The organism is Alteromonas sp. KUL150 (assembly GCF_009811475.1).
GTDB lineage: Bacteria > Pseudomonadota > Gammaproteobacteria > Enterobacterales > Alteromonadaceae > Alteromonas > Alteromonas gracilis.
On record NZ_BLIJ01000028.1, the window covers coordinates 1 to 57,671 of the forward strand.

Annotated in this window: 50 protein-coding genes and 1 pseudogene (1 of these 51 running past the window's edge); 14 read left to right on the plus strand and 37 right to left on the minus strand. The window is 44.7% G+C overall.

Annotated features, from left to right (window positions below; all coding sequences use genetic code 11):
- Positions 1-292: 292 nt before the first annotated feature.
- The 12 genes from ybgF to aspS form a co-directional block, all read right to left on the minus strand.
- Positions 293-1,087 carry a tol-pal system protein YbgF gene (gene ybgF / locus GVO62_RS05210; RefSeq protein ID WP_159118042.1) on the minus strand — a complete coding sequence of 265 codons (795 nt, stop codon included), beginning with the start codon at positions 1,085-1,087 and terminating at the stop codon, positions 293-295.
- Positions 1,087-1,653: a peptidoglycan-associated lipoprotein Pal gene (gene pal, locus GVO62_RS05215; RefSeq protein ID WP_024015998.1), complete on the minus strand. Its 567-nt coding sequence runs from the start codon at positions 1,651-1,653 to the stop codon at positions 1,087-1,089. The genes ybgF and pal overlap by 1 nt, the downstream gene beginning before the upstream one ends.
- 40 nt (positions 1,654-1,693) lie before the next feature.
- Positions 1,694-3,049: a Tol-Pal system beta propeller repeat protein TolB gene (gene tolB, locus GVO62_RS05220; protein ID WP_159118043.1), complete on the minus strand. Its 1,356-nt coding sequence runs from the start codon at positions 3,047-3,049 to the stop codon at positions 1,694-1,696.
- A 4-nt stretch (positions 3,050-3,053) separates the two neighbouring features.
- Positions 3,054-3,923 (minus strand): cell envelope integrity protein TolA, encoded by an 870-nt coding sequence (tolA, locus tag GVO62_RS05225; protein ID WP_159118044.1) that lies wholly within the window; start codon positions 3,921-3,923, stop codon positions 3,054-3,056.
- A 7-nt stretch (positions 3,924-3,930) separates the two neighbouring features.
- Positions 3,931-4,350: a protein TolR gene (gene tolR, locus GVO62_RS05230; RefSeq protein ID WP_105931903.1), complete on the minus strand. Its 420-nt coding sequence runs from the start codon at positions 4,348-4,350 to the stop codon at positions 3,931-3,933.
- 29 nt (positions 4,351-4,379) lie between these two features.
- Entirely contained in the window at positions 4,380-5,069 is a 690-nt protein-coding gene (gene tolQ, locus GVO62_RS05235) for a protein TolQ (protein WP_025254600.1), read from the minus strand.
- Positions 5,059-5,457 (minus strand): tol-pal system-associated acyl-CoA thioesterase, encoded by a 399-nt coding sequence (gene ybgC / locus GVO62_RS05240; RefSeq protein ID WP_159118045.1) that lies wholly within the window; start codon positions 5,455-5,457, stop codon positions 5,059-5,061. The genes tolQ and ybgC overlap by 11 nt, the downstream gene beginning before the upstream one ends.
- Before the next feature lie 582 nt (positions 5,458-6,039).
- Positions 6,040-7,044, minus strand: a complete 1,005-nt coding sequence (gene ruvB / locus GVO62_RS05245) for a Holliday junction branch migration DNA helicase RuvB (protein ID WP_105931901.1) — start codon at positions 7,042-7,044, stop codon at positions 6,040-6,042.
- 68 nt (positions 7,045-7,112) lie between these two features.
- A complete protein-coding gene (ruvA, locus tag GVO62_RS05250) occupies positions 7,113-7,733 on the minus strand; it encodes a Holliday junction branch migration protein RuvA (protein ID WP_120960148.1) in 621 nt (206 codons plus the stop codon).
- Positions 7,734-7,769: 36 nt separating this feature from the next.
- Positions 7,770-8,288: a crossover junction endodeoxyribonuclease RuvC gene (ruvC, locus tag GVO62_RS05255; protein WP_159118046.1), complete on the minus strand. Its 519-nt coding sequence runs from the start codon at positions 8,286-8,288 to the stop codon at positions 7,770-7,772.
- A complete protein-coding gene (nudB, locus tag GVO62_RS05260) occupies positions 8,288-8,728 on the minus strand; it encodes a dihydroneopterin triphosphate diphosphatase (RefSeq protein ID WP_159118047.1) in 441 nt (146 codons plus the stop codon). The genes ruvC and nudB overlap by 1 nt, the downstream gene beginning before the upstream one ends.
- A 3-nt stretch (positions 8,729-8,731) precedes the next feature.
- The gene (gene aspS / locus GVO62_RS05265) at positions 8,732-10,492 is read right to left on the minus strand and encodes an aspartate--tRNA ligase (protein WP_159118048.1); all 1,761 of its coding nucleotides are present in this window, start codon (positions 10,490-10,492) and stop codon (positions 8,732-8,734) included.
- 247 nt (positions 10,493-10,739) lie between these two features.
- On the opposite strand from aspS, the gene GVO62_RS05270 reads away from it, so the two are divergent.
- Positions 10,740-11,591, plus strand: a complete 852-nt coding sequence (locus tag GVO62_RS05270; RefSeq protein ID WP_159118049.1) for a DUF72 domain-containing protein — start codon at positions 10,740-10,742, stop codon at positions 11,589-11,591.
- Positions 11,592-11,674: 83 nt separating this feature from the next.
- Positions 11,675-12,151, plus strand: coding sequence for a GAF domain-containing protein (locus tag GVO62_RS05275; protein WP_159118050.1), 477 nt, complete (start codon positions 11,675-11,677; stop codon positions 12,149-12,151).
- An 87-nt stretch (positions 12,152-12,238) separates the two neighbouring features.
- Here GVO62_RS05275 and GVO62_RS05280 read toward each other — a convergent pair whose 3' ends face one another.
- The 8 genes from GVO62_RS05280 to GVO62_RS05315 form a co-directional block, all read right to left on the minus strand.
- Positions 12,239-13,579: a sigma 54-interacting transcriptional regulator gene (locus tag GVO62_RS05280; protein ID WP_159118051.1), complete on the minus strand. Its 1,341-nt coding sequence runs from the start codon at positions 13,577-13,579 to the stop codon at positions 12,239-12,241.
- Positions 13,576-14,160, minus strand: a complete 585-nt coding sequence (locus GVO62_RS05285) for a hypothetical protein (RefSeq protein ID WP_159118052.1) — start codon at positions 14,158-14,160, stop codon at positions 13,576-13,578. Before GVO62_RS05285 ends, GVO62_RS05280 begins: the two co-directional genes overlap by 4 nt.
- A 1-nt stretch (position 14,161) precedes the next feature.
- Entirely contained in the window at positions 14,162-15,559 is a 1,398-nt protein-coding gene (locus tag GVO62_RS05290) for a sensor histidine kinase (protein ID WP_159118193.1), read from the minus strand.
- Between the two features lie 61 nt (positions 15,560-15,620).
- Positions 15,621-15,902: an EF-hand domain-containing protein gene (locus GVO62_RS05295; protein WP_236547075.1), complete on the minus strand. Its 282-nt coding sequence runs from the start codon at positions 15,900-15,902 to the stop codon at positions 15,621-15,623.
- Positions 15,903-16,215: 313 nt separating this feature from the next.
- Positions 16,216-18,285, minus strand: coding sequence for a putative bifunctional diguanylate cyclase/phosphodiesterase (locus GVO62_RS05300; protein WP_159118053.1), 2,070 nt, complete (start codon positions 18,283-18,285; stop codon positions 16,216-16,218).
- Between the two features lie 170 nt (positions 18,286-18,455).
- A complete protein-coding gene (locus tag GVO62_RS05305; protein ID WP_159118054.1) occupies positions 18,456-18,905 on the minus strand; it encodes a TerB family tellurite resistance protein in 450 nt (149 codons plus the stop codon).
- 151 nt (positions 18,906-19,056) lie between these two features.
- Positions 19,057-20,733 carry a fused response regulator/phosphatase gene (locus GVO62_RS05310; RefSeq protein ID WP_159118055.1) on the minus strand — a complete coding sequence of 559 codons (1,677 nt, stop codon included), beginning with the start codon at positions 20,731-20,733 and terminating at the stop codon, positions 19,057-19,059.
- Between the two features lie 21 nt (positions 20,734-20,754).
- On the minus strand, positions 20,755-21,060 hold the full coding sequence (locus GVO62_RS05315; RefSeq protein ID WP_105931888.1) for an STAS domain-containing protein: 306 nt from the start codon (positions 21,058-21,060) through the stop codon (positions 20,755-20,757).
- 169 nt (positions 21,061-21,229) lie between these two features.
- Between GVO62_RS05315 and yciH the strand changes: the two genes are divergently transcribed.
- From yciH to pheA, 3 genes are all read left to right on the plus strand, one after another.
- Positions 21,230-21,562 (plus strand): stress response translation initiation inhibitor YciH, encoded by a 333-nt coding sequence (gene yciH / locus GVO62_RS05320; RefSeq protein ID WP_159118056.1) that lies wholly within the window; start codon positions 21,230-21,232, stop codon positions 21,560-21,562.
- Between the two features lie 61 nt (positions 21,563-21,623).
- Positions 21,624-22,424 (plus strand): response regulator, encoded by an 801-nt coding sequence (locus tag GVO62_RS05325; protein WP_105931886.1) that lies wholly within the window; start codon positions 21,624-21,626, stop codon positions 22,422-22,424.
- A gap of 311 nt (positions 22,425-22,735) precedes the next feature.
- Complete coding sequence (pheA, locus tag GVO62_RS05330; RefSeq protein ID WP_105931885.1) at positions 22,736-23,917, plus strand: prephenate dehydratase; 1,182 nt, start codon at positions 22,736-22,738, stop codon at positions 23,915-23,917.
- A gap of 59 nt (positions 23,918-23,976) precedes the next feature.
- Here pheA and tyrA read toward each other — a convergent pair whose 3' ends face one another.
- Both tyrA and GVO62_RS05340 read right to left on the minus strand, forming a co-directional pair.
- Complete coding sequence (gene tyrA, locus GVO62_RS05335; RefSeq protein ID WP_159118057.1) at positions 23,977-25,131, minus strand: bifunctional chorismate mutase/prephenate dehydrogenase; 1,155 nt, start codon at positions 25,129-25,131, stop codon at positions 23,977-23,979.
- A gap of 41 nt (positions 25,132-25,172) precedes the next feature.
- Positions 25,173-26,261: a 3-deoxy-7-phosphoheptulonate synthase gene (locus tag GVO62_RS05340; protein WP_105931883.1), complete on the minus strand. Its 1,089-nt coding sequence runs from the start codon at positions 26,259-26,261 to the stop codon at positions 25,173-25,175.
- Positions 26,262-26,734: 473 nt separating this feature from the next.
- Between GVO62_RS05340 and GVO62_RS05345 the strand changes: the two genes are divergently transcribed.
- Entirely contained in the window at positions 26,735-27,451 is a 717-nt protein-coding gene (locus GVO62_RS05345) for an enoyl-CoA hydratase/isomerase family protein (protein ID WP_159118058.1), read from the plus strand.
- A gap of 76 nt (positions 27,452-27,527) precedes the next feature.
- On the opposite strand, the gene GVO62_RS05350 is transcribed toward GVO62_RS05345, so the two are convergent.
- From GVO62_RS05350 to rpsP, 5 genes are all read right to left on the minus strand, one after another.
- Positions 27,528-28,178, minus strand: coding sequence for a trimeric intracellular cation channel family protein (locus tag GVO62_RS05350; RefSeq protein ID WP_120960172.1), 651 nt, complete (start codon positions 28,176-28,178; stop codon positions 27,528-27,530).
- 129 nt (positions 28,179-28,307) lie between these two features.
- Positions 28,308-28,667 carry a 50S ribosomal protein L19 gene (gene rplS / locus GVO62_RS05355; RefSeq protein WP_024015986.1) on the minus strand — a complete coding sequence of 120 codons (360 nt, stop codon included), beginning with the start codon at positions 28,665-28,667 and terminating at the stop codon, positions 28,308-28,310.
- A gap of 18 nt (positions 28,668-28,685) precedes the next feature.
- A complete protein-coding gene (trmD, locus tag GVO62_RS05360) occupies positions 28,686-29,447 on the minus strand; it encodes a tRNA (guanosine(37)-N1)-methyltransferase TrmD (protein ID WP_159118059.1) in 762 nt (253 codons plus the stop codon).
- Entirely contained in the window at positions 29,448-29,969 is a 522-nt protein-coding gene (rimM, locus tag GVO62_RS05365) for a ribosome maturation factor RimM (protein ID WP_105931879.1), read from the minus strand.
- A gap of 23 nt (positions 29,970-29,992) precedes the next feature.
- Positions 29,993-30,244: a 30S ribosomal protein S16 gene (gene rpsP / locus GVO62_RS05370; protein ID WP_105931878.1), complete on the minus strand. Its 252-nt coding sequence runs from the start codon at positions 30,242-30,244 to the stop codon at positions 29,993-29,995.
- Between the two features lie 382 nt (positions 30,245-30,626).
- Between rpsP and GVO62_RS05375 the strand changes: the two genes are divergently transcribed.
- On the plus strand, positions 30,627-31,121 hold the full coding sequence (locus tag GVO62_RS05375) for a hypothetical protein (RefSeq protein ID WP_159118060.1): 495 nt from the start codon (positions 30,627-30,629) through the stop codon (positions 31,119-31,121).
- A gap of 25 nt (positions 31,122-31,146) precedes the next feature.
- Here the strand turns inward: GVO62_RS05375 and GVO62_RS19665 are convergent.
- A pseudogene (locus tag GVO62_RS19665) lies at positions 31,147-31,782 on the minus strand (DsbA family protein).
- 229 nt (positions 31,783-32,011) lie between these two features.
- Here GVO62_RS19665 and GVO62_RS05385 point away from each other — a divergent pair.
- From GVO62_RS05385 to GVO62_RS05400, 4 genes are all read left to right on the plus strand, one after another.
- Entirely contained in the window at positions 32,012-33,289 is a 1,278-nt protein-coding gene (locus GVO62_RS05385) for an O-acetylhomoserine aminocarboxypropyltransferase/cysteine synthase family protein (protein ID WP_159118061.1), read from the plus strand.
- A 399-nt stretch (positions 33,290-33,688) separates the two neighbouring features.
- Positions 33,689-35,503 carry an ABC transporter transmembrane domain-containing protein gene (locus tag GVO62_RS05390; RefSeq protein ID WP_159118062.1) on the plus strand — a complete coding sequence of 605 codons (1,815 nt, stop codon included), beginning with the start codon at positions 33,689-33,691 and terminating at the stop codon, positions 35,501-35,503.
- 140 nt (positions 35,504-35,643) lie between these two features.
- Complete coding sequence (locus GVO62_RS05395; protein WP_159118063.1) at positions 35,644-36,702, plus strand: efflux RND transporter periplasmic adaptor subunit; 1,059 nt, start codon at positions 35,644-35,646, stop codon at positions 36,700-36,702.
- Positions 36,695-39,811, plus strand: a complete 3,117-nt coding sequence (locus tag GVO62_RS05400) for an efflux RND transporter permease subunit (RefSeq protein ID WP_159118064.1) — start codon at positions 36,695-36,697, stop codon at positions 39,809-39,811. The genes GVO62_RS05395 and GVO62_RS05400 overlap by 8 nt, the downstream gene beginning before the upstream one ends.
- A gap of 118 nt (positions 39,812-39,929) precedes the next feature.
- On the opposite strand, the gene GVO62_RS05405 is transcribed toward GVO62_RS05400, so the two are convergent.
- From GVO62_RS05405 to ffh, 7 genes are all read right to left on the minus strand, one after another.
- Entirely contained in the window at positions 39,930-41,165 is a 1,236-nt protein-coding gene (locus tag GVO62_RS05405) for an alpha/beta hydrolase (protein ID WP_159118065.1), read from the minus strand.
- A 30-nt stretch (positions 41,166-41,195) separates the two neighbouring features.
- A complete protein-coding gene (locus tag GVO62_RS05410; protein WP_159118066.1) occupies positions 41,196-41,588 on the minus strand; it encodes a TerB family tellurite resistance protein in 393 nt (130 codons plus the stop codon).
- Between the two features lie 435 nt (positions 41,589-42,023).
- On the minus strand, positions 42,024-43,241 hold the full coding sequence (locus tag GVO62_RS05415; RefSeq protein WP_159118067.1) for a phosphoenolpyruvate carboxylase: 1,218 nt from the start codon (positions 43,239-43,241) through the stop codon (positions 42,024-42,026).
- A complete protein-coding gene (locus GVO62_RS05420) occupies positions 43,238-43,873 on the minus strand; it encodes a condensin complex protein MksE (RefSeq protein ID WP_159118068.1) in 636 nt (211 codons plus the stop codon). The genes GVO62_RS05415 and GVO62_RS05420 overlap by 4 nt, the downstream gene beginning before the upstream one ends.
- On the minus strand, positions 43,870-47,592 hold the full coding sequence (locus GVO62_RS05425; protein ID WP_159118069.1) for an ATP-binding protein: 3,723 nt from the start codon (positions 47,590-47,592) through the stop codon (positions 43,870-43,872). Before GVO62_RS05425 ends, GVO62_RS05420 begins: the two co-directional genes overlap by 4 nt.
- 592 nt (positions 47,593-48,184) lie before the next feature.
- Complete coding sequence (locus tag GVO62_RS05430; RefSeq protein WP_159118070.1) at positions 48,185-50,260, minus strand: YncE family protein; 2,076 nt, start codon at positions 50,258-50,260, stop codon at positions 48,185-48,187.
- A 189-nt stretch (positions 50,261-50,449) separates the two neighbouring features.
- Positions 50,450-51,889 (minus strand): signal recognition particle protein, encoded by a 1,440-nt coding sequence (gene ffh, locus GVO62_RS05435; protein ID WP_159118071.1) that lies wholly within the window; start codon positions 51,887-51,889, stop codon positions 50,450-50,452.
- 234 nt (positions 51,890-52,123) lie between these two features.
- Here ffh and GVO62_RS05440 point away from each other — a divergent pair, with 234 nt between their 5' ends.
- Together GVO62_RS05440 and GVO62_RS05445 are read left to right on the plus strand one after the other, a co-directional pair.
- Positions 52,124-52,915 carry a cytochrome C assembly family protein gene (locus tag GVO62_RS05440; RefSeq protein ID WP_159118072.1) on the plus strand — a complete coding sequence of 264 codons (792 nt, stop codon included), beginning with the start codon at positions 52,124-52,126 and terminating at the stop codon, positions 52,913-52,915.
- A gap of 173 nt (positions 52,916-53,088) precedes the next feature.
- Positions 53,089-54,384 (plus strand): HlyC/CorC family transporter, encoded by a 1,296-nt coding sequence (locus GVO62_RS05445; RefSeq protein WP_159118073.1) that lies wholly within the window; start codon positions 53,089-53,091, stop codon positions 54,382-54,384.
- 18 nt (positions 54,385-54,402) lie between these two features.
- On the opposite strand, the gene GVO62_RS05450 is transcribed toward GVO62_RS05445, so the two are convergent.
- Together GVO62_RS05450 and sixA are read right to left on the minus strand one after the other, a co-directional pair.
- Positions 54,403-54,597 (minus strand): hypothetical protein, encoded by a 195-nt coding sequence (locus GVO62_RS05450; protein WP_159118074.1) that lies wholly within the window; start codon positions 54,595-54,597, stop codon positions 54,403-54,405.
- 147 nt (positions 54,598-54,744) lie between these two features.
- A complete protein-coding gene (gene sixA, locus GVO62_RS05455; protein ID WP_236547078.1) occupies positions 54,745-55,260 on the minus strand; it encodes a phosphohistidine phosphatase SixA in 516 nt (171 codons plus the stop codon).
- A 171-nt stretch (positions 55,261-55,431) separates the two neighbouring features.
- Between sixA and GVO62_RS05460 the strand changes: the two genes are divergently transcribed.
- A protein-coding gene (locus GVO62_RS05460; protein ID WP_159118075.1) for an insulinase family protein crosses the window boundary here: on the plus strand, positions 55,432-57,671 show its 5' portion. 508 nt of this gene lie beyond the right edge of the window; only the first 2,240 of its 2,748 coding nucleotides appear in the window; the start codon lies at positions 55,432-55,434; its stop codon lies off the right edge, out of view.

Consider the following 57,671-nt stretch of genomic DNA (forward strand, 5'->3'; position numbering starts at 1 on the left):
TTTCTTTCCTGTTGTTGCCTATGTCTTGGCAACGGCGGCATATAATACTCAGATTTTTATTCGACGCAACCCATAACGTCCTTTTATTTTCATTTTTCTGTCAAATTACGACTAAACGGTCAAAATGAAAACAAATCGCTGGGTATTTATACCAGCCTTCGGTGAGTTTTCTCGATTTGTTACGGATAGAAGCAAGATTTGGTGCAGAAGATTTTAGCCGTCTAAATAGAATATTCCTAAAAAATAAAAAGATAAAACAATAAAAAAGCCTCTTTAAAAGAGGCTTTGTTCATTACAAGTTATTTAATCTAGATTCTGCTAAACGTTTTGCAGAAGAATCTGGGTATTCGTTTATAACTTGTTGAAACAGCTGTCGTGCTGTTGCACTGTCCCCTGTCCGCTCTGCAATGACACCGAGTTTTAGTAAGGCATCAGGTCGCTTAGTCGAATCGGTAAAGCGATTAGCAACGATATTGAATTGTTCGCTTGCTTCACTCCACTGCTGTTTATTAAACAACAGCTGCCCCAGCCAATAGTGCGCATTCGGCGCATAGCCACTGTTGGGGAAGCGTGAAATGAACGATTGAAATGCAGGAATGGCTTTATCGTACTCACGAGACTTAAGGATCAGATTTACCGCATTTTCGTAGGCTTCATCTTCACCCGCTTGAGCTGCTTGCGTTGGTGTAGAAGACGCTGGAGAGCTCACAGAGCCGGAATCAACGCCAGCACTAGGCATCGCACTACCCTGTAACGCTCCGCTTTGCTTAAGTGCTTCTACGCGCTTATCGATTTCAAGATAAAGCTCACGCTGACGCTCTAGTACTTTTTGAAGTTCATTGGTATTCACCTCAACCGCACCGCGTAGCTGATCCACTTCCATTTGCATGTTGTCTAACTGGGTTTGCAGCCTATGCTGCATCTCAGTTCGACTTTTAACAATGCGCTCTAGTACAACGATACGCTGCTCTAATTCGCTGCCGCCGTTTGCGTCTACCACCGGCGCTTGCGCGAATGCGGTAGAAACAGCAAGGGCGGCACATAACGTGACGCCCATTTTTAATGTCTTATTCGTAAGAAAAGTCATTAGCGGTAAACAACCACTCCGCGACGGTTTTGAGCAAATGCATACTCAGTAGAACCCATCACTGCTGGTTTTTCTTCGCCGTATGAAACAACGTTTACTTGGCTGCTGCTAACGCCTGCATTAAGTAGATAAGTTTCTACCGACTGCGCACGACGCTCACCTAGCGCAATGTTGTACTCTGGCGTACCACGGCTGTCAGTGTGACCTTCTATGGTCACTTTAGTACTTGGGTTTTTCACCAAAAACGCCGCGTGCTTGTCTAGTATACGTTGAAACTCTGGCTTAATGCTTGAGCGGTCAAAGTCAAAATAAACGGTTTGTTCGTTTTTCAGCGCTTCCATTTCTTGCTGAACCATTTCTTCTTGACGCTTCATACGCTGAGCAGCTTCTGCTTTAACACGCTGAGCTTCTGCTTCACGAGCTTCGGCTTCCGCAGCGGCTTGCTCTTGGGCTAGACGGTTACGCTCTGCTGCCAACTCTTCTTCGCTAGGGCCTGAAGAACATGCCATCATTGTCACTACTGGCAATGCGATAATGAAGCTCTTCATCACTTTATTCATTTGCATCCTACTAATCCTTAAATTTTATTGTTTAGTCGTTAAATTGTTAGAACAAAAATGGTGACCAACTTGGCGATTTAACTTGCCCATTGGCTGCTGGTAACCTAGCTTTAAAACGCCCATCAAGAGAAACCAACGACAACACTTGGGTGCCCTCATGAAGGGTGCTGTATATAATCATGCTTCCGTTCGGCGCTATACTTGGAGATTCATCTAAGTACGTCCGTGTCAGTACTTGCGGTGAACCACCATCCAAAGACTGCTTGGCAATGTGATAGTTCCCATTAGTTTGGTTAACCATCACCATTTGCTTGCCGTCTGGGGAAATTGTAGCGCCAAGGTTTTGTTCACCCACATAGGTGACTCGCCTTACTTTCCCAGAATTTAAATTTACGCTATATATCTGGGGTTTACCACCCCGTTCCGAGCTAAATATCAAACCACTGCCGTCGGGTAGCCATGCAGGCTCCGTATCAATCGCTCTATTGCGTGTAACTCGACGAAGATTTTTTGTCGCTAAGTCCATCACATAGAGTTCAGGGTTTCCATCTTTCGACAAAACCATAGCAAGTTGCTTGCCATCTGGTGAAAACACGGGGCTACTGTTTATTCCGGGAAAATCAGTAATTCGAGTGCGTTCACTGGTATAAATATCTTGGATGAAAATTTGCGGCCTGCGGTTCTCAAAGCTAACGTAAGCTAACTTCTCGCCATCTGGTGACCATACGGGCGACATGAGCGGCTCGGGAGAAGATAATAAGCGCGTCTCGTTTTCACCATCATAGTCTGCAATAACTAATTGATACGGTTTTTCAACCGTATCGCGGTCACGTACTATGACGTAAGCGATTTTTGTAAGAAACGCGCCGCGAACCCCGGTTAGTTTTTCATACACTATGTCGCTAATTCGATGCGCGTACTGTCGAAAATCTCGCCCGTTTATCACCGCCTGACGTGCAGCTAATACATGGTCGTTACTTGCCACTAAGCTACCGTTTTTGAGCACTTTCGCCTGACCGTTATCCACTTGCCCTTTCAAGATATCAATCAATTCGTAGCTTACCAGATAACGGTCGCCCTCTTGCGGCTCAATACTCCCAACCAATACCGTATCAACGCCAAGTGTTGCCCATGCTGTGTAGCTCACTTGCGCTACAGTCTCGGGGTACTGTGGCATTTTGTCGACAGATACCGGGTTAAACTTACCGCTTCGCATCAAGTCCGCCATCACAACTTTAGATATATCGCCAGGCATACTGCCCTGACCTTTCCATTTAAATGGCACAACCCCGATTGGACGCGCACTATCGACGCCTTCGGTTATCACAATTTCTAAGGATGCAAACACTTTGGCACTAAATACCATCGTAATAAGCGCTATCCATAAACCTAGTTTTTTCATACCACTATAATTCCACTTTTAAAGTAATGTCTTTTAACTGCTCATAAACGTCTGGCGCATCGGACACGGGTAGTTTTTCAGCCCGACGTACGGCACTTTCGGCGGCTCTACACAAAGCATCATTTCCACCTAGTACCTTGATACTAGTCACAAAACCTGTGGTCGCCAGTCGTATATTTAAGCGACAGGTTTTACCGTTATAGCTATCGTCTGAATACAAGTTGCGCTTAATGGTTTGCTGAATTAGTGCGGTGTAGCGCTCTACTTCAGTAAGTACCTGTTTACGCCTGCGTTCTTGTTGAGCAGCTTGCTCTTGTGCAAGTTGCTCTTGCATGATCCTTTCCATTTCAGCACGTTCAGCCGCTTCTTTTTTCTTACGCTCGGCCTCGGCTTTCGCTTTTGCTTCCCGTTCTTTTCGCTCTTTTTCTTTCTGCGCCGCTAAGCGTTCTAGATCTTTTTGACGTTTAGCTTCGGCTGCCTCGGCTTCACGCTTTTCCTTTGCGCGCTTTGCAGCAAGCTGCTGTTGGCGTTTTTTCTCGGCAGCCGCTTGCGCTTGTCTCTGTTTCTCTTGCTCTTCAGCTCTTGCTTGTGCTTCCGCTTGTGCCTGAGCTTTTTTCTGGTCGGCTATCGCTTGGGCATCAATAAAAGTCGCCTCAATTACAGGTGCATTCGACGGCATGCTCGGCAAAGGCTCAGGAGAGAAACTGACGCTAATAAGCAACAGAGCGGCGATAATGATATGCAAGCCAATCGATTTATATAAGCCCATTTGTTCTGGGCTTATATTGCTGGTCTTTTGCGTCTTCACATCGCCTTTTGCGCTATTGGATGCATTCGCGTTTGATGTGCTTTTCGACACTTCGGGTTTTGACATATCTATATTACTCAACCGGATCCGTCATCAACCCTACTGAAGGTACTCCAGCCTGCTGTAATAACACCATTAACTGTATGACCTCGTTGTACGCAACTTGTCCGTCACCTTTAACTACTACTGGCGTATTAGGCTCTTTGGTCAATTGTGCTTTTACAATAGCACCGAGTTCATCTGCGCTAATTGGAGACTCCTGGTCTTCTCCTACATTAAGAAAATAGCGACCTTTTACGTCTACAGACGCAATAATAGGCGGAGTATCCTCTTGTTCTATAGGGTTCGCACTTGCTTTAGGCAAGTCTACCTTTACCCCTTGAGAAATAAGCGGCGCCGTAACCATAAAGATAATAAGCAGTACCAGCATCACGTCGATATAAGGCACTACGTTTATTTCTGATACCGGCCTGCGACGTTTTCTTACATACATAACAAGTCCTCCGTTTGGATTGTAAACGCTTAGGCTTGTTGTTGTGCTTGCGCAGCAACGGCTTGGCGGTGAAGGATTGCAGAAAACTCTTCCATGAAGTTGCCGTAGCTATTTTCTAGCTTTTCAACTTGGTGACTGAAACGGTTATATGCGATCACCGCTGGAATAGCCGCAAAGAGGCCGATAGCAGTTGCGATTAGCGCCTCTGCAATTCCAGGTGCCACCATAGCTAGCGTCGCTTGTTGTACCTCTCCTAGTGCGATGAAGGCATTCATAATCCCCCAAACAGTACCAAACAGACCGATATAAGGACTAATAGATCCTGCGGTGGCTAAAAAGGGTAGCCGGCTTTCAAGCTCTTCAACCTGACGGGACATCGAAACGCGCATAGCACGGTAAGTACCATCGACGATCCCGTTCGTTGCGGTGTTTGACTTGCGCAAACGAACAAACTCTTTAAAGCCTGAACAAAAGATACTGCCCATGCCTGTTAGGTTGGTTCTCGCAGAAAGTTCTTGATACAAACGATTAAGATCAGCACCAGACCAGAATTTATCTTCAAATTGACGCATTTCGTTACGTGCTGCAGAAAGCGCCTTGCTTCTTTGAAATATAAAAGTCCACGACGCAACAGAAACGCTCAATAGCAAAAGCATAACAAGCTGGACAATAAAGCTGGCTTGAAGGAACAAGCCAATAAAAGTGAGATCAGATGACACGCGAAATTTCCCCTAACAATATACGTGGTAGTCTTTTTGGCTTCATAACTGCCAAATCGACGCAGGCAACCTTAATATTTCCTGTTACTAAGGTAACACCTTGTTCATTTTTAATAATTTGTTGAAACGTCATACTAGCGCCTTTCAATTCTACAACGCGAGTTTCAATACTCAACAGCTGATTGAACCGTGCAGGCGCATAATTATGCATTTCAACGTGTTTGACGACAAAAGCGATGGATTGTTCCATCAAGGTATCTTGTTCAAACCCCAGCTCGCGAAGCCATTCAGTTCGCGCCCGCTCCATAAACTTTAGGTAGTTCGCATAATACACAATACCGCCTGCGTCAGTATCTTCGTAGTACACTCTTACCTGATGTAAATGCATAAACATTCCTTTACCTAAAGAATTAATAATCCAAAACAGAGTTAAATTAGCTATTTATCGCGACAAAATGCAGTTAAAAAAACCGCTTAAAAACCCCAGCAAAGCTAACATTTAATCAAATAAAAACCAATATTAAACACTTGGTTAACACATTAGTTTTTCTAATTTAAAAACACAATTTTACTCAATTGTAGTTTTTTCTGCTCTCCCTATAATGCACAGCATCAGTCGTACAGAGCGTGATGGTGCTTAGCACGATCATGCAAGAGATATTCTCCTGTTAGACATGAGTTCCCTGGATTTATTTCCTTCAACACTTGTTGTTTTAGCCCGCTCAATGAGCGGGCTTTTTTTTGCCTAAAATATATTAGCTAAGCACTTGAATTATCAATCTATATCGGCCATCCACTTTAAGCTTGCGCTTCACAATAATTCAGCACAAAACTCATGTGTAAGACGGCACTGATACAACTACGCATTCCTTATTCGAGCGTTGACTTACAGTGGTTAATACCCAAAAAAGCCCAGCAATCCTGTTAGGCTTTAATGACAACGTTGCTCTATTGCTAATAGAGTGGGAAATTACTCAGAGGGAGCGAAGCCAAAATGAAGGTAGGCGCGCTGTGAAACAATACGGCCACGTGGCGTGCGCTGTAAAAAACCTTGCTGAATAAGAAACGGCTCAATTACGTCTTCTATGGTTTCTTTCTCCTCGCCAATGGCTGCCGCTAAATTGTCTAAGCCTACTGGACCACCATCAAACTTTTCGATAATAGCAGTAAGCAATTTGCGGTCCATGTAATCGAAACCTTCTTTGTCTACGTCAAGCATATCTAGCGCTTTAGCAGCCGTGTCGGCTCCAACCGTACCGTCAGATTTAATTTCTGCATAGTCGCGGACGCGGCGAAGTAGACGATTCGCAATACGAGGCGTTCCTCGAGAGCGCCGTGCCACTTCTTGTGCGCCTTCTTCGTTCATTTCTAAGTTAAGATAGCTCGCACTTCTGGCAACGATACTGGTGAGATCTTTTACGTTGTAAAACTCTAAGCGCTGTACAATGCCGAAACGGTCGCGTAATGGCGACGTCAACGAGCCTGCACGGGTTGTGGCGCCCACTAAGGTAAACGGAGGGAGATCTAATTTAATAGAACGCGCTGCGGGCCCCTCACCTATCATAATATCAAGCTGATAGTCTTCCATAGCAGGATAAAGAATTTCTTCTACTACTGGGCTTAAGCGATGTATTTCATCGATAAATAATACGTCGTTCCGTTCAAGGTTGGTAAGCAGTGCGGCCAAGTCTCCGGCTTTTTCAAGCACAGGGCCTGACGTGGTTTTAATGTTCACGCCCATTTCATTTGCCACAATGTTCGCAAGCGTGGTTTTACCCAGTCCTGGCGGACCGAAAATAAGTAGGTGGTCTAGCGCATCGTCGCGATTACGCGCAGCTTGAATAAAAATTTCCATTTGCTCACAAACGTGAGGCTGCCCTGTATAGTCTGCTAGCATTTTAGGGCGAATGGCGCGATCGATGACCTCGTCTTCGGTACTGGCTTCAGGCGTAATCAGTCTGTCGGCTTCAATCATGATAGTTCTACTTTAAACGGTGATGCGAAGATAGCCTATCTCAATGGAGACATCTTCACTGTACGCCATTAAATGGCCGCTTTTAATGCTTCGCGAATGAGGGCTTCACTTTCCATACCCTCTTTATATACGCTGTCGACTAGCTTACTCGCTTGGGCTGGTTTGTAACCGAGTGCGATCAGTGCACTTTGTGCCTCTTCGCGGGTGTCATTTAACGCTACTATACTGTTACCCGAAAGCAAATCGCTGCTAGGTGGCGGCATAGTAATGCTTTGCGTTTTACCAAATTTCGCCAACCGGTCTTTCAGCTCTACCACTAAACGCTCTGCAGTTTTCTTGCCTATACCCGGTAAGCTTACCAGCGCAGATACATCTTCATTTTGTACGCTCGCCAAAAATTGCCCTGCTGACATACCTGATAAAATAGCTAAACCTAGCTTCGGACCCACACCGTTCGCTTTAATTAGCTCTCGGAATAACCCTCTTTCCATTTTATCAGCAAAACCAAACAGCAACTGGGCGTCTTCACGAACCACAAAATGTGTATATACCACTACTTCTTCACCTACCGCAGGTAATTGATAGAAACTAGTCATAGGCATGTGAATTTCGTAACCAACACCGGCTACATCAACAAGAATTTCCGGAGGCTGTTTCTCAGCCAACGTACCGCGAATTCGTCCAATCATGAATTATCTCTGTAAAACCGTGAGCTTTAGGCTGGTTTAGCGCAAACGACCACGAACGGTTTTTCGTGCTTGTCCTGCCATGTTTATCAGGCTCTGTTCGGTGTGTGCATGACACAAGGCAACGGCTAATGCATCGGCAGCATCGGCCTGTGGCGTGCCGCTTAAATTCAGCAGGTGTTTGACCATGTGCTGAACTTGCGTTTTATCTGCGCCACCTTTTCCAACTACCGACTGCTTAATTTGCCTTGCGCTGTATTCAGCAACAGGAAGTTGCGCTTGGGTGGCTGCCACAATAGCGGCACCTCTCGCTTGACCAAGCTTTAACGCTGAATCAGGGTTTTTCGCCATAAATACTTGCTCAATAGCAAACTGGTCGGGTTTATATTGACGAATAATATCGCCAACCCCGGTAAAAATGTTAGCAAGACGAGAAGGCAAATCTGTCGTTCCAACGCGAATGCACCCGCTTGCCACATACACCAGTTTACCTTGCTTACGCGCAATTAAACCGTAGCCTGTAATCCGAGAACCTGGATCTATACCCAGTATAACCATTAAGGCACACTCGGTACAAACAAAGATACCGCTTCTCTATTTGAGGGAGACCATAAACGCGTGAGCGCTTCATCTTTTGACACCCATTCGTACTGCAAGTGCTCTGTTAAAACAATGGGTAAATCGCTGTTTATTTGAAGGGAAAATACGTGCTCTGTATTGTGCACGGTCCCTGGGGGATAACGGTGTAGCCACCGACTACGAATAACATATTTGTTTTGCTTACCGTGGTCGTTAACCATAAATCCGTGTGCTTTGGCATCGATGCCAATTTCTTCACGCACCTCGCGATATGCTGTTTCTAAGGGCAGCTCGCCATCTTCCAATGCGCCTGTTACCGACTGCCAAAAGGTAGGGTCGTCTTGTCGCTGTAAAAGCAGCACTCGGTAGTGTTGGTCATACAACACTACCAGTGCAGATTCAGGCTTCTTATACGCCATAAATTACGATTGCTTTTTCACCGTTGCAATAGCTAGCTCTTCAAGCTGCTGAGGATTTGCAGGGCTAGGCGCCGATGTTAACGGACATGCCGCCGTGGTCGTTTTAGGGAACGCCATCACATCACGGATAGACGTCGCGCCAGTCATAAGCATTACCAGGCGGTCGAGACCAAACGCAAGGCCTGCATGCGGCGGCGCACCAAAACGCAGTGCATCAAGCAAGAAACCAAACTTGTTCTTCGCTTCTTCATCGTCAATGCCAAGAATGTTGAATACCGTAGATTGCATGTCTTCATTGTGAATACGTACAGAACCACCGCCTAATTCAACACCGTTCAATACCATATCGTAAGCGTCAGATAAGGCTTCAGCAGGGTTAGCTTTAAGCTCTTCTGGCGTTAAATCACGAGGCGCAGTGAACGGGTGGTGGATAGCGTGAAGCTGACCGTCAAACTCTTCGAACATTGGGAAGTCGACAACCCAAAGTGGTTTCCACTCGCCTTCAAGAAGCTCAAAGTCTTCACCAAGCTTAAGACGAAGTGCGCCCATGGCTTCGGTAACTACGGTGTAGCTGTCTGCACCAAACAATAGAATATCGCCACTTTGCGCGCCAGTACGTTCTAACATGGCGTTAGTGATGTCTTCCGTAAGGAATTTAAGAATTGGCGACTGCAAGCCTTCAAGTCCTGCATCCGCATCATTAACTTTGACCCACGCCAGGCCTTTCGCGCCGTAAATACCGACAAACTTAGTGTAATCATCAATTTGTTTACGCGAGAGCGACGCGCCACCTGGTACGCGAATAGCCGCAACGCGACCTTTAGGGTCGTTTGCCGGGCCGCTGAATACTTTGAAGTCAACGTCTGCAAGCAAGTCTGCAACGTCGGTTAACTCTAGCGGGTTACGCAAGTCAGGCTTGTCGCTACCAAAGCGCGTCATGGCTTCTTTATACGTCATGCGCGGGAAGCCACCAAGGTCAACGTTTAGCATTTTGTTGAACAGGTCGCGGATCATGCGCTCGGTAATAGACATTACGCCATCAGCGTCTAAGAACGTGGTCTCAATATCGATTTGGGTAAATTCTGGCTGGCGATCAGCTCGTAAATCTTCATCGCGGAAGCATTTAACGATTTGATAGTAACGGTCCATACCCGACATCATCAGGAGCTGTTTAAAAAGCTGTGGCGACTGCGGAAGTGCAAAGAATTCGCCCTTGTGTGTGCGGCTAGGCACTAGGTAGTCACGTGCACCTTCTGGCGTTGCCTTAGTAAGAATAGGCGTTTCAATATCAAGGAAACCTTCTTCTTCTAAAAAGCGACGTACAGCACCGGTTACTTTTGCACGGAATTGTAAGCGTTGGCTCATTACCGGGCGGCGAAGGTCTAGGTAACGGTAACGAAGGCGCTGCTCTTCTGAGTTTTCCTGGTTCCAGTCTAATGGAAGCACGTCAGATTTATTGATGACTTCAAGGCCTGTGCCTAAGATCTCAATCTCACCTGTGCGCATGTCTTTGTTAACTTGACCTTCAGGGCGCGCGCGTACTTTACCCGTTAGCTTTATACAGAATTCACCACGTAACGTGTTAGCTACCGATAGGACGTCTGGTAAATCTGGGTCGAACACCACTTGTACGATACCTTCGCGATCGCGTAAGTCGATGAAAATGACACCGCCTAAATCGCGACGCTTATTAACCCACCCGCAAAGGGTAACTTCTTGTCCAATGTATGATGAATCGATATTCCCACAGTAATCTGTGCGCATGGTCCTTGACCCCTGATGTTTTTTCTTGCTTCGCATGCAGTGAATTGGCGTTCAAAACCGCTTACTTTTGGGCTTAAGACTTTGCCAAAAATCGCGTAAACTTGCTGGCCAATTAGCTGGCCCGCCCACTACATGCATAATGTAATGATTTAAAGGTCGCATAGTATAAACAAATGCTTCATAAAGCCCAATGACAAATATGCACAATTCCGCTATATCCCGAGGAAATCTCTACATTGGGTTACCGATGTGGCAACACAGCCATTGGCCAAGCTCATGGTTTGCTAACTACCCCAAGTCTGATAATGGGTTGTCGCTGTATGCAAAGGAATGTAATACGGTTGAAGGTAATACCACGTTTTACTCACTTCCCAACGAAGATGCTGTGGCGAGATGGAGCGAGTCGGTGCCCGAAGGTTTTCGATTTACTTTTAAATTTCACCAGAACATTACTCATGTACATCAATTGCAGTATTGTGATGAAGAAGTTGCCCAACAGCTTTCTTTGCTAAGGCCGCTACGAGAAAAGCTCGGGTTAATGATGCTGCAACTTCCCGCTTCTTTCGGGCCAGAAAAACTGCCCGTTCTGGATACCTTTTTAGCGGCGTTACCCCAAGAGTTAAACGTAGCGGTTGAAGTGCGACACTTGGCGTTTTTCGCTAAAGGTGATAAAGAAAAAGTACTTAACCAACTTTTAATTCGACACGGTGCAAATAGAATTATTATGGACACCCGAGCGCTATTTACTGGGTCTTTAGATGCAGGGGGAACAGTTCGACGTGCGATGCTTGAAGAGGTCAGGCAGAAAAAGCCCCGAGTTCCCGTAAACGTTATTGCTACAGGTAATACTCCCATTGTGCGCTTTGTAGGGAACGATGTGGATGAAGATAATAGACGTTGTTTATTACCTTGGGTGAAGAAAGTGTGTCAGTGGCAAGAAGAAGGAAAAGACGTGTATTTCTTCTGTCACCGCCCCGACAACAAAGATGCACCTTGGCTTGCTCAACAGCTTATTGATATCTATAACGATTATTCATCACACTATAAGCTGAATAATCTTGCTTTAAGGTATCAGCCCGCGCAAAATGCGCTTTTTTGATTTATTAATATTTTCTAATCTAAACCTTTAGAGCGCTAGCTAGGGCGCTTTTTATTTCGGCTTGATTTAAATTAGGGAAGAGTATGGATATTCAGTATGAAAAAGAACGTCTAGATGCGCTGCATTCATTGAACATTTTAGACACATCGCCCGATGAGCGACTAGATGCCCTTACTAAAGAAGTACAAGCTGAATTCGATTGTAAAACTTGTCTAGTAAGCTTAGTAGCAGAAGACCGTCAATGGTTTAAATCTAGACAATGTATGGACGTAGCCGAAACCCCGCGCAACATTTCATTTTGTACGTATGCTATCGCGGAGGAAGAATATCTTATCGTTTCGGATGCTAAAGCAGATAAACTTTTTGCTAATAACCCATTGGTAACGGGTAGCCCGTTCATTCGCGCTTATGCGGGCGTTATTTTACGAAACCAGGATGGCTATGAACTAGGCACGCTTTGTTTGCTTTATGATCAGGCGCGTGAGTTTACTGAAGACGAAATCAATAAGCTAAAGCATTACGCTCGACTTGTTGAAACCATCATTTTCACAAACCCCTGAGAATTGATAAGTCCTTTCTTAAAACCCAAAAAGCGCATCGCTAAATGAATTAAACGATGCGTTTTTTGTTTTCAGATGTTGTTTGACTTACCTAAAGTCAGCTGCATCCAGCTCGTGCTTTTTCATTAACTTGTGCATATCAGTGCGGTTTCTGCCGGCTAATTCTGCCGCACGCGTCACATTTCCATCGGTCATTTTAAGAAGCTTGTGCAGATATTGTTGCTCGAAGGCATCCCGAGCTTCTGTGAGCGTAGGCCAGCTTTGCTTGGTAGCAGATAGCGCCTGCTCTACCAAATGAAGCGGTATCACTGGGGTTTGTGTTAACGCTACGCACTGCTCTACCACATTAACCAATTGACGCACATTGCCAGGCCATGATGACGTTACAAGCTGCTGCATTGCATCATCAGAGAACTGACTTGCATTTACGCCATGACGCTGCGCACTCTGTTGCAACAGAGAACGCGCCAGAAGAGGAATGTCCTCACTTCTCGATTTAAGTGATGGAAGCTTTAAATTCACTACGTTTAAGCGATAGTACAGATCCTCACGGAAGGTACCTTCTTCCATTTCTTTGTGAAGATCTTTATGCGTTGCTGAAATAATACGCACATCGATATCTACATGCTTGCTGCTACCCACTGGACGAATCTGACGTTCCTGCAGCGCGCGCAATAATTTAACTTGAAGGGTCATTGGCATATCACCAATTTCGTCAAGAAAAAGCGTACCGCCGTCCGCTTCTCTAAACAAGCCGGAGTGCGCAGCAACCGCGCCAGTAAATGCCCCTTTAGCATGGCCAAAAAGTTCTGATTCAAGCAAGTTTTCTGGCAACGCACCGCAGTTAATCGCTACAAATGGTTTATCACTGCGGTTACTCGCTTTATGAATAGCATTAGCAAGTAATTCTTTTCCCGTTCCACTCGCCCCACTAATAAGGACAGACACTTCTCGCTTGGCAATACGAAACGCTTGGTCTAACACGTTTAGCATCTCTGGAGAACGGGTGATAATATCTTTTGCCCAGTCTCCTGGCTGCGCCGCCTGAGACTGACTAAGTGCTTTTTGCAGCAAGGCCCGTAATTCGTCATGATCCACAGGCTTTGGCAAGAAACCAAACACACCACGCTGTGTTGCTGCAACCGCATCGGCAATCGTGCCATGTGCTGTCATAAGAATCACTGGAATATCCTTTCTAATCCCCATGATTTCTTCAAACAGGCTTAAGCCATCTAAGCCTGGCATCCGCAGGTCACTTAACACAACATCAAAACTTTCATTTTGAAGTTTTCGCAATGCCGATTGCCCGTCTTCAACCGCGGTTACTTCATAGCCTTCACCTTCTAAGCGAATGGTTAGTAGGCGCAATAAGCTTTTATCATCATCAACCAACAATAAGTTAGGGTTACTACTCGCCTTTTCGCTCACTGTTGTGTACTCCTGTTTTTATCCATCAATGTCGCTTCTATTTGCAACAATTCTTCTAATTTTTTGCGCAGGTTATCTACTTCTTTTTCAAGCACTTTTAACTTCTCACCCCGAGACGTATTCTCTTGCTCTAACACAACCATCGCTGACTCTAGCTGCATAACCTGATTGTTTTGTGCACCGGCAACAACCCTTATTAACTCTTGCGCTGCCGGGGTAAGTTCCTTCGCAATAGCATCAAGTGCTAATTGCGCTCTTAGTCGATCTTGATAAGGCGTATCATTAGGCAGCGTTAATATGTATGCATGTAAGGTATCGAAGGTCGATTTGCTCAAAGCACTCAACGTTTGCTTTCTCGCTAGCCAAGGTTGATTGGCAGCATCAATCCACGTATTTAACCAAAAGGTTGCATCGCAATTATTTTCAAAATTCTGCGGCGGCTCATCAAACAAACAAAAACCGCGCTCTACCTTCACTACAGGCGTTACCTTCTCAGGCTCACCTGCACTGTCATTGTTTCTGGTTAAACTCTGACATCCTGTCAGAACCAGTAAGGCGACAATTAAACCACTTATTCTCATTTTACTTTTCCTGCTGCGGAATGGTCACTCTAAAGCAAACATCTGCATAGTCTACATCTACCACGCGTACATCACCATGCATTAGTCGAGCACAATCGGCAACAATAGATAGCCCAAGACCAGTTCCTATGACATTGTCATTTCTCGGCTCTGGACCACGAATAAAGGGTTCAAACAATGTAGGTACTGATTCTGGCGCTATGCGTTTGCCACGGTTAGCCACATCCAGCACTAGGTTTCCATTTTCGTTGTAAAGATGAATATTGATTGGTCTACCCACTGCGCCATGGGCTACAGCGTTAGAAACTAGGTTATCAAGTATTCGCCTGAATAGTTCTTCATCAACGTTTACATCAGTTGAGACGATATTTACGTCTACTTCTCTATCTTGAATAGCTAAGGCATAATCCTCTAAACACGCCGAGACCAACTTTTTCGCATCGCTTTTAACGACCTTCGGCTGAGCTTGCTGTAAGAGCAGATTGTAATCGAGTAACTTCTCCACCAGCGTATTTAAGCGATGTGTACTTGATGTAAGTAATGACAGAATTTCTCTTTGGCTATCATTTAAGTCTCCCACTACGTTTTCGGAAAGCAAACTACAGCCTTCTTTAATGCTAGCGAGTGGGGTTTTTAACTCATGAGCAGCATGTCGCAGCAATGCAGTTCTGATGTGCTCCAGCTGCTGTAAGCGGTCATAAAGCCAATGTAAATCTTTTTCAACGTCGATAAGCTCTCTTGGCGCTTGGGTTGATAGTGGCGGTAATTCACCGTCACTGTGCGCCATGATCCTAATAATTTTTTTGAGGTTATTTACGGGGTTAACAATAAGCTGACTGCCCAGCAATATAAGTAGCAGAGAGACACTGACCAACATTGCTGTAGACCAAGCCTGTTTAGCTTGCATGGCATTGAGATCGTCCTGTTGAACTTGGACTCGCTCATTAATAACCGCTTCAACGTCGTCACGAAGTTGTTCCACGCTATCGCCTATCGAGGCCAAATAAGCATTGAGCAGCAGTTGATCTTCAATAGTACGGTAGTCTGCTAGTTGGTTTAGTTGGCCAGATAAACGGGAACACGTAGTGGGAACCGACAATGCCTGACATAAGTTATCGGCAGCAAGTGTGAACTGCTCAATAGCATTATCCGATAGTGAGGCGACCTGATCGCTTCTCAACACCGCGAACTGACGAATACTTCTCTCAACGTCCACAACAGCGTTATCTAAGCGCTGCATATCGCCTACAACATCCACCACAAAACGTGTTTCAAGCGTTGTCATTTGCCCAACTTTAGCTAAGTCGCTCTGACTCTGCCAAAGCAGAGCAATAAGAGGAATAAGGGCCAGTAAAAAGCTAACTAACGTCAACTGCCTAAGCGAACCTAGCTGGACTATTCGCTTGCCAAACGAAACCTTGTTTATCAGAACCTTACCCTCTTATGCTTATTTGTTTGAGTTATTCACTTGCCGTGAGTTTTTCGTTTCCAGGCGTTAACTTACTTTTAGCTAATTCAGATTCTGAAAGCTTTCCGTCTTCGTTGTCGTCAATCAACCCAAAATTTCGAAGTAGTCCGGTGTGACGAACCGCTTCTTTAAGTGAAATGAGCCCATCTTTGTTTGTGTCTAATTGTTGCAAGAGTGAGCGTGCTGGATTGGCATGCGCATCCGCTACCGATATGGCTTGCACTGCAGCTACAGCACAAAGTGCTAATAAAACTTTTTCGAGACGTTTCATCATGAATCCTCCGCATAAATGCTTATAAAATCCTTCTCTGAACACTTTTTCTATCTTCTGCTTTGTAACGTTAAAAATAGGAAAAGCGTATAAATAGTATCACTAGTTTTCAATCAACCACTATCATAATTGACCACATTTCTACTATGCGATTTATATTATGCGATTTTCAGACCAAGAGGATAAAACACTTACAAATCAGATTAATAAGTAATATTTTCTCACACCAACTCATATAAGAACACACAGTGTGTTGCAATTAAGAAACACACACATGAAAGAATGTCAGAGAAACTGAGTCTGCACTCCCGAGGGATTAGGCAAACTCTTCGCTACTAAAGTGGCGAGGGGAATCTATCAACGATGCAAGTGGAATGGGCTTGCTGAATAAGAAGCCTTGAACATTGTCGCAACCATGCTGCTTCAAATAGTCCCACTGTTCAAGGTTCTCTATGCCCTCGGCACACACTGATAGAGATAGGCGTTTTGCGAGGTCGATTATGGCCCCGGTTACAAGGCGACTTCGCTCTGACGTTTGAAGTTCCATTACAAATTGTCTGTCGACTTTCAGCGTATCTATGGTTATTTGAGTAAGGTAACTCAACGACGAGTAGCCCGTACCAAAATCATCAAGTGCTATTGCACATCCCATGTTTCCAATACGTCTAAAAAATTTATTAGAAAGTGCAAAATTTTCGAGATAGGCACTTTCCGTTACTTCAAACTCGAAATTTTCAGGATTAACATTGTGCGAAGTAAAAGTACTATAAATATAATCGAACAGTTGTGTACTTCTTAAATCGTGCCCCGATAAGTTAATAGACGCCCTAAATGGGGACGAAGCCCATTGCTTGAGGGTAGGCATATCAATGCAGACACGCTTTATTACCCAGCGGGTTATGGCCGTTATTTTGCCCCCCTGCTCTGCAATGGGAATAAATTCGTTGGGCATAACCAATCCAAATTCAGGATGCTGCCAACGAATCAATGCCTCTACGCCAATGACTCTGCCGTCATTATTCACTTTCACTTGATAGTAAAGCACGAACTCGTCATTGGTAAGGCCCTTTTCGATGCCGTTTGCCAAAAGCAGTTTTCGCTTATGGGATTCGACCATATCGGGCGTGAATAGCGTGTAGCTTCCTCTACCACGAGCTTTAGACCGATACATAGCCAAGTCAGCGTTGCTCATAAGTTCACTAAGATCGTACGATGCATCTGATGCTTTAGCTATCCCGACGCTAAGCCCTACCGTTAAAGACAGGCCACGAAGCTCAAAGGGTTCGTCAAAAGCTGTGATTAACCGATTGGCTAGACTCTGTGCGTGTTTTGTAGAGGCGTCTCTATCAGGAAGGACCAAAAATTCGTCGCCACCTAAACGGGCAAACAAGTCACCATCGCGCAGTAAACATTGCACTCTGTCGGCCACTTCGATAAGGATAAGATCGCCAGTTTCATGTCCTAAAGAATCGTTGATCCCTTTAAAACCATCTAAGTCAAAAAACAACAGAAGCAAGTCTTCTTCATTTCTTTTGGCTCTCGCCAATTCTAACCTTAGATTGTCGAGAACGAACTGCCTATTGGGTAACCCTGTTAAGCTGTCAAAGTTAGCAAGTCGTGACATGGTTTCTTGTTGATCAACTAGCGTTTGTTTTTGCTCAAAATTCACCAGTAATTCAACTTCAATTGCATCTAACAAGTTGTTGATATTGCGAGCTAGTTGACCAATTTCATTTGAAGCGTTTAAAGAATTTCTCAAGGCGTAATCTTTTGACTCAAACACGTCTTGAGTGAATCGACAAAGGGAGGTAAGAGGCGACACTAATCGGTATAAAATGATGATGCAGATGCTCACGCAGAACAGCCAAATGACGAGTATGACTGGCAATTGCCTAAGAATTTCGCGAGCGGTATCTTTTGTTTTTGCGTGCTCAACATCAATATAAAGGACCATATGTCCCATTGGATAAAGGCTACTTCCTACAATCTGATGCGCCACAAGCACATCGTCGTACTGCGTAATGCCAAAAGGAGCATCTTCTGGCAATCGAGGGACACGTTGGTCCTCGATTTCACTAACACGTTCGCCGTTTATCGTTGATATAACATTATAATCGTTATCGTAAAGCGTAGCTGATAACAAATATTCATGGGCTTTGATTGGCTGAAATACGGATGATATCAGCGCGTTATTTCCAGGGTTCCTTTCCATCAAAACCGCAAGCTGCAACGCCACTGAATTACTCAACGCAGCAGTATTATCCCTTACAACATCAATCACGGACTCGTTGTGATCTACTTTGTTTATTACAACGATGGACACAGCCAATATCGACATAGTCGCTACGATCACAAGACCAATAGAAATCTTCAGGGTTTTAAACACACATGTGTCCTTCACTTACTACTTAACGTTTCTCTCGCGAGCTGTACACGTGACACGAAATGGTTTATTCACCGTGTACGGTCGCCTACTTTTTTGTTCACAATAGTAAGGCAGGCGCATAGAAAGTAAAACGGAAATTTAAGAAAGTCCCAATTACTCTCTTTACGGTTTTAATTAGCAGGCGTGTTCTCAACGACAGAAAGCTTTGTTTTTATAAACTCGCTGTGTGGTACATATAGTAGATCTGCAATTTGCCTGATGGTGCTTTCCTCAAGTGGCGCGAGAGACGAATCGGCATACGCAATTATCCAAAGGCTTTTTACAACGCTAACTTTTTCATCCGCACTACAGTGTTTGTTCAACACTTGAGTAAAATGCACAAGGTCTACCGCTTCTTCTGAAGTCTCTTGCCCTCTTTTAAGAAGAAGCGCCATTGCATCCTCATCCACATTCACATGCTTCTTAAGTTGCTTTTCATATTCTTCTTTTTCAACGTCAGTAACTTCGTTATCTGCATTAACTATCTCACTCAGTAACGCCGCAGTTGCCAATTCGACCGTGTAAGCAGGTTCCCTGTCTTTGTGTGAATCTTCAAATAATTTTAAAAATGATTTCAGCATAAATCCTCAGTAATACATTGTGCAACCTTGCTAGTGGCACGATAATTTCTTTAATTTCTACTTGAGGAAAGGAAAATTCGATTAATAAACCGATTATCTAGATTATCGAGTGAATAGTGGCTAATTGAGAAAATTACTCTATAGAAAAGGCTCAATACTCGGTATCAAGCAGGCAAATTACTTTCTTGCCTCCATCCTCAAACCAAACCTTTTCGCAAAGTGCATGAATTAGGGGTAAACCACGACCATGACTTAATTCTTGCCCATTACTTTGAACTGATAAGGTTCGACCTCTATCCCAACTGAACCCTTCGCCACTGTCTTGTACTTGTAATAGTACTTTACCCTCTGACGGTAAAGATTCGATACGAATATTAATTCGGCCATGGCTTAGCGCCTTTAGAGAAGCATCTCGCTCTGCGTAATACTGATGAAAACCTTCGATGTCAGTTTTAACTTTAGATTCAAGCTTTAAAATGCCGTGGTCTAGCGCATTGTTGAAAAGCTCGGTAAGAACAGTGTACAAAACGGAACGTATGTTTTGTATGCCTTCGCACTGCCCAGCCAGTTGCAATATTCGCTGAAGAATATCAGGCTGCTTTAGGTGAGAGGCATTAAGGGCAATTTCATGGACGGAAGGCAAGCCCTCGCCTGCATTACGAAAAGTGGATATATTTATGGGTTTAGCATTGAAAACCACTAGAGTGACATCGTCACTTAATGTGGATGAAGGACCGTGCGCTATGGCTTGACGAAAGAGCGACTGGGCGTCTACTTTTCCTTGTACCTGCATTTGCGCTTTTATGATGTTAGCGAACCCTTCTTCCTGAAGCATTTCTCCGTTTGCATCTACTATTTCAATCAGACCATCGCTATAGATAACGAGCTGCTCGTTATGCCCTAAATTAATTGTGTCGTAGTCTGTATTGAGTTCACTTTCATCCAATATTCCAAGGGCCATATGCCGAGAGGGTATCGTGCGAAGTGCAATATCGGTCTTCGCTGGAACGACTACTTCTGGCATTCCCCCCTGCCATAGATTTACGCGATTACCCGCCGCATTAATTTCTCCGATGACGGCAGCCATAAACATGTCGCTTGGAAGAAAAGTTAAAAGGATTCGATTTAGTTCAGAGGTGATCTCAGCTATAGAAACGCCTTGCTGCGTCAATTCCCGAAATGCTCGGGTTACGGGTAGTGCGCCGATTGCTGACGCTAATCCATGCCCAGTAAAGTCCCCTACCACGAAGTAAATTCCTCCACTTGGACTTGCTTCGCAAAGGAAAAGGTCTCCATTAAAAGTCTCGGCTGGTTTTAATAGACAATCAAAGTGTGACAAAACTTCAGGACGATTAACAATAGCGTGGCTAAATATATGCTCAACGATGGCGTGCTCGCGCTCAACCCGCTGATTGAACAACCGAAGTGTTTTGTTTTGCTGCTCAATGCGATCGCTTAACGCCCGTATCTGCAGATGCGCTCTTATTTTTGCAATGAGGATATGACGGTCGAAGGGCTTTGTAGCAAAATCGTTTCCGCCAACTTCAAGACAGCGAACTAAGCTTTCATTGTCTTCAAGTGCGGTAATAAAAAGAATGGGTAGGTAAGTCTCATCGGCTAGATTTCGAATTTTTGACGCAACGTCAAAACCAGACAACCCAGGCATTACTACATCGAGTAAAACTAAGTCTGGCTTCTCTTCTACAAACAGCTCGATAGCGTCTACGCCATTCTCTGCTTCAACACAATCTTTATAACCCGCGTTATAAAGCATGTTGGCCAATAGAGTACGATTTATACTCTCGTCATCGACAATAAGAATTTTCACGGTGTGTGGATCTCTTAATGATTATTTGATGTCAAATTTCTTGTCGAAGCGAGATATTTGTAGGATTTTAGCAACCTGCGGACGCGCATTTTCGATGCTGTAACTCAGTTCTCTGCCTGCTAGTGATTTTTGCATGTTGAGCAGCATGCCTAATGCAGAACTATCCATGTATTCGGTGCGTGATAGATCAACACTGATGTGTGAAACATTGCTATCGAGATCGGAATAGGCGTTTCTGAAGGCCTCAACCTTACTGAAGTCGAACTTGGCGCCGACATCAATCACTAATGTTTTTCCTTGGTTTTCAAAACTTGACGTTATTTCCATACCCGTTCCTTAAATGTGATCATAAATGCTTCATCTGATGCTTTTATCTTTGCTATCCTTATCTTAGTTGAAGTTTTCTACATAGCCATCGTTGCTGTCTACAACTTTTGTATAATTGTGTTGTTTTCGATGCAATTAAGATGGAAAGACGAATTTTATTGAGGTATTTATGCAAGACTGGCAAGACGCACTTTTAGTTTACAGTACTGAAAGCGGCAAAATAAAGCCTGAGCACAAAACAGAGCAGCGCTCGGTTTCTTCGGACGGTATCGTTCGTATTCATCGAGAAACTAAAGGGCGCAAGGGAAAAGGCGTATCTTTAATCAAAGGCTTAGACCTTCCCACTGACGAGCTAAAAAAACTTGGCTCAGAACTTAAAAAGAAATGTGGTTGTGGCGGTGCAGTTAAAGACGGTGTAATTGAAGTTCAAACCGATGACAGAGAAAAGCTGCGCTCACTTCTAACAGATAAGGGTTTTAACGTTAAACTTGCTGGTGGCTAGTTGGCAACAACCAACAGTGAATGTTCCCTTTTTCATAAACATATAACAAAAAGAGTCTGAAATGGAAAAGCTGTCAATTTCTGATTTACATATTATTCTTGTTGAGCCCTCTGATACTCAGCGGAAAATCATTACTACGCTGCTGTTGAAAGAAAACGTTAAGGAAATTGACCCTGTCAGTACCCTTTCGGAAGCGCGTTCTGCAGTGAAAGCCCATGGTGCTGATCTTATCGTGAGTGCTATGTATTACGAAGACGGTACCGCGTTGGAACTGTTAAAGTTTATCAAAGAGAATGACGATTTTAAGAGTATTCCTTTCATGCTTGTATCGAGTGAAAACCGATTAAGCAAACTTGAAGAATTCAAGCAGGCGGGCGTAGCCGCAATCTTACCCAAACCGTTTGAGCCGCTTCATTTGTCCCGCGCGCTGAACGCAAGTTTAGATTTGATTAATCACGATGAGTTAGAACTTGAGCTATTCGATGTTCACGATGTGCGTGTATTGCTTGTAGATGATAGTAAATTAGCAAGAAATCATATCAGACGTGTACTGGAAGGAATGGGTCTTCAGCGAATTCAAGAAGCGGAGAATGGCGCGACGGCATTGACGCTAATCAAAGATCAGGCCTTCGACTTAGTTGTGACTGATTATAATATGCCGGAGATGGATGGGCGTGAGCTTTCTGAATTTATCCGCTTCAACCCAGAGACCACACATATACCTATTATCATGGTGACTTCTGAATCAGCAGATAGCGCGCATATGGCTAACATTCAGCAAACGGGCGTTAACGCATTGTGCGACAAACCTTTTGAGCCAAATGAAGTACGTCAAATGCTTTCTGCACTGTTAGGAAATTAAGTTGTTGAGGTAAAGCTTGTATAAGCGAGAGCGTTAGAGTTTGTTCGTAGCAAATATATGCAGCAAACTCATTTTCTTTGCTTTTTCAAGCCCACAACCTAAAAAACAATGATGCATTTTGTAAAAATGGGTTGACACACATAGGTGTTCAACATACATTCAACGTATGAAACAGAACATAAAGCACGTAGCAGTATTCTTTTTTGCGTTTATATCCTTAAATTAGGGAGGCGCGGCTACATGCATAAAACCTCCCATCTGGGAGGTTTTTTTTTAACAGCACTTTATTACACGTTACGCACGGGAACACTATGTCAGACAATGCATTAGATACTGTTAGAGAGCGGATTACCGCTTTAGACAGTGAACTACTTAATTTACTTGCAGAACGCAGAAAACTCACTAACGAAGTCGCTGAGACCAAAATAAAACACCATATCCCTGTGCGAGATCAGAAGCGAGAAGAGCAGCTCTTAGTTCGCTTAATAAAAGAGGGTCAAGGCATTGGTCTAGACCCCCATTACGTAACGCAAATCTTTCACGTTATAATTGAAGACTCAGTTTTGAATCAACAAGCTATGTTAGCTGAGCGTGCCAACCCGGGCAGCACTCTCCCCCTTAACCGTGTAGCGTTTTTGGGTGACAAAGGCTCATATTCGTATCTCGCAACTCAAAAGTACTTCTCTCGTCGACCAGGCGAGCTTTTAGAGATTGGCTGCCAAAGTTTTGCAGAAATAATTCATAAAGTAGAAAGCACTGAAGCTGACTATGCTGTACTCCCTATAGAAAATACGACCTCTGGCAGTATCAATGAAGTATACGACCAGTTGCAGCACACTCAATTAAGTATTATTGGCGAACTTACACACCCCATTCGACACACGCTGCTGGTAGGCACCAATACCAGCATTGATAAGATAAAAACGCTTTATGCCCACCCCCAGGTTTTCACCCAGTGCAGCCATTTCCTCGCTGAGTTGGGCAATGTAGAAGTAAAAACGATGGACAGTACGTCATCTGCGATGTTGACGGTAAGCGAGCTTAAACGGGATGATGTGGCTGCAATAGGAAGTGAAGCCGGTGGTAACTTGTATGGCTTGATGGCCATTAAAAGTAACCTTGCTAATCAGAAGGAAAACCACAGCCGCTTTATCGTTGTGGCGCGTAATCCCGTCGTAGTGCCGCTTCAGGTACCAGCAAAAACGACACTCGTTATGTCCACAATACAAAAGCCTGGCGCATTGGTTGAGGCCTTGTTAGTGCTAAGAGAGAATAGTATTAACATGACAAAGCTTGAATCTCGCCCTATCCCTGGGAACCCGTGGGAAGAAATGTTTTACATTGATGTAGAAGGCAATGTAGAAGATGGCCCAGTACAAAACGCCCTAGACGCATTACGCGGAATTACGCGCTATATCAAAGTTCTTGGCTGTTATCCGAGCGAAGAAATAAGTCCAACAAAAGTCGCTGCAGCAAGCGCCCTAGCCAACTAAAATAAAAAGGCGAGCTCTCGGGCTCGCCTTTCCTCTGAATGTTATAAAATTTAAGCGTGTTACTTATCCCTTAAAAGTTGGCCATCATCAGCTTTAAGTAACATTTGCTTGCTGTCTACCAAGCATTTTTTAGCATAATCACCAAACCAGCCCCCAACCTTCATAAACTGTTCAACAAACCCTTTTTTATCTCCGCTTTCTAAAAGAGACAAGGCTAGACCAAATCGTTCGTAGAAACGACGCAGAAGCGCAAAATTGTCAGGATTATTAAAAATGATATCGGCATAAAGCTGCGGTGACTGTGCAAATAGTCGTCCTACCATTGCGAGCTCTAACCGATAAATCGGTGAACTAAACATGGTTAAAGACTCTAAATTCGGATCTTCGCCTTTGAGGTGTTGCCCGTAAACGAATGTATTAAAGTGGCGCATAACCTGAATATAAGCCATTGCTTGGTCGTGTTCTTCTGCACTGGAGCCATGAATGGTGGCCCCCCAGATTCGCATTTGTTCAATCAACCAATCATATTTTTCACTGCCACGACCATCGCACACCACAACCACCTGCTTTATCATGCCAGGTGCATCAGGGCCGAACATAGGGTGAAGCCCTACAACGGGGCCGCGATGCACTGCAAGCATTGCCTCTAGAGGTTTGGCTTTAACACTGGTTATATCTGCTAGCACACAGTCGTTGGGCAGCATAGTAAGCTTGCTAATCACGTCTTCTGTTAAATTAATAGGCACGGCAACGACAACTAGCGAAGCATGGCTTAACAGCGATGATGCTCTGCCATTTTCCCAGTCATCTTTCTCAACAACCGAAACCTTGTAATTACTTCTTTCAAACAAGCTTACAAACACGCGGCCAAGCGCCCCTGCTCCACCGATCACAACAACGTTATCGATGTCGGGTTTCACACAGCGGTATTTGTTATTTTGCGTATGGTAAGACTCGCGCATTACGCGACGAAGTAAATCTTCAGTTAGGTCGGGAGAGACCCCAAGAGATTCAGCCTGAGCACGACGAGAGGCTATTAGCGCTTTTTCTCGTTCAGGTACATAAACGGGCATGCCGGCTTCGGCTTTGATTTGCCCAACTTGCGTAGTGATTTTATTGCGTTTAGCAAGTAATTCGACGAGCTGGGAATCCAGCTCGTCAATACCTTCACGCAGCGTATCTAGCTTGTTTAACTGCTGCGAAATATCGGCCATTATGTCTTATCCTTGAATCACATGGCACGGGTTGAGTTAGCTTATGCCACCGTGCGCTTATTTTGACGTAAGGGTAACACAGTAATTAATTTATCTCTGGCTTGAGCAATTAAGTTTTCTGTAGTTTCCCAATCAATACATCCATCAGTGATAGAAACGCCGTATTCAAGCTCTTCAGGTTTTTTACCTTCGGCTTTCTGATTTCCAGGCTTCAAGTGACTTTCAAGCATAACACCAATAATTGACTGGTTACCTTCAAGTATTTGATTCACGACATTCTGTGCCACCAAGGGTTGGCGACGGTAGTCTTTTGATGAGTTCGCATGGCTGCAATCAACAACTAAACCTGCAGTCAGCCCTGCGTCTTGTAATTCGATTTCGCACTCAGATACGCACACCGAATCATAATTAGGCTGTTTTCCGCCACGCAAAATGATGTGGCCATCTGGGTTTCCACTGGTGCCAATGATACTTACTTGGCCCTGCTTATTAATCCCCATAAAACGATGCCCGGAAGCCGCAGATTTAAGTGCATTAATGGCAATATCTAAACTTCCGTCGGTACCATTTTTAAAACCAACAGGCATTGAGAGGCCGCTTGCCATCTCTCTGTGAGTTTGCGATTCAGAAGTGCGAGCTCCGATAGCAGCCCAGCTAAATAGCTCTGCTAGATATTGCGGGCTGATTGGATCTAATGCTTCAGTGGCAACAGGTAACTCTAATTCTGCTAACCAAATTAGCAATTCTCTCGCTTTGCGAAGACCGGTTTCGATATCAAACGTACCATCAATGTGCGGGTCGTTAATAAGCCCCTTCCACCCTGTTGTGGTTCGCGGCTTTTCAAAGTAAACACGCATTACTATAAACAGAGTGTCTTTACACGATTCATGTAGTTCTTTGAGTTTAAGTGCGTACTCTTTAGCTGCTTCAATGTCATGAATTGAGCAAGGGCCGCACACCACTAGCAATCTGTGGTCACGACGATGAATTATATCTGAAACAATTTTTCTCGAATCAGAAATTGCAGCAAGTGCTTTTTCTGAGACAGGCAACTCTGCGCTAAGCGCATCAGGTGTAATAAGTACATCTTCTGTACTTACGTGAACATTATTAACAGTGTCCTTGATCATGGGAGTTCTCTTACTCTCTTAACTACAAATAAAAAATTGAAAATAAAACGCCAAAAGAGTGTCCAATCTGCTTGTAAACTTAATTATACAGCGAGCTTATTCTATATTTCTTTAACGTCATTGACTTTTTAACAATTAAAGCCTAAAGAGGCAAGCATTAACGAATAATACTTTAATCTAGGGTATATTCTAAGTGTATCAGCATGACCGTTTGTCCAACCTCCGCTTTCATTAGCACGTTTTTTAACCGGAAGTGAGGCTTGCTCTTTTTTCCTCGATGATAAGATGTTTAGCGTTAAGTCTTGTCCGCGAACACTAGGAACTAGCAAAAATAGTTCGTATCACGCCCTAACACCGCAATATATTTTTATGTCTATTCATCATAGATAATTAACCAACATAAATAAGCTAAATTTTTCATTTGTTGTTCGGGTTTTGTATTATTGCAGCAAATAAATAATAACGAGAACACAATGCAAAATTTAGCTATAACCTACACGGGCGACGTAGCCATTCTTACCATGCAAAGTGGTGAAAACCGTCATAATCCGCTTTTTGCCAAGGAAATGTTGTCCGCATTAGAAACAATCAAAAGCAATGAAAGTTGCAAAGCGATGGTGATCACGTCCAACGATGATAAATGCTTTAGTTTAGGCATAGATACAGACTGGTTGATGCCTGCGATGAAGGCAGGTCGCACAGAAGAAATTAAGCAGTTCATGTACGATATGGATGAGGTGTTCAAAACTGTGCTTCTTTTTCCTCTACCCGTGATTGCAGCCATCAACGGGCACGCTTTCGGTAACGGTGCGATCTTGGCTTGCGCCTGTGACTTTAGGTTCATGCGTTCAGACAAAGGTTTTTTCTGTTTCCCAGAAGTAGATTTATCTATTCCATTCCTTCCCGGCATGATTGAGTTTGTAAAGAAAGCCATGCCTTATCATAGATTTAATGAAATGAAGCTTTCTGGTAGACGGGTATCTGGTAAAGAACTAGAAAATGACCACGTTATTGAAAAAGCCTATGAGACACAAGAGGCACTCATGGAAGGTGCACTTAATTACGCAAAATCATTTGATAAAAAGCGTGGAATTTTTGGTGAACATAAAAAACGTTTGCATAAACACATTATCGAAACTATTGATAAAGAGAACGCCCCTCTCATTGACGCCCTATCTTTAATGGCGTAACCAATATAGACAGTGAAACGGTAGCGCTAGGTTTCACTGTCTTTGGTTGCTAAAAATAATAAACGCTTATCACACATCATAAGTCGGCATTACATTTCTTTTTAGATCGCGGTGTTCGTTTTCTGAATAAGTCAACCTTCACCCCCCAATGCAACGAAGCGGTTCTTAGTAAAACCGTTACAAAGATAGAACCTAGTATGCACCAAATATAGGGAATATCTAACGCGAATAACGCGGCATAGGAAAGCCCCCCTGCAAAACACGCGCTGGCGTATACGTCACCTCGCATCACATAGGGCACTTCCCGACAAACCACATCTCTCATCAAGCCGCCGAAAATACCTGTGGTCATCCCCATTGTCAGTGCGACTATCATTCCCGTTCCGCTAATTAAGGCCTTTTCTATACCTATGACGTTGAAGATAGCGAGTCCTATTGTATCGATGAGAATAAAGTAGAAATTTGAGGGCGATGGCATATAGCGAACGAACAGCACGGTTGCGAAGATGGCAGAATAAGTAGCTATAAGATACTCCGACGTTTCTACCCAGAATATAGGTTTGCCCAACAATAAGTCACGCAGGGTACCGCCGCCTAGCGCAGTCATCACACCAACCACGACGATGCCAAAACCGTTTATGTTTTTATCATGGCCGAGTAACGCACCAGAAACAGCAAAAAATGCAACGCCCAAAATTCCCAGTACAATAAAATATTCTGAACTCATCCTTTTCTCTATTAACAAATATTAATATTTGTAATTGATGAGAGGACAAAAGGATCGAATTGCGGGCACAAAAAAGCCCGCGTGAAGCGGGCTTTTTCGAAGTTAACAATAACGCAAGGATTAGTAATCTTAGTTAAGCTTCTCTTTGATACGTGCAGACTTACCTGAACGCTCACGTAGATAGTAAAGCTTAGCACGACGAACCGCACCGCGACGTTTAACTTCAATTGAAGAAACTGCCGGGCTGTGTGTTTGGAACACACGCTCAACGCCTTCGCCGCTAGAAATTTTACGCACGGTAAAAGACGAGTGCAGACCACGGTTACGTTTAGCGATAACAACACCTTCATAAGCCTGAAGACGCTCTTTGTCACCTTCGGTAACGCGAACTTTAACAACTACTGTGTCACCTGGACCAAACGCAGGAACATCAGTCTTTAGCTGTGCTTCTTCGATTTTTTTGATGATATCTTGACTGACTTTGCTCATCATATCCTCTCGTCCTAGTTAACTGTCATCTTGCTGCAGTTGCGCTTGGAATAATTCAAGCAAACGCTGCTGCTCCTCAGTCAGAGCTAGGTGATTTAACAAATCAGGGCGACGATGCCAGGTTCTACCTAATGATTGCATCAATCGCCACTGCCTAATTTTTTCATGGTCCCCACTTAGCAACACCTCAGGAACCTTTTGACCATCAAGTATTTCGGGCCGCGTATAGTGCGGACAATCCAAAAGACCGTCAGTGAAAGAATCTTCAACTGCTGAAGCTTTATGCCCCAGCACACCGGGAACTAACCGTGCAACCGCGTCCATAAGGACCATTGCTGGTAATTCGCCGCCGCTTAACACGTAATCACCTACAGACACTTCTTCATCTACATGGCTTTCGATTACCCGCTCGTCGATGCCTTCATACCGGCCGCAAATTAAAATTGTGCGGTCGATGTTAGCAAGACGCTGTACGCCTGCTTGGTCAAGGGGTTTCCCTTGTGGTGATAAGTAGATCACCTTACTTTTTTTGCCGCCCACTTTCTTGGCGGCTTGTATTGCGTCAGTTAGCGGTTTTACCATCATCAGCATACCGGGTCCGCCTCCGTAGGGGCGGTCGTCTACTGTGCGATGGCGATCATGTGTAAAGTCACGGGGGTTGAAGGTGTCAACCGATAAGGTTCCAGATTTAACTGCTCGACCTATAACACCCTGCTGGGTAAATGGGGCGAACATATCTGGAAACAGGCTAACAACACCGAACCACTTTTCCGGAGTCACTTAAAACCCCGGGTCCCAGTCAACTTTAATGACCTTCGCTTCCTTATCCACCTCTTGTACGACTTCGTCGAACACAAAAGGTAATAGTCTTTCTTTTTGACCAAAAGCATCGCCTACATTTGCCTTAACGTGGATCACGTCATTAGCTCCTGTATTAAATACTTCTTTCACCACACCTAAGTCGTAACCTTGCGTTGTTACCACTTTCATGCCGGTGAGCTCACGCCAATAAATCCCTTCGTCACCTAAATCAGGCAGCTGTGAAGCGTTTATGTTGATATCCAAGTTTTTGATGCGCTCGGCATCATCTCGACTATCAACGCCCACAATTTTTGCAACGAGGCTTTTACCGTGCGGTCGCCACTGGTCAATTTGGTATTCTTTTTCTTCGCCAAGGAACCATGGCGCGTACTCAAATATACCTTCTGGCGTTTCTGTATAGCTGTTGATTTTGACCCAACCTTTAACACCATACGGTGCGCCAATTTTGCCAACAATCACTTTGTCAGACGCTAGACTCATCTATACCACCAGTTAATAACAGCTTACGCTGCAGATTTTTTCGCTTCTTTTACCAAGCTAGAAACGCGATCTGATAAGCTCGCGCCTACGCCAACCCAGTAATCTACACGCTCTAGATCTACGCGAAGACGTTCCGCTTGACCTTGTGCAGTTGGGTTGAAGAAACCGATGTTTTCAATGAAACGACCGTTTCTTGCACGACGGCTATCAGCCACCACTAGTTGATAAAATGGACGCTTTTTCGCGCCACCACGCTGTAAACGAATAGTAACCATAAATGCCTCAAACTCGTTGTAGCGTTACCGTTAACTTAAGCCTTCGAACAACGTCTAAAAAATAGACGCCAGCTAGAAGGCCGCCGAATTATACGGATATCGCCACTCAATGCAAGTAAAAACCTGATTTATCCTTTGTTTAGTTAAACCTTTATTCATTAGCGTGGTATTGGAGCTAAAACGGTTTCACAACTAACCTATCCATCACAAATTTCTTTAAAACATTTGATCATGGTGTATTGTTAATAGTGCACTGTTTTATTGTGCGAATTGAACAGCCATATGCAGTTTAAAGGATGGCACTTAGGATGTGTTTATTTTTATCTGAGGCTTTTGCTTGTTGAAGGCGTCAGTGTATGTCTCACGGAGAAGGATTATTCAAATGAAATTACCATCGCTTCTACTCGCTACTGCGATTGCTCCTCTTTTCGCTTGTACGTCTGTTTCAGATGTCATTAACCAACAAGCCAAAGTTCAACCTAATGAAGCACGTATAGATTTTTTCGCTAATCGCGGCGAAGCTTATGATAACAAACGAGAGTACGTAAAACTTATGTGTTTTAATCAGCGCCCAACAAGTGCATCAGCGCTGCGGGACGTGGAAGAGGGTGAGCATGTTCTATTTGTTCGCGCCATGGTTGTGAATACCGATCTTCCTGCAGATAACATGCGCGAGGCTATTGTTCGACTCGATGTAAATTTAGAAGGTGGTAAGCGTTACTCCCTCAACCAGATCCGCGACAATCGCGATATGAAGATTTGGCTGCAGGAATCAGACTCTGGCATTCCAGTATCGGAAATCGTAACAACACGCGTTGAATATCCAAAATCAGTGGGTGATTTACGCCTTGACCAATGCAAAGAAGGGACAGTTTAAAAGTTCGGCCTTCTTTCGATAACCGTTACAGACGACGCAGGGTTACACTTGCGTCATAATAGTCGTAAGGTATGTTTTGCCACTGAGCGTTTTTAAGCTCTTGTGACTCTGTCTCTTCTGCCTCAAAGAGTTTGTTGGACTTAAGTATTAAACTGGGGAAGCCTTGCGTACCGATACTACGAACCATATGCATTTCTTCGCTTAGTTTCTCAACTGTACTTGCACTGTTAAGCGCTAATTTAAAGCGCTCGAAATCAAGTCCTATTTCTTAAGCAAAGCCCGCCAAGGTATCAAAGTCTGATGGGTTTCTTGCATTTAGGTAATAGCCTTCTTGAATTGCCTTGATCATTGCCTTCTCTAATATTTTAGCTTCTCCACTATCCTTAGCCTGCGCTTTTGCTGCAAGAACTGCTCGACACGAAGGATAGGTCGAACGACGAGGCTGACACTTTGTCCAAAAATCATAGTTGAATTGTGTTCCAGGCACACGATCTTGAATAGTTTGCCAATAGCCTGCAATAGTAAGTTTCATTTGTTCCGGCATAGGTAAATCACTATCCGGTGCGAGCCCGCCAAGCAAGTAGACAACCTCAATATCGTTGGGTAACTCACGCTGTATTTGCTCCCAAGTAGGAACGAATGCCCAACACCAACTGCACATTGGGTCGTGCACGTAGTAGAGAATAGATTTACTACTTTGCTGTGTTAATTGTTGACCGAGCTGTCGCACTGGCTTTTCCAAAACACTCTCCTACATTTAATTAACAAATAACTTTTTAATACTTCACAAGTAAAGATTTTTGGATTACCTTAACTAACAGACCTATAGACGTCTAAACATCTAAACACCTAAACGCGCAAAATATAAATTAACTTTTAAGGTATGTTCAATGAAACCAGAAACCATTGCATTACACGCAGGCTATACTAGCGAAGAAACCACAAAAGCAGCAACTACTCCTATTTATCAAACCACATCATTTACGTTTGATAATACGCAACATGGTGCTGATTTGTTCGACCTTAAAGTGCCAGGTTATATCTACAGCCGCATAATGAATCCGACCAACGCAGTGTTAGAGCAGCGTTTAACTGAATTAGAGGGTGGTGTGGGCGCTTTAGCGGTAGCCTCTGGTATGGCCGCTATTCGCTACGCCATTGAAGCTATCGCAGAAGTCGGTAGCAATATTGTAAGTGTTGGACAGTTATACGGCGGCACCTACAACCTTTTTGCGCATACATTTCCTCGCCAAGGTATTCAAACTACCTTCGTACAAGCTAATGACTTCGATGGCCTTGCTGCCGCTATTGATGAAAATACCAAAGCCGTATTTTGCGAGTCTATTGGCAACCCTGCAGGAAACGTTGTTGATATTAAACGTTGGGCCGATATTGCACATGCCGCAGGCGTGCCGCTAATTGTTGATAACACCGTAGCCACTCCTATTCTTTGCAAAGTGTTCGATCATGGTGCCGACATCGCCATTCACTCGTTAACCAAATATATTGGCGGTCACGGTACTACAGTGGGCGGCATTATTGTTGACTCAGGTAACTTTGATTGGGCTGCCCAGCCAGAACGATTCAGTATGCTGACTACACCCGATCCTAGCTACCATGGCGTTACTTACACAGAAGCACTTGGCCCAGCCGCGTATATTGGCCGTTGCCGCGTTGTGCCTCTGCGTAACACAGGGGCTGCACTTTCTGCACAAAGTGCGTTTAATATTATGCAAGGTTTAGAAACCTTATCGTTACGGATGGAGCGCCACTGCGAAAACGCAGAAAAAGTGGCTGCGTTTCTTGAAAAGCACCCTTCAGTGAATTGGGTTAACTATGCTGCCCTGCCTGATAGTGAGCACTTCGACACCTGCCAACGCATTTGTGGCGGTAAAGCAGCCGGTATTATCAGCTTTGGTATTCAAGGTGGATTGCCAGCAGGCGCTAAGTTTATCGATGCCCTACAGCTAATTCTACGCTTGGTTAACATTGGTGATGCAAAGTCTCTAGCCTGTCACCCAGCTAGCACCACACACCGTCAGTTAAATGCTGATGAGCTTGCATCGGCTGGTGTTAGTGAAGATATGGTTCGTATTTCGGTAGGTATTGAACATATTGACGATATTGTAGCTGACATTGAACAAGCTCTTATTGCTAGTCAAAGCTAAGCACTTGAAGCTGCTAAACTTTGCACTTCAAAGTGCTTAATTACTATCAGGTACGTAGGGGTTCCAGATAATAAATGGAGCCCCAAGCCTTTTTTTACTTTGAGCCCAGCCGTTTTCTATTCTTGATTTTTCTTTTCTTGCTTTAACTATGCGACTTCCGCCATTCCCTAAAAAATTTTAATCCGACCTGCGCTAGTCAAGACAAGTCACAACGAATAAGGTTCAACCCACCTGATTTACTGCAACTGTAGTCGCATGAATAAATCAACTTTTCCCAGTTCAGCGTATAGTCTTAACCATTGAACGTTCTCAGCTTCTGTTCGAACGCATTGATAGCGCAAATCAGATACGGTTTTCCGTAGCATCGCTTTATCTGTTGAAAATTTAAAAGAGGTTATTTTGGCAATACCGTTAAATGAAGTGTCAACAAAACAAGTACTGCAGTGGATAGGTTCACACCTAAGCCGTTACAAAAAACGTGTCGCTGGGGCCATTACCGCCTTGTTTACTGCCGCTTTAGCATGGTTAATGTTAGGACAAGGCATTAAATACGCTATCGATAGCGGCTTTGTAGAAAGCGCTTCTGAAACCTTAAACCAGGCCACGCTTATTGTGTTGCTAATAACGCTGATTGCCTGCATTGCGACCTATGCCCGCTTTTACTTGATGACATGGTTAGGCGAGAGAGTCAGTGCCGACATTAGAAATCAGGTTTACTCTCATTTGCTCTCACTTCCCCCTTCATTTTTCGCAGAGCTTAGAACCGGTGAGGTTATCTCACGCTTCACTAGCGACACTACGGTAATTCAAACCGTAGTGGGGATGAGTTTATCGATGACGCTGCGTTCTATTGTTACCTTCGTAGGTGCATTGGCGTTAATGACCTTTTCCAGCCCACTGCTAACATTTTGTGTCATTGTTGCCGTGCCGGCAGTACTCGTTCCAATTAAAGTACTCGCGCCCCAAGTTCGTCGTTATGCAAAAGCAAGCCAAGATAAAGTGGCAGACCTAGGCGCGCGTATTGATGAAAGTTTACATGAAATAATGACCGTACAAGCTTACAACGCTGAAAATGCTGAGCGCCTGCATTTTTCTAAAAAAGTAGAGCTTGCCATGGACGTAGCCAAAAAGCGTATTCATTACCGTTCGTTGCTGATTGGCTGCATTATGTGTATCAGCATGACAGCAATTATCTTTATTGCTTGGGTAGGCGCAATGCAGGTACTCGACGGAACCATGACAGTCGGCGAACTCTCTGCGTTTCTTTTCTATGCAGTGATGGCTGGCGGCAGCGTGGCCACAATTAGTGAAGTCATAGGCGAAGTACAGCGTGGTGTGGGGGCTAGCGAACGTTTATACGAACTATTTACTACTGAGTCAGCTATCAAACCCGTATCAGATAAGGTGAAGAAAATTACCGAGTCTGAGCGCGCAGAAGAATCTAACCCCAGAGAGGTTGAAAATAAAGTTTCAATTTCCAAGGCTGCCCCAAGAATTCAGTTGGATAAGGTCAGCTTCGCATATCCTAATAGTAAACCTCTGTTTAATAACTTAAACATTGATATACAAGCCGGTGAACGCCTTGCTTTAGTTGGTGCTAGTGGCGCAGGTAAAACAACCCTGTTTCAACTTCTTATGCGCTTCTACGACCCTAGCGCTGGGCAGATCCTATTTAACGGAATACCTATTAATAAAATGCCCGTTGATGTCTTGAGGCGTCATATTGCGATAGTAACCCAAGAGCCCGTAGTGTTTGCAGATACCGTGTTGGAAAACATTCGTTATGGCAGTCCTGATGCAACCGACGAAGCCGTTGTGAATGCTGCAAAACAAGCCTTTGCACACGAGTTTATCGATAACCTTGATGAACGCTACAACACTCAGCTAGGAGAACGCGGTGTAAAGCTTTCTGGCGGACAAAAACAACGCATTGCCATTGCACGCGCCATTTTAGCAGACAGACCTATCTTACTTCTTGATGAAGCGACAAGTGCGCTTGATGCAATGAGTGAACGTATGGTTCAGCAAGCCATAGACAGGTTGATGGTCGGCAAAACTAGCATTGTCATTGCGCACAGACTCGCTACCGTACAGCATGCTGACCGCATAATTGTGATGGACAAAGGAAACGTCGTGGGAAGTGGAGATCATGCTTCGTTGATGAAAAGCGATACCTTGTATAGGGAATACGCCGAACTGCAATTGCTTAGCTGAACCGCCTATGGTGCTATACGGTACAAATATGAGATTAACCAAAAGTCTAATAATTAGGCAATTTGAAAAGACAACAACAAAGAACTTGCAGTAAAAAAGATAACGAAGAACCGCAAGTTCGATAACGCTACGGGTTTAAAATGAAAAATTCAGTATATGGTGCACTAAAGACATGGACTGGTCTTTGTGCTCTTTTTCTTATTGCGATACCGGTTGCTAACGCTCAATTCATGGGCGACAGACAAGCGAAACTTGTCGTCACCAAGTCTATCGAATTTATGAACGAGACGCGAAAAGTAGAGGCCGTTGGTAGCGCTGAGGCCGTGCGCTCCATCATCCTGTACCCGGCCGTTTCTGACGAAGTCACAGAAATCAATTTTGTCCCCGGCCAATCGGTTGAGAAAGGTAAGGTGCTTGTTCGTCTTGATGACAGACGCCAACAAACTGCGCTCAAACGCGCTAGGCTGAATCTAGAAGATGCACAGCGCACAGTAGAAAGATTGGCGTCTAGCTACAAGCAAGGCGCAGTACCTATCAGTGAATTAGACTTGGCTCGCACCCAGCGGGACCTTGCCGAAGTTGCATTAGAAGAGGCACAAGCAGATTTAGACGACAGGCATATTATTGCTCCGTTCGACGGTGTTGTTGGGATAACTGATGTTGAAGTGGGCGATCGAATAAACGAGCAAACGGTTATCACTACGCTAGATAACCGAAGCAAACTTTTCGTTAACTTCAAAGCCCCTGAAGCCGCATTGCGAGTGCTGCTCAATGCCCCTAATGTTACCTTAGAGCCATGGAGCGATAAAGAAACGCTAGTAAGGGCTGAAATAGCGCAGGTTGATTCGCGCATTAATGAAGCAGACCGTACCCTTCGAGCACGAGCACTGCTTGATAATTCATCAGATCAATTCCGTCCAGGTATGAGCTTTCGCGTTAACTTAAGTATTGAAGGTGACCGTTTTGCCGCTATTCCAGAAGCTGCACTGCTTTGGGGGGCTACTGGCGCTTACATATGGCTTGCTGAAGACGGAAAAGCCAAGCGAGTTGATGTGAGTGTTCATCAAAGGCTACGAGGCACCATTCTAGTTTCTGGCGAGCTCAAAGAAGGCGACAAACTGATTGCAGAAGGTGTACAACGTTTGCGTACTGGTCAGGAAATTACAACTGAACTGGCCGGAGGGCCTCAAGGTGAGTGATCCTAATCTAGCTTCTTCTGTTAACGATTTACCTTCTTTATCAATACGACGTCCTGTTCTTATTGTTGTATTGAACTTACTTATTGCTATTGCTGGTCTTGCCGCACTAAGTGGTCTTGAAGTTCGTGAACTTCCTGACGTGGACACGCCCCGGGTTACTGTAACCGCCCAATTTCCTGGCGCGTCACCAGAAACGGTTGATGCCGAAGTAACAGGTCGCCTTGAAGGTGCGGTTGCCCGGGTAAGTGGCGTAAAAGATATTTATGCGCAAAGCGAAGAAAATTCAGCGCGGGTTCGCGTAGAGTTTCGTCCTGGTGTTAATTTGGAAGATGCCGCGAACGAAGTGCGTGAATCGGTAAGCCGCGTACAAAGACAGCTTCCTGATGACGTTGAACAAGTGGCGATTATTCGCGCAGACAGCGACGCGCAAGCGGTAGTAAGCTTGGCTATATCAAGCGATACGCTGGATATGGAAACCCTTACCGAACGGGTTGATACAGATGTTGCACCACTATTTTTAAGCATTCCCGGCGTTGCCGATGTAACCTTAAATGGCGATAGAGAGCGCGTACTGCGTGTTTCAGTTGACCCACTGCGTCTCACTAGCTTTGGTTTATCAATGAGTGACATTGCCGATGCATTGTCACTGGCACCCTTTGATGTGCCCGCAGGAAGCATACAATCCGCTGAACAGGCATTAATCGTTCGCGCTGACGCCACATCTGTCTCAGCTGAAGACGTGGGCAATATTGTGGTCACCGGTGATATACGAATTAACGACGTAGCCAGTGTCTTTTTCGGTCCTGCTGACACCACCAGCGTGGTCCGCCTAGACGGCACACCTGTTATTGGCGTAGGCGTTATCCGTCAAGCTAGCTCAAATACTATCGAAATTTCGGATGAAGTGCTGGCGATGGTAAAAGACCTCGACAAGCGCTTTACTGATATGAATATTGTAGTCACCGCTGACGATGCAGAATTTATTCGAGACTCTGTTAAAGAGGTAGTGATATCACTGAGCCTTACTGTTGCGCTTGTGGTAGTTACGCTACTGGTGTTTATAGGCTCATGGCGCGCAACCATAGTACCAGCGCTGTCTATACCTGTGTCGCTGGCAGGCGCCCTTGCTATTATCTGGGGTATGGGCTTTTCCATTAATATCCTTACCCTTCTTGCGCTTGTACTGGCAACGGGCATGATAGTAGATGATGCGATCGTGGTTTCTGAGAATATTCAGCGACGCCGCAGCATGGGGCTTGGCGCTCGTGCCGCTGCCGTCGTTGGCACAAGAGAAGTGTTTTTTGCCGTGGTCGCCACAACCGCAGTACTGGCCTCCGTATTTATTCCTATTGCATTTTTACCCTCTACCGCAGGGCGATTATTTAGGGAATTCGGTGGTGTGCTCGCTGGCGCAGTAGTTATCTCATCTTTTGTCGCACTGTCTCTAGTCCCCGCATTAACGGCTCGGTTAAAAGTAAAACCAGCCAGTAAAGATGGTCTGTTCAGTAAAACCTTTGGCAAATTTGGTCATACCTGTTTACGTCTTTATCAAGCCTCGCTACTCAAAGCGCTAAAGTACGGCTGGGTTGTGGGGATTTTGAGTTTAGCAGCAGGCGGTGGTGCATATATTTTAGCGCAAAATATCGACAATGAGCTTCTGCCTAGTGAAGACAGGGGCACTATTCGCATTTTTGCCCGGGGTCCGGACGGGGCTGGCCTAAACTTCATGGACAGGCAAGCAGAGAAAATGGAAGAGCTTCTCATGCCTTATGTGGAAAACGGCACGATAGACTCTATTTACACTGTGGTGGGTTCTTGGGATCCAAACATTGTTTTCATCACTGCGCCACTTAAGCATTGGGATGAACGAGACAAATCCCTCCAAGATGTGGTGAATGAAATCCGTCCAAAACTTCAGCAAATCCCGGGAGCACCGGGCAATGCCTTTGGCGGAAATAGTTTGAACCTTCGAGGACAAGGCGGCGGGCTTGAAATAGCGCTTACCGGTGATACCTATGAAAACATCTTCAGTGCTGCACAACGCTTTTCCCGCCAGCTTGAAGAAACGTTACCTGAGCTTGGCAGGCCTCGTATAAGCTACGACCCCACGCAGCCACAGATGCGTGTAAATATCGACAGACGCCGCGCTGAAGAGCTAGGTGTGCCACTTACTGATATTGCAAGCACCCTTCGCGCTGCGGTTAATGGCGATGATATTGCTGATTTAAACGTGGGCGATCAAGCCATTCCAATTATGCTGCAAACCAATAACCGCAGTACGCTTGACCCTTCCGAACTTACCAGTCTGTACGTAAAAAGTAATGACGGTAATCTGGTTCCTCTTTCCAGCGTTGCATTTATAAGCGAAGAAGGTGTGGCTGCTGAGTTAGAACGACAGGCGCAAAGACGTGCGATAAAGGTTGAAATGGAACTTCCTGAGGATGTAGCGCTTAGCGACGTTGTTGAAAAAATTCGAGCGCTTGGTCTTGATACTCTTCCAGATGGTATAGGACTAGTATTTTTAGGCGAGGCGCAGACTTTTGAAGAAACCTCTAAACAAGTCGCGCTTACCTATATATTGGCATTTGTTATCGTTCTGTTGGTACTTGCCGCACAGTTTGAGAGCGTAAATAGCGCGGTTGTGGTAATGCTCACCGTTCCTTTTGGAATAGCAGCGGCTGTGTATGCCCTGTTTTTAACGGGCACAAGCATTAATATTTATTCGCAGATAGGCCTAGTGATGCTGATTGGTCTGCTAGCCAAAAACGCAATTCTTCTTATTGAGTTTGCCGACCAGCTTCGTGACAAAGGATACGATGTTTACGATGCGATTGTTGAGGCCGGTAAAGTGCGTTTACGTCCCATTATGATGACACTGGTGTCGACCATTCTCGGTGGTCTACCGCTTATACTCTCTACTGGTGCAGGTGCAGAAGCCCGCAACGCAATAGGATGGGTGGTATTTGGTGGTTTAGGTATTGCCGTAGTATTTACCCTGTATCTAACCCCTGTACTTTACTTAGCCTTAGCTCGTTTTACCAAACCGCGTGCAGATGAAAGTGCAAAATTAGAGAAAGAAATGGAAGATGCTCAGGCACATAGCGCCTAGGCGATAAGTGTTTGAGCGTTTTATAGAAAGTAAACCTAAACTGTTATCCTGTCGGTAAAAGACGCGCTCGCCAATTTGCATTCAGGTAATAGTTTAGGTTCGCCATGTAAGCAATTGCTCACTCGCTTTTGCAGAAAGTTGCGGCCTCTTCTTTTCCGATAAATGCAGTTAACTGGTCTACTACCTTTTCGAAATAAGGGTTATAGGTTAGCCTTGCGTAAACGTGAGGCCTTTCTTCTTCTGTTGGTTCATATCCCCAAGGCCCAAACCAAACCTCCTCTCCTGCGATACAGCGTGATTCTTTTTCGTCGCTCTGACCGTTGTCACAAATTCGGAAATCACTTTGCGTGCCGTATAGTGAATTGTTAGCAGAAAACAGCGTACTCATGTGCGATGCCGCGCTAATGCGCTGCTCTGGTAATTTCATAGTTTGAACAATACGCATATTTGAAGGTATGTCAGGCTCATTTTCTCCCTGCCAGACTAAACACTTTTTCGGGTGGGTGAAGTTGTCCTTAAATTGCTGAGCAATGGTTAGCGTATCAACAACGCTGTCTTTTTCTGCAACGACCATGAAAACTGGCAAATTCAATTTACTTTGTTTGCTTGCTGATGCAGAAAACAAATCTTGAAGCGCATTAACACTTTCTTGGTAGGCTGCAAAGCCCGGCATAGCGGTGGAATTATATCGACTTGGATTGTCTTCCTCTTCAACATTAGGCCACGGAAACAGTGAGTCAACGTAAGGCGCTAAACGAGAGACGAAAAAGCGAGATTTGTACGCGGGTGAGAAATGAACGAGCCCTTTTATGTCAAGTTGGTCGGCCATTGTAAAACTAGCAATAGTGGTTAAGTTTGCTCCTGTCGAAAAACCACCCAGGTATAGGTTATCGACTTCGCTAGAAAACAGCTTGATGTGATGATTTGTTTCCTTTTGCCATTGCTGATAGCTGACATTTAGCATGTCTCCAGGTTTAGAGCCATGACCCGGCAATAAGATAGTTCTGACATGAACCCCCTCCCGACACAAAGCGCTGGCGATGTCTCGAAAGAAAAACGGAGAATCACCTAATCCATGAACAAGTAGTAGCCCTTTCTCGGTGTACTGAGAGCCGCATTCAAACGGCATATTCATGGTTACTTCTTTTGCTTTATCATCAGAAATGAACGCTCTATGCTGGTAAAGGTAAGCTTCAACTTCTTCTAAATAAGCGCTAAAAGGCTGAATTCCAACAGGAAACTGTTTTTCGCTGGCACTAAATTGAGAACTGTGTGACGAATGACAGCCGCTTGACATAAAAAGCGACAGCGAAGCGGCACATGTAAATGCCGCTTTGATTACAAGGTTTGACATTATTTATAGGTCTATTTTCGATACGCTGAATTATTGAAGGGTATCTTTTCCTGAAACTAGTGCCTTAGCCAATAACTTATGGGTAAGAAGCGAGAGCAGTTCCGTTTCTTCTTCACTACGCTCCCCGTCTACACCGGTTATCGCCATCGCAACTTCTAATGTTTTTTCAGCATCAAATGACAAGTCATTCTTTAGACTGCGTAAAAAAGTAATTGCATCGCCCGTGTCGATAGCCTTTCGAGTTTGATAGATAGTGTCGTTCAAGAAAGCTTCGCGGCAGATTGGGCTTTGCCAATCGAGCGATTCTATTATTGAGCTAAGATAATCCTGTTCAGACAGCGTTACCATACCGTCAACTTGATAAAGTAATACTGATAATTTGATTAGGGCCTGATTAAAGCTTTGTTGTTCTGATAATTGCATAACACTCTTCCTCTTCGTACTGTACGCGGCAGTACCACAACATGTACTGCATCCTGCAGTAGCGATAGTTTTGCGTTTACTTCACTGACATTTTGTATTCCGCACAAGGACGGCGCGGTAACGAATCACTGCATAAATAACCTAGACCAATGAATTGACGGTAATGTTACGCTGCAATGAAGCTTTTAGTTCATCATGTTAAATAAGTGTAAACGCTTAATGTATTATAGGTGCTTTTTAACAGGTTCCAAGTATCGTGCGTGGCAAAAAAGTAAGAATTTTTTGACGATGATAGCAATATAGAAACTTGGGGCTTAAAATATTAGTGAAGGTCCATCCAGGACTTGTTAATAGTAGAAACAATTGAAAAAATGGTCGCCCAGCAGACATTAAAATATATTGCTAGGCGCTTTTTATATTGACGTTTTGCTGGCGCTATCTTAGCCCTAGAGTGATGTCATTGATATAAAAGTTTCCCGTATAAATCGAATCATTTTGACCATGAGGCTCTAACGCGAAAAATTGCTTGTCCTCAGTGGTTAGTGATTGATAGCCACCAATGACCTGATAAATCCACACTTCAGGGTCGAAGTCTAAAGAATGCTCTTCATAGTAATTTAGCGCTGTCTTAGGCTGACCTGAGTCAATGACCTCACAGAAATATTCTTCCACTGCTTGTTGTAGGGGATCTTTTTCTAACGACAATGTCGATTGTTCCGTAACATCAATATCGACCGGTTTAGTTTCTTCGTGCTTGGACTGACGTTTGTGAATGTGAGTCAACGAACCGACTATATGCTGATAGTCTGCTTCATGCTCTACATTGTTAACGTCAGGAGCAGCATTTGAAATGATAGAGTCTGAATGATTAAACAACACCGGGACATTGGTCAGATTAGCATAGTTGCCCGGCGCGAAGTCAGGCTGCTGCTCCATGTGCAGCAAAAAGCCTTTTAGCAAGCGTGTACGGCCTTGGAACTCTCTGAATCTGCCTAGCAAATCAAGCAAGCGAGCTTGTACTACCGATAACTCCTGCGCAGCTTTGGCAAAACGCTGCTGCAGCGACACCACCAACAGATGACGGAGCTCTCGGTTAGAGCCAGCCAATTCACTTAATTCATCGAAACGAAAACACTCAAGTTGTGCCAATAAGTCTGTGACCTGCCCTTGTGCCAGTTCATTTTCACGAATTTTTGCTTCAACCGAAGACACATAGCCGAATTCATTGTTAATGCGGCCAAACATGACACGCACACTATTGCTCAATGATTCTGAAAGCTGATAAACATGCTCGGTCAAATCGCCCATATGGGCGGCGGCTTCGTTATATTTACCGTAATGAAGCGCCTCTTTGTAATGCTCGGTTAAGGTTTTAAGGCTTGCCAACGACGCACCAATATTGGCGTTAATAGTACGATTGCGTTCGTCTTGCAAACTGCCTTCTAAAAGGGTTCTTACCGCACTTTTTAAACGCAGTTCACTCTGGGCCTCTGGGCGCCATAACACACCTAACTGAACGAGCTGTTCTAATATCTTAGGGCTGTGATCTCGCTCCTTTACCGAACCATTAATATACGCCTGCATAATAAGGTCGCTGTGACGACCCAGTGCATTTAATAGTTTAGTGCCTGCCTGAATTAATACCTGGGTCATATCAAGCTACCTTGCGAAATAGCGGCCTCCGCCTGCTCAGATAAACTCAATGCTTCCGTTTCATCAATAAAGCGAAGTATCTCGTACAAGTGTTCAATTTTACCCGTGCCTAAATAAATCTGCTTGTCCGGATTTGGCTTTATCAAATAGCCCATTTCGGTTAAGCGCTTAAATACCTGCTTGAGCTGGCCGTCTAAATTCACACTGGTAGAGCCGAACATACGGTAACGCGATATCTTCTCTAGCTGTTCAGCGTAGGCGGGTGTATCTTCGATAGTGGTTTGCAGTTCGTTCAAGCGAATGGCGCTGCCCATGGTAATTGGCATATCAGATTCATTCGCTTGCTGAACCAACAGCAACCATTCCACCAAAGGTACTAAGTTCGACGCTGTATCTTGAAACTGCTGGGTAAGCACTTTACGCTCGTTCTCTCCAATGGTGAGAAAACTGGCGAAGAAAACGTCACCTTCGGCGGTGGTCGATAGTGTACGGTTTAATAGCGCCAAATGAGGTTCTAACTGTGCTGCATTGTCTCTTGATTTAAGAAAACGCCACGCCTCTTCATCGGTCACCTGACAAATAAACGCGCCTTGTAAAAGTGCGCTTAGTACACGGCCTTGTTCTGTCATCATGCTGATGTCTCCTCACCTGCTACTTCACCGTTCTTTTCTGCTTCTTTTTTTAATTTTATGCGCGCCCCTATAGAGCTTGCTTTTGGCTGAACCACCTGCAGTTGGCGGGTCACCTTATCTATCAAGTAGCGGTTTTCAAACAGCGTCAGTACTTCCGATTCCGGGTTAGGGAATGCGCCGACAACACTAATGTTGTTGTTTTGACATGCTTCAAAGATTTTCTTCACGTTGTTTTGGTGAAGTGTACCTAATTCATCAATAGGCCAGTGCACTGTGGCATCGGCATCACCGCGCAGAAGACGGGTGAAAGCGAGTAAAAACTTACACAAGATAAGGTATGCCATACCGTGGCTTGATGATTCATTAAGCTGACGGTCGGTACGAATGACGAGGTCACTTTTACCTTCGCGTAGGTGTAACTCAATATCAAGTAGCTTGCTAATGCCGCCCGTAAGCGCCGCACGACCAAGAATATCAAGAACACGGCGCATACTTTGACCGTATTCTTCCTCTGGTAACTCGTTAGCCCCCTCTTCCATCCAGTGCTCATAGAGCTTTCTGAATTGCTCAAGTTCAGGCCAGAATTCAAGTTCACTGATACGTGAGCGAATTTTAACAGCCGAGTCTGATACACCATCAAGAGAAAGATCGCCGTCAACCTCTTGGGTAATACGGCGGCTTTGCGACACAATGCGTTTGTCGATGTCGGCAAGTACAAAGTAGTATTGCGAAAGATCGGCACCAAAGATACGGCCTTGCTCACGCAAGCCCTGTAGTTTCTGAGGAACAATAACATTTAGAAGCTGGGCTAAGTGCGACACCATACGGCGGTGATCAAAGCTCTTCACGCCGTGGGCGTTAATTGTGGCGCATTCCTCTCGAGCGCGCTCCCATGTGTCCGATAAACCTGTACCGGCTTGCGCGGCAATCAGCTGATCAAACCTTTCTACGTAAGCACGAATATCGCTGAGCAAGTTCTCTCTTTCTTGAAGCTGGCTTTGCACTTCCGATATTCGCTGACCGATGCTAACATCATCATGCTTGATCTCTGCGGTTTCGTCACCGGCGTGTAACGTAAGTTTAGCTAGGGATTTGCTTAAACTTTTAACCTGCTCTAGATGGTCGCTGGCGGTTTTAAGCGTTGCTTCTAGTTGCGCATGCTGTTCTTGAAGCTGCTCTCTTGCCGTCTTGTAGGTTGCCTGCTTACTCGCCAAGCTTCGTTCAGATTCACCGAGTAACTTGCGCGCTTTAGATAAGCCTTCCTGCCATACAACCTTTTGTTTCGTGAATACATTGGAATACCAGCGCTCATAGTCGGCCACTTTATGACGATGGGTTTCAGTGCGCGTTATATCTTCTTTTAGCTTATTGATTTGCTTTTTAAGCTGACCTATTTCGTCAACGTCGACACCGCGATTGCTTAACTCACTTTCCAGCCAGTCTTGCATACCCTTACGGTCTTGCGCCGCACTCTCTTTCGCTTTGCGCATATCGCTATCGGCTTGGGAAATCCTCGCTTCGCTATCAGCGATAAGCTGTTGCCAATGGAACTTATGCTCGGTTTCCGCTTCGCGCTGCTGATCTTTTATCTCATCTCGACTCAGCTCGAACTGTGCCTTTGCCTGCTTTTGCGCTTGCTGATTGGCTTCCAGCTTAGTTTTGGCTTTCTGCTTACGTACAGATAAGGCCTGCTGATATTCACTGAGTACTGTATCTCGGTCTTGCTGTGCACGTTTGCGCGTCGCCTCTGCGCTTTTTACCGTGTTATCTTTTTGCGTAACCACGAGTTCCGCGTTGCGCACGTCTTCGTTTGCTTTTGCAAGGCGCTGCTCACATTCGTTTTGTGCTGCATGTGCCGCAGCTTGTCGCACTTCCGCTTCGTGTAGCTGCTGTTTAAGCGCTTGCTCGGTAAAGGCATAATCAGGTGTATCAAGTTCAGTAAGCGCTAGTTTAACACCATTGAATGTGTCGCTAACGCCCACCGAATCTATCGCCAACGAAGGCGCCAAATCGGTACGTTCTAATAGTTCTGGTCGAATTATCTTTCCAAGCGACAATTCCCAGTCGTCAACATTAGCGCGCAGGAATTCAAGTAGCGACCCTTCGCCAGGGTATAAAAGCGCATTAATTTTACTAACCGCTTTTTCTTCTTGCTGAAAGGCATTACGCGCTTTATCCAACGCGTTTGAACATTCTTTGCGAAACTCTACCGACTTGCTATGGGCCTGCTGAGCTTGTCTTAATTCACCGCGGGCCGCATCTTCATTAATCGATGCTTCTTTTATGGACGCATCAAGAATATCTAACTGGGATTGCTCAAATTCGTTGTAGCCTGCGTTGCTTAGTGAAGCCTTAAGCTCAGCTTCTGCGACTTTCAGCTCATTTAAACTAGTTTGGTAATCATTCTGTATTGCACTGAGCTGACCATTATAATCATCTTGAATACGGCTCAACGCTTCACGCTCGTTTTGCTGCTGCTGCGCTTTATTCTCAGCGGCCTCTTGGCGTGCGGCTGACATCTCTTCCAACGTGATTGAGAGCTTCTCGCCTAGTTCTGCTAAGCGCTTGTTGTACGCAGACTCTATATCTTGGTGCTTTTCTGTAAGCAAAACATAGCGACTATCGGCCATGGCCTTTTCATTTTGCCACTGCGACAAATTTGCAACGTCTTCTTTAAGCTGCTCAATATTTTCGTCTTGCCACTTATCGAATTCACGCTCTACTGTATCTAATTCACTCGTGAACTTTTCAACATCGGCGCGGGCAGAAGAAATAACCTGATTCAAGTGATCGCGAGTATCGCCCCACTCGCTGTCCGTTTGTTTACGCTGAAAACTGTTTTCATCAAGCTCGTTTTTGGTGGTTTCAACACGTGCAGCCAGGTAAGTTTTATCAAGTTCAAAGCTATGTTTCAGGTTAGCAAGCACTTGCTCTGTGCTTGTCAGAGCCATGTCAGCTTGTTCAAGTTTGGAAAACTCAGGGCGGATTTTGTCGAATTGTTTGATTAAGTGACATTCTTTAATCCAGTCATCAACGCGATGACGACTTAGGCCCGAAGTAGGTGGCGTGACGCCATCTTCTTCTAAGATAGCAGCGATCATTGCCTTGATGGTTTCCATCTTGCCTTCTTTCGAGTGAACCGCTTTAGCCAGCTTCTCGATATGGCGCATATGCTTGGAAGGTTCGCACAGACTAAAAATTTTCGCATAGCCTAGTAGTTCGCGGGCATTGTTGCTTTGGTTTAACACACCGTGATCGTTTTGAATAATTGCGCGGAAGTCTTTGGTATTCAGCAAACTGGTGACCAAAATGTTGTTACGCTTCATGGCGCGGGCAAGCTCGGCACTGCTTACACTGGCGTGTTTTCCATTCTTTTGCTCTATCAAATAGTCGCTGATTTCAAATGGCTTACCAATTAAACGGTAGTTTACGCCTGTACCGTTTGAGCTTAACACTGCTTGGCACAGGTCACCTTCAGCACGTGTGTATTCGTAGATAATAAAGCTTGATAAACGAGGTAAATACCAACGCTCGAAACTGTCTCGCGTTGCCGGTACCACGCGACTTGGGTATTCACCGTAAAACACGGGAATAAGTCGCTGAAGGGTAGTTTTACCCGACGCATTGGTACCACAAATATTGGTGTGCCCATCAAGCTTTAGCTCGACCACGCCAGGTAAATGCGTGTCGATTAGAATAATACGTTTTAAGCCTGCCATAGTGTTCCTGTATCAAAAACTCTGCCGTGTGACTGTTCACACAACATAAAACTGTGCTTAACAAAGGTTTAAGAAAATTGCCTACCTTCACATCCAAGCACGCGCGCACGATGTAGCCCGTCAGTGTATTATGAATTAGCTAACTTGCACAGACGCAGGTTGATTTGTTGGTTATAAAGCGCGCTATTGAGGGTTGATTTTTGCTTCTTTCTTCATGTTGATACTTGCACGCTCTCAATTGAGTAACGTTACATTTCAAACTTATGGGGCGTTTACCGCTATGCCGCGGAAAGAGATAAATTACGCCAGCAAGAGAAGCGGGTAAAGTTTGCAGATTTTGTTATGAGAAACAGTACGCTTAAGTTTTGCACTAAGAGGGATCTAAAACCGACTTTACTGGCTTTAAGAAGGTTACTATACAACCTAAGAGTGATAGTTATGTAGTAGTTACATAGCTAAATAAAAATGGCGGTACGCCATGTTAAATGTACGTACCGCCATGCTTAATGTGACAAATTGCTGTCAACTTGCCAATGTAAGAGAGCCATTAAACCAGCCCCTTTACGATTTACTTTTTATTTCACCGGCAATCTTACTTCACTGAAAGCACGCTAACCGACTCGGGCGCTGGATACATCATGCTAAAAGTCGGTGCAATATCACCCGATGCTGAGTTTAGAATGTTATCAAAGCGAAGGATCATACCGTTTGATTTTTCAGCAACATAGACGTGACCGTTGCTTAACATTAAGTCCACTGGATTACCCAACATTGAATTCGGACCAGCTATATTCACCGATACGTCAGTTAAGCCATCCGCACGACCTGCGCCAGATATAACATAAAGCTTACCGTCAGTGGCGTCGGCAGCACTACCCACATCAGAGATTACAAGGCTGTCGCTTTGACTATCATAGTCAATACCGTGAATGTTAGTTGGAGCAGCAAAAGCTGCACCGCCACTTGCAGGCACAATGAGTCTATCTTCGCCAGTTATTACGGTTTCACCACTCTCCATTCTTCTAACAACTTCCTCAAATACCGCAACCGAACCATTTGTTAATGCGAGATACGCGCTGTCAGTAGCCGGGTCATAATCCACATCCCAAGGACGAGCCCCATTCGCGGCTTCAAGGGTTAATAGCGGCGCCACGTTGCCAGAAGCACACGGTGAAAAGACGCGCACAGCTGGTGTGGTTTCATTAACATCAGCGACAAATACCACACCTGCATCTGAGGCAATATCTAGCCCTTTAGGTGCAATCAGACCGGTTTCACTGCCTGCGATCATATGGTCGAAACTATCGCTATACTCCATGCCGTCTCGCATGGTTTTAAGACGGTTAACTATAAGCAGACCACCTGTTAATGTATCTACGTTATCATAGGTAATAACACCATCGCCATTTGCCGTAAAGGCAGCACTTTCAATACTCATACCCGCATCAAAGGTACTTAACTCACTAGATAGCACTGCGCTATATTGTGCGACCTGTCCTGTCGTTGCGCTCTCACTCGACGGATTGCTAGATACAGACAGTCCCATGATCGGCATGGTAGTTATGCCATCGTCTGACGCGTCTTCCATCGCTTCTCGTTCTTTAAATTCGGCTATCGACTCTGGTTTTACAGACGGCGTAGATAACGTAGGTTCAATGTCGCCGCTCTCGCCATTGAAAATATTTGAGAAAACCAAAATGGCATCATTTGATTTTTCCGCCACACGAAGATCAGATCCTGTAAGAATAATATCTACCGGGTTACCAAGCTGAGTCGACGCTCCGCCAATCACTCTCGTTGGTACCACTGCCCCATCTGCAGAAGAAACATTGTCCAACACAAAAATTTGACCATCATCTGCAACTGCAGCATCACCTACATCAGACAACACCATGCGATTAGACATAGGCTCGTAAGCAATACCGTGCAGATTTATAGATATTTGATTGCCGTCTGCATCAGAAGGCACCACTGAGCGCATGACCGTAGGCGCAAAACCCGAGCCAGCGACATTGTCATATACTGCTAATGTACCATCAGTCAGTGCTACAAATAATCTGTCGTTTTGCTCATCATAGGCCAGGTCCCATGGTTTTGCGGATACCATTATCTCAGCAACAGGTGCTACGTCTCCCGCTGCCTGACCACCAAAAACACTGACCTTTTGGCCGTTGAAATCGGCAACCATCACTAAGCCAGCATCTTCAGCAAAAGTGATACCTTTGGGGTTAACTAAGCCTGTTGAAGTACCGGTTATTTCCTTACCAGTACTCATCATATAATTCGTCTGAGTATCAAAATTACACAGCGTTCTTAATAAAGGTAAATCACTGTCACCAGCTTGAACCAACGCGCCGCCTTCAGTAAACACAATACCTTCATTTGCACCAGTTATTACGGTACTGAGTGAATTGGCATTTTGATCGACGACTGACACCGTGTTGCGGTTGGCATCGCCATTGTTGGCAACCAAAAAGGTGCTAGCTGCGAAACCCGGAGCGCCATCTTGACCTGGTACGCCGTCTTGACCGGGTGAGCCATCTACACCATCTGCGCCATTTAAACCGTCAGCGCCGTCATCACCATCACAGGCACTAAGTGCAAAAACCATAGCGGTAGCTAATAGCGATAATTTTAATTTTTGTTGTGATGTTTTATTAAGTTCCATCATCATCTCCATACTTGTTGTTTAGCGAAGAGACGTTGCTTATCGGCAGCGGGTGCAATAGATAGTGCTCACGTCCTGTTCAGTAAGCCAAACGAGCCAACAGAGAAACTGGATGCAAAAAAATAAAAAAACCTCAATGCATTGCTGCAGTTGAGGTTTTTAAACATCTTAAAATGACGAGGGAGCCCTTTACCGTGGCGGGAAGCCACCGCCACCGCCGAAGCCGCCACCGCCGAATCCACCTGGTCCTCCAGGGCCGCCAGGACCACCAAAACCGCCACCGCCTGGGGGCATCATGCCTTTCATCTGGCGCATCATTTTCTTCATACCGCCGCCAGACATTTTTTTCATCATCTTTTGCATTTGAGTAAACTGCTTAAGTAAGCGGTTCACATCTTGAATTTGGGTGCCAGAGCCAGCGGCTATACGACGCTTGCGAGAACCTTTGATAATTTCGGGACGTGCTCGCTCAGCAGGTGTCATTGAGTTAATGATGGCTTCCATTTGATTGAACTGCTTGTCATTTGCCTGATCTTTTATCTTGTCAGACATACCGCCCATGCCGGGTAGCTTATCAAGCATCCCCATCATGCCGCCCATGTTTTTCATTTGCTCAAGCTGATCTTTAAAGTCTTGAAGGTCAAAACCTTTACCTTTTTGTACCTTCTTGGCCAGCTTTTCGGCTTTAGACTTATCGACTTTACGCTCAACCTCTTCGATAAGGCTAAGTACATCACCCATGCCCAAGATACGAGATGCGATGCGCTCAGGGTGGAACGGCTCTAACGCATCGACCTTTTCACCCATACCGATAAACTTGATGGGTTTACCCGTAATATGACGAACTGATAATGCTGCACCACCTCGTGCGTCACCATCTGCTTTAGTAAGGATTACACCGGTAAGCGGAAGTGCATCATTAAAGGCTTTTGCCGTATTTGCAGCATCTTGACCTGTCATGGCATCAACCACAAACAAGGTTTCAATTGGCTTAACCGCAGCGTGAAGCTCTTTAATCTCGTCCATCATATCGTTGTCAACATGCAGACGACCTGCGGTATCTACAAGCAATACATCAAAGAAGTTCTTCTTTGCTTCGCTTATCGCGTCATTAACAATATCAATGGGCTTTTGCAAAATGGTTGACGGGTGAAAAGCTACGTTCACTTCACTTGCAAGCGTTTCTAACTGCTTGATAGCGGCCGGACGATATATATCGGCGCTCACCACCATAACTTTCTTTTTCTCGCGCTCAGTCAAGTACTTGGCAAGTTTACCTACAGAGGTAGTCTTACCCGCCCCTTGCAAGCCGGCCATAAGCACAACGGCAGGAGGTTGCGTGGCAAGGTTAAGCTTTTCGTTAGCTTCCCCCATCACTGACTCTAGTTCAGATTGAACTATCTTGATAAACACCTGGCCGGGCTTTAAGCTTTTGGTAACTTCGGTACCAACAGCACGCTCTTTTACTTGAGCAACAAACGCTTTCACCACGGGGAGCGCGACGTCGGCTTCAAGCAGTGCCATACGCACTTCACGCAGCGTTTCTTTAATATTGTCTTCTGTTAGACGCCCCTTACCACTGACATTTCGTAATGTCTGGCCTAAGCGTTCTGATAAATTCTCAAACATAGTATGAAACTTCTTTTTATTTCAGACGTAATGCCCACATTGTATCGTAAAAGGGAATATGAACGTACCCACAATTGTGGTTAAATTTTCAAACATTTGTATCGATTGTATACTCTCGGACAAAGTGGGTGTGAAATAAACAAAATCAAGGAGATGGTTGAATTTACTTGCAAGTTGCAGTATCAATACCGACTCAGTCGGTGAACTCGTCACCCACGCATTACAGGAAGCACCATGAACACCCTTTTCGCCATATCCGCTGCTCTACTTTATGCTCTCGCCGCTGCAGTGCTTATTGGCAAGTTTGTCCATCAAGATGGCCCTAACAAACGACTTGGATTGTCACTCGCGAGCGTAGGCGCAATCGCACATATTGCGTTTCTGATTAACGTTATCATTGTTGCTCCCGGACAGGACATGAGTGTTACCAATGTACTGTCGTTGGTTTCGTGGATCATTACTGTATCTATGCTGTTTTTTGCTCGAGCTATTCCTAATTTGATTTTGCTTCCCGTTGTTTTTGGTTTTGCGAGCCTTACTGTATTAGCGTCAAAGTTTATTCCAGTATCCTACATTATGCATATAGAGCTACAGCCAGGCCTGGTCATCCACATCAGCTTATCTCTGTTCGCTTATTGCACCTTGGTTATCGCATTTCTTTATGCTCTACAAATGTCCTACATAACCTATCGGTTAAAGCAAAAAGGCGCGGCACTGCTTCATTCTTCGCTTCCTCCATTGATGCTAGTGGAAAACATTCTATTTAAGCTTTTATTAGCGGGCACATCTCTTTTAACGGTTTCCCTTATTAGTGGTTTTGTTTTTTTAGATGACATGTTTAACAAAACCTACGCCCACAAGACCGTTTTATCGGGAGCGGCACTTGTGGTTTTTCTTATACTCTTAATAGGTCAGAAAGTACGGGGATGGCGTGGACGCCAGGTTATCGTTATGACCGTAGTTGGGGTTTCTCTTTTATCGCTCGCTTACTTTGGCAGTAAACTGGTCCGCGAGTTTCTTCTGTAAATACATACGCTTTATATGCATTTCAACCAGTCCACCGCTAATTAAATTTGTAAATTGCTAGCGCCGATGCCTTTTGTTTTCTGCACATTTAAGGAAATATCAACAATTTCCCCTTGAAACCAAGGCATCAAATCAATACATTTGAACCCTAAGATTAGACAGGAACCCATTAATTGGACGACATATCAACGAGTACGCTGTTTATCGCGCTCGGCGTACTCATATTATTATCTGCGTATTTTTCTAGTTCAGAAACTGGCATGATGTCGATAAATCGCTATCGGCTCAAGCACTTGCAAGGCGAAGGTAATCGCTCTGCGATACGAGTTGCGAAGCTTCTCGACCGACCAGACCGCTTAATAGGTCTTATCCTTATCGGTAATAACTTAGTTAACATTGCTGCATCTTCACTGGCAACAATCCTATGTATCCGACTATTTGGTGATTATTGGGGCTTATTTGCAGCCACGTTTGGATTAACCTTGGTTCTGCTCATTTTTGCGGAAGTGACGCCTAAAACACTGGCGGCGCTTTACCCAGAGAAAGTGGCCTTCCCCAGCTCTATTATCCTGCTCCCTCTGCTAAAACTGCTATACCCCTTCGTCGCCGCAATCAATGGAATTACCAACGGTATTCTTGCGCTTCTACGGATTAGCCCTGCAAGTGGTAGCGATGACTCGCTTAGCAGAGAAGAATTAAGAACCGTGGTTTTCGAAGCGGGTGCAATGATACCCAAGCGACACCAAGATATGCTGGTTAGTATCCTTGACCTAGAGAGCGTTACCGCTGAAGACATTATGGTGCCGCGAGCAGAAATTTTTGCCATAGATATTAATGATGACTGGAAAAAAATCCAAAAAGCGTTAACCCATGCGCAGCACACTCGCGTTCTGTTATACCGCGATAGTGTTGACGATGCGGTGGGCTTTGTTCATGTGCGAGACGCACTGCGCTTGTTATCGAAAGATCAGTTCACCAAATCAAGTTTGCTTCGTGCGGTTCGTGAAATTTATTTCACACCTGAATCGACGCCGCTTCATACGTTGATGTATAAGTTTCAGGCAGAAAAAGAGCGCATCGCTCTTGTCGTCGATGAGTACGGCGATATTATGGGGCTGGTTACGTTAGAAGATATTCTGGAAGAAATCATCGGTGACTTTACAACGAGTATGGTTCCCGACCACAGTAAAGAAGCTAATTTGCAGCAAGATGGCTCCGTTTTAGTAGATGGAAGTGCTAACGTTCGTGAGTTGAACCGAGAGATGAACTGGAATTTACCCACTGAAGGTCCTAAAACATTGAATGGACTATTACTCGAATATCTTGAGGATATTCCTGAAAACAAGGTGAGTGTAAGATTGGCTGGCTATCCGTTGGAAATTGTAGACATATCAGAGAGCATGATAAAAACGGTTAGGGTTATGCCGGAATATTACATTGCGCCCAAAGAATCTGGTAATGACCACTAGCGCATTTCACTAAGGTCACTACCTTTTTGCTTCCTCAGCTAGGCGCTGCGCTCGGTTTGCCAGTGCCCTAGCTTTCGCTTCAGCAACTTTATCTGATAGCACAGATAATTTGGCAATAATATCCTGCGTCTCCTCATCTTCACGTAAATCCGCCTCCGCCATATGCGACTGCAATGAACGCTTAAGGAGCTCAGGAATAGATTTGCTGTCCATTTCCCAACCCTTCAATAGAATAAACTTTGACACTCTCAAAGATACTATCGACCGGTTGAAAAGAACCTTAACTATTATTTGAGCAATTCCTCTCATTTAACATGAAGGCTAGCAAATATAGATTATACCAATCCGCATAGATAAGTATTATAAGCCCTGATAATGGGTGACCAAGGTGCCTTTATGTTCACGCAGCGAGTATTTTATTACGGCAATTGAAGCTGTAGAGAATAGGCTGGTCGTGTAAGAATCGCAAAGCTCGTCAACTAAATAGCTCACTAAAGGCATATGACTTACCACCAACAGCTTTTTAATGGGCTTTTTCGAGTTAACTGCAGCGTGCAGAAGTGCGTCAATGTAATCACTGACGAGTCGAGGAGAACCGTCTGGAACAATGTCCTCATTGCTTTCTACTTTGTCTGCAATGATATCTAACGATACCATATCGTGTGTTTGTTTAGCCCTGCGATATGGGCTAACAAGCGCAAGGTCTACAACACCTTTTTCACAATATTGATCTCTTAGCCATAAAGCTGCTGATTTCGCCTGCTCTCTCCCTAAAGGAGTAAGCTGCCTACTTTTATCATCGAGTCTGGGTGCTTCCGCTTCACCGTGACGCATAATGAAAAGATAAATGTCGTCGTTGCTACTTTGACCTGACATAACATTGCGCATAGTATTAATGAAAGTATGCGTAAGATATCAGAGACCTGATAGGACGCCTAGCGCTAAACGGCGAATAGTGAGAATATTCGTACATTATTTAACGTTTTTTAAAGTTCTACTTAACAGATGCTCCAGCAGTGAGGTGCTCTTGACTAATAACGAGACAATGTGAATAACATCATAAACTTAGAGAACGCACATCACTTTACCTTGCCCAATGGATTGGGTGTTATGTTATGCCATACGCCAGAAGCGAATGAATCGTTTATATCTATGGCTGTCAGAGCTGGGCATTTTTACGACCCCGACGACTGTCAGGGCTTAGCTCATCTTCTTGAACACATGCTGTTTATGGGTAGTCGTCACCTACCCAAGCCAAACGCCATCAACGGCTTTGTTGAGCAACACGGAGGGACAATAAATGCGTGGACTGGCACGGAATACGCTAATTACCACTACAGCTGCAGCGGCGACGCAATAGCGCAAACACTGCCCGCCTTTGCAGACATGCTTAAACAGCCGTTGTTTGAAGAAGACGCGCTTACCAATGAAATTAAGAATATTCACGCTGAGTTTGAGTTTAAAAAGAAAGATGATTTACGTCGGCTCTACCAGATACATAAAGAAACCTGCAACCCTGAACACCCTTTTGCTAAGTTTTCAGTAGGAAACAGCGATACGTTTTCTAAGCATGACTGCGCCGAATTAAAACGACGCTTAAAAGCGCTTCATCAAACATTATACTGTGCTCGAAATATGCGACTTTGTGTGGCAAGCCCAATGCCCATTCCTCAGCTTGAAGCACTTATATCACAATGCTTTGGTTCGTTAATCCAAGGTGAGTTAGCTAACGATCGCTGGCCACCACTTTACACAGAAAACGAATTGGGCATTCAAATAAACATCAACCCGTTACAATCAGCCAGAAGGATGATTGTAACGTTTGCACTCCCTGCTCTGCAAAACGACTACGTCACTAAACCCCTTAATTATATAAGCCATCTCATTGGTGATGAAGGCGAAGGCAGCTTACTGGCCTATTTAAAAGAGCAAGATTGGGCGTTAAACCTTATCGCTGGCTCTGGGATTGAAGGTGATAGCTTCAAAGATTTCAATGTTAGCTTTCAGCTCACCCAAGAAGGCCTTGAAAACAAGGCATTGGTGTTAGAAGCGCTGTTCAGCTACATAGACTTAATAAAGAAAGCGGCATCAGAAGAGTGGCGTTTTCATGAGAAATCGCAGTTGAACGCCCTCGCTCTGGAATATGAGGAAAATGTAAAACCACTCGGGCTGGTTATCGAATATGCACAGCATCAATTTATTTTTGATCAGCACGAACTCAATCTACTTCGCTCTACCATTGGAAGCTATGACGAGGGTATTTTAGAAAACGCGTTATCTTATTTTACGCCCGACAATATTCGCCTTAAGATAATTGCTAAAAGTGTCAAAACTACCAAAACCTGTGCATTTTACGAGGCCGAATATGGGATAGAGCAAATTGACCAGAATTTGCTGCGCTCCCTCGCCTCTCCAAAGCCGAATCCAGCGCTTGCCCTTCCTCCGCCGAACCCTTATTTAGCTAGCGAATATAAACTGATATTACCCGAGTTTGGCTTTAACATTCCAAATAAACTATTAGACGATGGTGACTACCGCTTCTGGTTTGCACAAGACCAGCAATTCCATAGTCCTAAAGGCGATATCTATGTCTCGTTTGACACAAGCTACTTTTCAGATTCGTTGCTATCAGTGGCGGCAAAACGCATTTGGCTAGGCGCCTTGAATGACCATCTTCAAGCAAAATACTATCGTGCGGAAATCGCAGGGCTACACTATCGAATTTATGGGCATCAAGCTGGCTTTACATTGCACACTCGTGGCTTTACTCATCAACAAACGCTGCTGGCAAGCCAACTGCTCGATGCGGTTGTGAATTTTATTCCCGATGAAAAAGCGTTTGAACACCATAAAGCTCTGCAAATCCAAAGCTTACATAATTCTTTGCTCAATAAGCCAACCAACCGTTTATTTTCTCGCTTAAGTGTACTGATTCAGAGAAATACGCAGGCGCCCGTTGAGTTATTAGACGTCATTGATGATATTTCATATGAGCAGATGCTTAGTTGTCGAGCTAAGGCTTTCAAGCAATATTTTATCGAGGCGTTCATGCATGGAAACTGGACAAGTGACGAAGCAAAACACTTTTCTTCGAGTCTGCGGGAGCGGTGTTCTGAGAGAGGCGGTGCCCCACTCTCCCGTGCAGTATCTAAACTGCCGGTGGGCGGCGCCCTCTACCATGAGGTAGTTTGTAATCACGATGACTCTGCCGTGGTGCTCTACTTACAAGCACCATCTCCCGGCTTAACCGACACGGCACTGTGTATGGTGCTAGAGCAGATGTTGGC

What these genes read in the sequence shown, in the direction of transcription:
- pheA (WP_105931885.1), top strand. Translation starts at nt 22,736, where the DNA reads ATGTCAGACAATGCATTAGATACTGTTAGAGAGCGGATTACCGCTTTA.
- ruvB (WP_105931901.1), bottom strand. Translation starts at nt 7,044, where the DNA reads ATGATTGAAGCCGACAGACTGATTACGCCTGAAGCCAGTACCGAAGAC.
- ffh (WP_159118071.1), bottom strand. Translation starts at nt 51,889, where the DNA reads ATGTTTGAGAATTTATCAGAACGCTTAGGCCAGACATTACGAAATGTC.
- yciH (WP_159118056.1), top strand. Translation starts at nt 21,230, where the DNA reads ATGCAAGACTGGCAAGACGCACTTTTAGTTTACAGTACTGAAAGCGGC.
- GVO62_RS05325 (WP_105931886.1), top strand. Translation starts at nt 21,624, where the DNA reads ATGGAAAAGCTGTCAATTTCTGATTTACATATTATTCTTGTTGAGCCC.
- ybgF (WP_159118042.1), bottom strand. Translation starts at nt 1,087, where the DNA reads ATGACTTTTCTTACGAATAAGACATTAAAAATGGGCGTCACGTTATGT.
- GVO62_RS05450 (WP_159118074.1), bottom strand. Translation starts at nt 54,597, where the DNA reads ATGGACAGCAAATCTATTCCTGAGCTCCTTAAGCGTTCATTGCAGTCG.
- sixA (WP_236547078.1), bottom strand. Translation starts at nt 55,260, where the DNA reads ATGTCAGGTCAAAGTAGCAACGACGACATTTATCTTTTCATTATGCGT.
- ruvA (WP_120960148.1), bottom strand. Translation starts at nt 7,733, where the DNA reads ATGATTGGACGAATTCGCGGTACGTTGGCTGAGAAACAGCCTCCGGAA.
- GVO62_RS05305 (WP_159118054.1), bottom strand. Translation starts at nt 18,905, where the DNA reads ATGCTGAAATCATTTTTAAAATTATTTGAAGATTCACACAAAGACAGG.
- GVO62_RS05415 (WP_159118067.1), bottom strand. Translation starts at nt 43,241, where the DNA reads ATGACCCAGGTATTAATTCAGGCAGGCACTAAACTATTAAATGCACTG.
- tolB (WP_159118043.1), bottom strand. Translation starts at nt 3,049, where the DNA reads ATGAAAAAACTAGGTTTATGGATAGCGCTTATTACGATGGTATTTAGT.
- tyrA (WP_159118057.1), bottom strand. Translation starts at nt 25,131, where the DNA reads ATGGCCGATATTTCGCAGCAGTTAAACAAGCTAGATACGCTGCGTGAA.
- GVO62_RS05350 (WP_120960172.1), bottom strand. Translation starts at nt 28,178, where the DNA reads ATGAGTTCAGAATATTTTATTGTACTGGGAATTTTGGGCGTTGCATTT.
- GVO62_RS05270 (WP_159118049.1), top strand. Translation starts at nt 10,740, where the DNA reads ATGTGGCAACACAGCCATTGGCCAAGCTCATGGTTTGCTAACTACCCC.
- GVO62_RS05440 (WP_159118072.1), top strand. Translation starts at nt 52,124, where the DNA reads ATGAACACCCTTTTCGCCATATCCGCTGCTCTACTTTATGCTCTCGCC.
- GVO62_RS05345 (WP_159118058.1), top strand. Translation starts at nt 26,735, where the DNA reads ATGCAAAATTTAGCTATAACCTACACGGGCGACGTAGCCATTCTTACC.
- GVO62_RS05395 (WP_159118063.1), top strand. Translation starts at nt 35,644, where the DNA reads ATGAAAAATTCAGTATATGGTGCACTAAAGACATGGACTGGTCTTTGT.
- GVO62_RS05385 (WP_159118061.1), top strand. Translation starts at nt 32,012, where the DNA reads ATGAAACCAGAAACCATTGCATTACACGCAGGCTATACTAGCGAAGAA.
- GVO62_RS05285 (WP_159118052.1), bottom strand. Translation starts at nt 14,160, where the DNA reads ATGAGAATAAGTGGTTTAATTGTCGCCTTACTGGTTCTGACAGGATGT.
- GVO62_RS05375 (WP_159118060.1), top strand. Translation starts at nt 30,627, where the DNA reads ATGAAATTACCATCGCTTCTACTCGCTACTGCGATTGCTCCTCTTTTC.
- GVO62_RS05425 (WP_159118069.1), bottom strand. Translation starts at nt 47,592, where the DNA reads ATGGCAGGCTTAAAACGTATTATTCTAATCGACACGCATTTACCTGGC.
- rplS (WP_024015986.1), bottom strand. Translation starts at nt 28,667, where the DNA reads ATGAGCAAAGTCAGTCAAGATATCATCAAAAAAATCGAAGAAGCACAG.
- rimM (WP_105931879.1), bottom strand. Translation starts at nt 29,969, where the DNA reads ATGAGTCTAGCGTCTGACAAAGTGATTGTTGGCAAAATTGGCGCACCG.
- GVO62_RS05405 (WP_159118065.1), bottom strand. Translation starts at nt 41,165, where the DNA reads ATGTCAAACCTTGTAATCAAAGCGGCATTTACATGTGCCGCTTCGCTG.
- GVO62_RS05420 (WP_159118068.1), bottom strand. Translation starts at nt 43,873, where the DNA reads ATGATGACAGAACAAGGCCGTGTACTAAGCGCACTTTTACAAGGCGCG.
- GVO62_RS05340 (WP_105931883.1), bottom strand. Translation starts at nt 26,261, where the DNA reads ATGATCAAGGACACTGTTAATAATGTTCACGTAAGTACAGAAGATGTA.
- GVO62_RS05275 (WP_159118050.1), top strand. Translation starts at nt 11,675, where the DNA reads ATGGATATTCAGTATGAAAAAGAACGTCTAGATGCGCTGCATTCATTG.
- tolA (WP_159118044.1), bottom strand. Translation starts at nt 3,923, where the DNA reads ATGTCAAAACCCGAAGTGTCGAAAAGCACATCAAACGCGAATGCATCC.
- pal (WP_024015998.1), bottom strand. Translation starts at nt 1,653, where the DNA reads ATGCAAATGAATAAAGTGATGAAGAGCTTCATTATCGCATTGCCAGTA.
- rpsP (WP_105931878.1), bottom strand. Translation starts at nt 30,244, where the DNA reads ATGGTTACTATTCGTTTACAGCGTGGTGGCGCGAAAAAGCGTCCATTT.
- aspS (WP_159118048.1), bottom strand. Translation starts at nt 10,492, where the DNA reads ATGCGCACAGATTACTGTGGGAATATCGATTCATCATACATTGGACAA.
- tolR (WP_105931903.1), bottom strand. Translation starts at nt 4,350, where the DNA reads ATGTATGTAAGAAAACGTCGCAGGCCGGTATCAGAAATAAACGTAGTG.
- GVO62_RS05295 (WP_236547075.1), bottom strand. Translation starts at nt 15,902, where the DNA reads ATGATGAAACGTCTCGAAAAAGTTTTATTAGCACTTTGTGCTGTAGCT.
- ruvC (WP_159118046.1), bottom strand. Translation starts at nt 8,288, where the DNA reads ATGGTTATACTGGGTATAGATCCAGGTTCTCGGATTACAGGCTACGGT.
- GVO62_RS05410 (WP_159118066.1), bottom strand. Translation starts at nt 41,588, where the DNA reads ATGCAATTATCAGAACAACAAAGCTTTAATCAGGCCCTAATCAAATTA.
- ybgC (WP_159118045.1), bottom strand. Translation starts at nt 5,457, where the DNA reads ATGCATTTACATCAGGTAAGAGTGTACTACGAAGATACTGACGCAGGC.
- GVO62_RS05315 (WP_105931888.1), bottom strand. Translation starts at nt 21,060, where the DNA reads ATGGAAATAACGTCAAGTTTTGAAAACCAAGGAAAAACATTAGTGATT.
- GVO62_RS05430 (WP_159118070.1), bottom strand. Translation starts at nt 50,260, where the DNA reads ATGGAACTTAATAAAACATCACAACAAAAATTAAAATTATCGCTATTA.
- nudB (WP_159118047.1), bottom strand. Translation starts at nt 8,728, where the DNA reads ATGGCGTATAAGAAGCCTGAATCTGCACTGGTAGTGTTGTATGACCAA.